The sequence below is a fragment of the Methylophaga sp. UBA3603 genome, from assembly GCF_002375335.1.
Lineage (GTDB): Bacteria > Pseudomonadota > Gammaproteobacteria > Nitrosococcales > Methylophagaceae > Methylophaga.
This window is the reverse complement of sequence record NZ_DFMC01000007.1, coordinates 1-57,671: the sequence shown is the minus strand read 5'-3', so window position 1 is coordinate 57,671 and position 57,671 is coordinate 1. Positions and strand designations below refer to the sequence as shown.

Here is a 57,671-nt window from a genome sequence, read left to right as displayed (position 1 = left end):
TCAGATCCGTCAACGTTCTGAGAGTGTATCTGGGGTCAATCTGGATGAAGAGGCGGCCAATCTGATCAAGTTTCAGCAAGCCTATCAAGCGGCTTCGCAAATAATCACAGTATCGAATACCGTGTTTAATTCGTTAATTAACGCATTTTAGGAGATTAACCACCCATGCGTATCTCCACAAACAGCATAACTCAACAAGGCTTAGAGGCCATGCTGAGACAACAGAGTGAATTGGCTAAAACCCAATTACAAGTTTCATCAGGTAAGCGGATTCAAACACCGTCGGATGATCCCATTGGCGCCGTCAAAATGCTGGATTTGCAAAGACAAATCGGTCTGTCGCAGCAGTATCAAGACAATGCTGATGTCGCTGATAGCCGCTTGAGCACGACAGATGGCACATTAAAAAGCGCCGGAGATATCATGCAACGTATTCGTGAGCTGGCAGTGCAGGCGCTGAATGATACCAATAGTACTGAATCACGTCGGGGTATTGCCGAAGAAATAAATCAATTAAATGAAACACTGGTCGCTTTGGCTAATACGACAGATTCAAATGGGGAATATCTGTTTTCCGGTTATCAATCTGATGTGCAACCATTTGATACCACAACCTATGCCTATAACGGGGATGGGGGACAACGACAATTACGTGTCAGTGATGGTTATCTGGTTGCGATCAATGAACCTGGCGATGATTTATTTATTACTCAGACAGTCGCTGGGCCCAATCAGGCCATTTTCCAAACCATTGAGGATTTTACCGCTGCACTTTCCAGCGGAACGGTAGGTACCGCACCGAATGATGGCGAATTTCTCGCAAATATGGACTACGCCATGGATGCTTCTCTCGATGCCCGTACCCGCATTGGTACGCGGCAAAATGCAGTAGAACAACAACGTGAAATCAATGACAGTTCACAGTTCAGTATGACCACAACGCTTTCTCAAATAGAAGATCTCGACTATGCTGAGGCAATTACACAATTAAATTTAAAATCAGTGGGTTTACAGGCAGCACAGCAAGTTTATGTCAAAGTGCAGGGGTTATCTTTGTTTAACTTTTTGTGAAACACTTAGACGCAACTTAATCACAGTAGATTAACTATGAAAGCAGTCATTCTTGCCGGTGGATTAGGCACCAGAATCAGTGAAGAGTCTCATCTAAAACCCAAACCGATGATTACCATTGGTGGCAAACCGATTATCTGGCATATTATGAAACAGTATTCTCATTACGGTGTGAATGAGTTCATTATTTGTCTGGGCTACAAAGGCTATGTCGTAAAAGAATATTTCGCCAATTATTTCCTGCACATGTCAGATGTGACCTTTGATATGGCCAATAATGAAATGCAAGTCCATGAAAAGCATGTAGAACCCTGGAAAATCACGTTGATTGAAACAGGGGAAGACACCCAAACGGGTGGACGTTTGAAGAAAGTAAGAGATTATATTGGCAATGAGACCTTTTGCTTCACTTACGGTGATGGCGTTTCCAATATTAATATTCAAAAATTGATTGAGTTTCATCAATCACACGGCAAATTAGCCACAGTTACAGCTATTCAACCGCCGGGTCGATACGGCGCACTTAATTTGAATAGTGAGAGAGTTGAACAGTTTCAAGAAAAGCCAGCAGGTGATGGTTCATGGATCAATGGCGGCTTCTTTGTGCTCGAACCAGAAGTTATGGATTTTATTGAAGGTCCAACGACAGCATGGGAAGAATCACCGCTAAAAAAACTGGCAGATCAGCAGGCGTTAATGGCCTATCGCCATACGGGATTTTGGAAAGCAATGGATACGCTCCGAGATAAAGTCAGCCTGGAAAATTTATGGCAAACCACGGCTCCATGGAAGGTTTGGGAGTAATGTTTGCTGATATTTATCGTAATAAAAAAGTATTAATCACTGGTCATACCGGGTTTAAAGGAAGTTGGCTGACATTTTGGTTATCCCAAATGGGGGCCAAATTATATGGCATTGCTTTGGAGCCTGATACTGAGCCCAATCATTGGGCTTTATTAAAGCTCGATATTGAACAAAAGCTCACTGATATCCGTAATTATCAAACTTTATCAGAAATTATTTCGGCCTGGCAGCCTGACATGGTTTTTCACTTGGCGGCTCAACCCCTTGTCAGGATATCTTATAGTGAGCCTCTCGATACTTGGTCAACCAATGTAATGGGTACGGTTAACCTGTTAGAGGCATGTCGTCACGTACCTTCGGTGAAAGCCATTGTGGTTATCACCAGTGATAAGTGTTATGAGAATCATGAAAAAAAAGATGGATACACGGAATCCGATCGTCTGGGCGGTCATGATCCTTACAGTGCTTCCAAAGCGGCGACAGAACTGGTGGTTGACAGCTACCGAAAATCTTATTTTGAGCAGCAAGGTGTTTTATTAGCTTCTGCCCGGGCAGGGAATGTTATTGGTGGAGGAGACTGGTCGGTAGATCGATTGATCCCTGATGCGGTCAGAAGTGTCACGAAAAAAATTCCGTTAGAAGTTCGGTCTCCAGAATCCTCAAGACCATGGCAACATGTTTTGGATTCCTTGAGTGGTTATTTGTTACTAGGACAAAAATTATGGGAGGGAGAGCAATCTAGTGCTCAGGCCTGGAATTTTGGTCCGGTTTCCGGGCAAATTGCCACAGTGAGTGATGTGTTGGAGTCTATTCATGTTCACTGGCCAGCATTTACATGGCATATTGCAAAGCAAGACGCACAGCATGAGACTATCTGTCTGGGGATAAATAGTGACAAAGCACGTAAGCAATTAAGTTGGACACCCGTCTGGGACTTAAATAAAGCCACAGAAAATACAGCGCTTTGGTACAAGAAATTAGTTGAAGAAGGTTTGGTGGCTACAGCAATTCAATGGCAACACTACATTGAGGATGCCGACAAAGCTGGTGTTTGCTGGCTATGACAATGCAATGGATATCGCTGGATATAGCTGACGCTTTTGTAATCAAACAAACGTCTTTTACAGATCAGCGAGGTGAGTTTTCCAGATTGTTTTGTCAGAAAATATTGGCCCCTATCCTTGGCCAGCGCGAAATCAAACAAGTGAACTTCAGCAGGACAACCACTAGAGGGACTGTTAGGGGACTGCATTATCAGCGCTCTCCTGAAGCGGAAATGAAGTTTATCCGTTGTATTCAAGGTGCTGTATGGGATGTGATGGTGGATTTACGGCCTGACTCACCAACATTTCTCCAATGGCATGCAGAAGAATTAAGTCAGGAAAACGATACGATGATCGTCATTCCGGAAGGGTGTGCTCACGGTTTTCAGGCATTAGCGGCAGAAAGTGAATTGATTTACTTTCATACCGCTTTTTATTCCGCAACGGCTGAAGCGGGGGTTCATGTTCAAGATCCTGATTTAGCGATCGATTGGCCGCTGCCGGTAAATAACTTGTCGGTAAGAGATTCCGAATTACCTACAGTGGCGAAGTGGTTAAAGGATTTATCTGGATGAATTGCCGGCATTGTAAAATACCATTAACACATATATTTCTGGATCTTGGCGTTGCCCCACCCTCGAACGCCTATTTAACGGCTGAGCAACTCACCCAGCAAGAAACAAAATTTCCATTAAAACTGTATGTGTGTGATCGCTGTTGGTTAGTTCAGACAGAAGATGTCACGGCGGCTGATAAATTGTTTACAAATGATTACGCCTATTTTTCTTCAGTTTCTCAGGGCTGGTTATCGCATGCTGAACGCTACTGTCATCAGATTATCCAACGCCTGCAGCTGGATCAGAATAGTTTGATTGTCGAGGTCGCGGCGAACGATGGTTATTTATTAAAAAACTTCGTGGCTGCAGCGATCCCTTGTTTAGGTATTGAGCCTACTGACAGTACTGCTGACCATGCCGAAAAATTGGGGATCCCCATCCTTCGTGAGTTTTTTGGTCAGCAACTGGCACAAGAACTCACTGAACAAGGTAAACAGGCTGACCTGATCGTTGGTAATAACGTTTATGCACATGTACCGGATATAAACGATTTCACAGCGGGATTGAAGACTCTGCTGACAAATGATGGAACCATTACTCTAGAGTTTCCACACTTGCTCCAGCTCATTCAGCATCGACAGTTTGATACGGTTTACCATGAGCATTTTTCCTACCTCTCTCTTAACACTGTATGTCAGATCTTTGACAAGGAAGGATTAAGAGTTTTTGACGTAGAAACACTACCAACCCATGGCGGTAGCTTACGAATTTATGCCTGCCATGCAGGTGATAAACGCAGTACACAGACGGCTGTCAGCAATTTATTAGCAAAAGAAAAAACGTTTGGTTTATCCAACCTGAGTACCTATACCGGATTCCAAGGGTATGCCGAACACATTAAACAACAGTTAATTGAATTTTTAACCGAACAAAAGCGATTGAATAAATCGGTGATAGCGTACGGTGCAGCAGCAAAAGGTAATACATTACTCAACTATGCTGGTATCTCAACTGATTTACTGCCATTGGTTGTAGATGCTGCAGCATCAAAACAAGGCAAATATCTTCCTGGTTCGCACATTCCGATTTTAGCTCCCGACCAAATCAGCTTAAAAAAACCGGATTTTGTACTGATTTTACCCTGGAATATTGCTGAAGAGGTGATACAGCAACAGTCACATATCCGAGAATGGGGTGGCCAATTTGTGACGGTAATTCCGGAACTGCAAGTTTCATCATGAAATTACTGGTGACAGGCGCGACCGGTTTTATTGGAACCCATTTAATCATTCAAGCGCTTGGACAAGGTCATCAGGTTACGGTAATTACACGAGATAAATCGAATGTTCTCAATAGGGATTGGGGGCATCAGGTCGGTATTATTGAAGTTGACATAGAGAACCCCGAGACTAAGTGGCCTGACACAATAGCCAGTCATGATGTACTTATTCATTTAGCGTGGAGTGGTCTGTCAAATTATCAACAAAGCTTTCATCTGGACGTTGTTTTACCGGCACATAAGCAGTTTTTACAAACCATGATTGAGGCTGGAATCAAACATATTCTGGTGACGGGAACCTGCCTTGAATATGGCAAAAAAGAAGGAGAACTCACGGAATCTATGCCGGTATTTCCAGATGTTCCGTATGCTCAGGCTAAAGATAATCTTCGGCAATGGCTGGTTTCTTTGCAGAAACAGCGACCTTTTACACTGCAATGGTGTCGCTTGTTTTATATGTATGGCTCAGGTCAACATGCTAACAGCCTGTTATCTCAATTAGAGAAGGCGATTGAAAATGGCGATCCTGTTTTTAACATGTCTGGAGGTGAACAGGTAAGAGATTATCTGGCGGTTGAAACGGTGGCGCACTATTTGCTTAAAGTCATAGAACGACAAGAATGTAACGGTATCCTCAATATATGTAGTGGCGAGCCGATAACTATTTTAGAACTAGTGAAACGGTTTATAACTGCACGTCAAAGCAATATAGAACTTAATCTAGGATATTACCCATATCCAGATTACGAAGCTATGGCTTTTTGGGGTAATGCAGACAAATTAAAACAATGGATAATATCTTGAATTATTTGAGATTAGGGGAAACAAATGAAAGCTGAAGTTAAACCTAGAATTAATCTGGAGGAGCGCACTCCTTTACAGGATGTCATCCCTTTAGCTACGCCGATGATCCTATTTGTTGATCCTGCCAGTGCTTGTAATTTTGAATGTACTTTTTGTCCAACAGGCCACAAAGATCTGATTAAAGATACTGGCCGTTTTGTTGGCAGAATGAAGTTCGAAGTATTTCAAAAAGTGATTGATGATCTGGCGGGTTTTAGTCAGCCGATAAAAGTGCTGAGAATGTATAAGGATGGCGAACCATTATTAAATAAAGAAATGGCGAAGATGGTCGCTTACGCCAAACAAAGCCCGTTTGTGGATTATATTGATACCACCACCAATGGCTCTTTGATGACCCCTGAGCGAATGGGGCCAATCCTTGAAGCCGGCTTAGATAAAATTAATATCTCTGTTGATGGCATGAACAAAGAGCAGTACAAAAAATTCACCAATTTCAATTTTGATTTTGAACAGTTTGTTGAAAACGTCAAATGGTTATATGCCAATAAAGGCAATTGTGAAATTGTGATGAAAATTCCCAAAGAGTTGATCACTGAAGCACAGCAACAGGAATTTTTTGATGTATTTGGCGATTACTGTGATCGTATTTCCTTGGAAAACTTTGCCCCTTGTTGGCCACAATTTGATGTCGAAGAAAAAACCGGAATAAAGATTACAGAAGGCATTTATAACCAACCGATTACCCGAACTGATACTTGCCCTTACATATTTTATGGTATGTCAGTCAATGCTGATGGATTGGTCAGCTCTTGTTTCCTTGATTGGGAGCGACGCTTGATTGTCGGTGATGTGCGTGAGCACAGCTTAAGAGAAATATGGAATTCGACAGAGTTTAACGATTTACGGCTTCAGCACTTGGAAGGAAGACGCAACGAACATCCTGTCTGCAATAATTGTGGTCAGCTGACGCACTGTCTGCCTGACAATATTGATCCTTACCAACCTGTCTTACTCGAACGATTCAAGGCACATTTGGCGAGTCGGTAGTGAAAGTAATTCACCTCACTCCACATCTGGGAGGAGGCGTTGGACGGGCATTATCAGGGTTGCTCCAACCATCGGAACATCATGTGGAACATGTGTTTGTTTGTTTAGAGCAGGCTGAAAAAGATCACTTTATAAAGTTGATTATCGCTTCGGGCCATCAGGTGATAGTTGAACCTGATGAACAACAGCTAAAACACCTGATAACCGAGGCAGACATTGTACAATTGGAATGGTGGCGCCATCCAAAAACGATTTCGGCTTTATTGAAATGCTGTCATCTGCCAATGAGGCTGGTGGTTTGGTGCCATGTTTCCGGTTTGTATAATGAAATTATTCCTGAAGCACTAGTTGAAATATCTTCACGCTTTATTATGACGTCAGCCTGCACTTATCAGACTGAATCAATACAGTCTCTGCTAGAAGTAAATAACAAGAAGTTGGCAGTTATTCATAGTAATAATGGTCTGGAACATTGGCCTATATCGGCGGCCTGTCATCCCCAAAAAAACTTGTCAGTAGGTTATCTTGGAAGTTTTAACTTCGCTAAATTGCATCCAGACTACATTTATTATCTGGCTAAGGTTGAATTAACACCGTTCACAGTGACGATGATTGGCGACGACTTTAATGCCGACACGTTGATGGCACAAGCGAAGCGTTTAGGCCGAACTGATTTGTTAATGTTTACTGGTTACATCCATGATGTCGCCAAATCTTTAGATAAAATTAATGTTTTGGCGTACCTACAAAATCCGAGACACTATGGAACGAATGAAAATGCCTTGCTGGAAGCAATGGCAATGGGCATCGTGCCAGTGGTGTTAAATAATCCGGCTGAATGTGAAATTGTGGAACACGGTAAAACCGGACTGGTGGTCAATGATCAGGCGAGTTTTGCTGAAGCCATTCTATGGCTACACCAGCATCCTCAACAACGAACAGAAATGGGGGGAAACGCGTCGGCGTTTGTTCGTGACCGACATGCATCAGGGAAAATGCAACGAGCCTTTGATGAACAATACAACTTGGCTATGCAAATGCAAATGCAAAAGCAGGCAATTGCTTTTGATAACGTTTTTGGCGAAACCCCCGCTCAATGGTTCTTATCCTGTCAACAGCAAGCAGAATTGTTTAAAAATGATGGCTTTGTTGAGCGCCCAGAAGATGATTTTTTGCGTCCCAGTATGATGGAGGAGACCAAAGGCTCTGCAATACATTTTCATCGATATTTTCCGCAGGATGAATTGCTTGCGAAATGGGCTGGAGGAGTCGCTTCCTTATGCTGAGGCGATTTGATGCATTACCCGATATGGCAATGGTCAAACAGTTGCTGCAACAACTGGTAAGGCAAACGCTTGCCGATCCAAGCCGTCATGTGGATAAGCCACTTGTGTTTTACGGGGCCGGGAATTTGGGCAGGATGGCTAAAGTTTATTGTGATCGACTGGGCATTAAAATTGAAGCTGTGGTGGATCAGCAAGCGGATCAGCATCAGCAGGATCCCTTTTGGCAAGATGTAACCTTACTTCTTCCCGAAGACGTACCATTACAGTTAAAACACTCATCTTTATTAGCTATATGTGTTGCTAATGCGGTGTTTTCTCATTTACAGGAAACATTGACTGAACAGGGGTGGCAAGATGTGGTGCACTTCTATGATATTAGCGAAGCTTATCGCGATAAGCACCCACTTAGTAATGGTTGGTTTTGCGCTCAGCTATCAACGGAAGAGGCGGAACAGATTTCGACTGTGATGGAGCAGTGGAATGATCCTCAGTCTCGTGCTTACCACCTTCAGTTCATTGCCTGGCGGCACCTTCGCCAAGATTGGTTGTTTGCTGGGGCTGAAATGCAACCAGAGAACCGCTATTTGATTCCAGAAGTGAAGTCCGTCGTGCATCAGCAAGAGGTTATTGCTGATATTGGTGCTCACCAGGGAGAAACGTCTTTATTGCTTCTGGATGCTTTCAATTATCACTATAAGTCGTTATGGATATTTGAACCTGATCCTGAAAATCTGTCCCTGATAAAGTCGAAGCTGGCAAAACTCATCAGTCGAGACCATGACCAAGTTCATCTGTATGGTACAGCCTTGTCAAATGTTTCAGGGATGCGTCAATTTTTTGCTGGCGCGGGATATGCATGTCAGCTTAGCGAAATCGGTGATACTAGCCTTAGTGTTAAGACATTTGATGCCTTTGACGTGCCGGTAACCTTCATGAAATTACATTTGGAAGGGGAAGAGTTGAATGTGTTGCAAGGGGCTGAAAAAACATTGCGTAAACATCGACCCATTGTGACAAGCACGGCGTATCACAACCGTTTAGGACTATACAAAATGGCAGCGTGGTTAATTAAAACATTAGACAATTACCAGTTCTTTTTTCGTCTACATAGTGGTTGTGGCACAGGCGCTGTAATTTACGCGATACCATCGGAACGTTATCAGCGAACCAATAATGCTGGAGTCAATAATGAAAGCTGAAGTTAAATCAAAACTCAATCCAGAAGACAGGGTTGAATTGCAGAATGTGATTCCGTTAGAAACACCTTTCCTGCTGTATGTCGATCCTTCCAGTGCCTGTAACTTTCGTTGTCAGTTTTGTCCGACTGGTCACATTGATTTGATTAAAAACTCAGATTACAAACGAAGTTTGATGGGGTTGGGGTTATTCGAAAAATTAATTGATGAGCTCGCCGAATTTTCGCAGCCACTGAAAGTCATGCGGATGAATAAGATCGGTGAACCTTTATTAAATAAACAACTTGCAGAAATGATTGCTTTAGCCAAAAACAGTGGACGGGTTCAACATATTGATCTTGCCACCAATGGCGCTTTATTTACGGAAGAATTGCTGACAAAAATGATTACAGCGGGTTTGGACCGTCTGAATATCTCATTGGAAGGCATTAATGCTGAGCAATATCTGCAACACGCAAAAGTAAAAATAGACTTTCCAGAATTCGTCAGAAAAATCAAATGGCTTTATGCGAATAAAGGTGATTGTGAAGTAACCATAAAAGTCCCTGGTAACTACCTTAGCCCTGAGCAGCAACGCGAGTTTTACGATACTTTTGGCGAGTATTGCGATCGAATTTTTGTGGAAAGCATCGCCCCAATTTGGCCTGAATTTGATATTGAAGAAAGAAGTGGCTTTGAGGTGCAGATGGATCAAGGCCAATATCAGCAAAGTCTCGAAGAAAAAAGTGTGTGCAGTTATCTTTTCTACGCCATGGCCGTGAATGCCGATGGAACCATCAGTGCGTGCTGTCCCGATTGGGATCAAAAACTGGTCATTGGCGACTTAAAGCAGCAAACCATAAAGCAAATCTGGAATTCTGAAAAAATGCTGGAGCTGAGAGTTCTGCATTTGGAAGGTCAGCGAAAGACCAACCCGATTTGTCGTAACTGTGGCCATATTAAATACGCCCAGGTGGATAATATCGATCGCTACAAAGAAGTGCTGCTAACCAAGTTAAATGCAAGTAGGTAAAGTACGTGAGAAAAGATGAAATTTGTCCAGCTTGCCTGGCAGAGACCCATCATTTGACCGATTGGGAATATAGTGGTCTTGATGCATCAATCTTTAACTATACCGCACAATGGCATAGCTGTGATAACTGCGGATTAGTCTATGTCGCAAATATTGATGATGAGACTCTGGCTCAATTTTATGCCAATGAATGTAGTTATTTTGAAAATGACCATTTTGATATTACTTCGCCCGAAAATGTGACTAAATATCAGCACTACTATGATTTTTTAGCGAAGGCTGGTTTGGAACACACACCTATTACGGATATTGGGTGTGGTCGGGGCGGGTTTTTGCAATGGCTAAATAAACAAGGTTGGCAAGCCAACTGCATTGGGGTGGATGTGGATTTAAAAAGCATGCCTGTTAGCCAGGATAACAGTGATAATTCACCCATTAGTTTTCAAACTGGCGGCGCTTTATCGTTGCCATTTACCGTTAGCAGTCAGCGTTTATTGACGTATTTTCATGTCTTGGAACATATTCATGATTTAGATTCTGTTCTTAAAAATGCTCATAACGTTTTAATGGACCAGGGACATATATTGATTGAGGTTCCAGATGCAGAAAACTATGCCCAACAACCGATAGGCACAGCATTCTGGATGGGCATTCGTGAACATATCTACCATTATTCAGCACAATCATTGAATACCGCGTTAAACCTGCATGGTTTTGAAATTGTTTCCTGTCAAAGAGCGATGTTGCCGACGCCGGAATTTGAGTATCCTTCGCTGATGATTTTAGCCAAAAAAACTGAGCGTCCTTCCCCGGCTGTATTTGAGCTAACCGATAATATTGCAAACTATGTGTCTTCTGCACAGCGTGCGCTGAACGACCAGGCAGAGACACTTATCAGTTTAGCGAAGCAGCATTCTCAACTGACAATATGGGGGCTTTCAACGCAATTATTCAGTCTATTGCCGAAATTAAACGGAATTGACTACCGGTTGTGTGATGCCAGTAAACAAAAACAGAAAAGTCATTTTCAGCAGCAATCTATATACGATCCGAATGAGATTCAGCCGGAAGCATTACTGGTTATCGCTCCATATTTACATGCTGAAAAAATAGAAAATGCTGCTTTGTCCCTGGGTTGGTCCCCTCGGTCTATTTATCGATTGCAATAAATGCTAAAAGCCAAGAATGGAATATGAAATGAAATATAAATCGGAAGGTGTTCTTGAACTAGTTAAAAACTTGGCCCCTCTAGTGGATGAAATAGATCAAAATTTTATCAATGGTGGTGTGATCTATGGTGCTGGATTTGTAGGCACATGGGCGTGTGAGCATCTGCAGAACCTTGGGGTGAAAGTGGACGGTTTTTTAGATAGAGATACTAGAAAAACAGGTTCAAAAATACATAACGTTTTAGTTAAGTACCCTGAGCAAGCAGAAATAGAAAAAGTCCCCGCCATGCTTATTGCAGCAAGACATGTAGTGAAACAGGTTGCTGATGAAATGAGCAATTATGATTTCCCTGTCATGTCATTTGATGGGTATTTTGTGGTAAAAAATTACGCTAGATTAGCGAGTGTTAGAGATAATTTTTTTCAGGATGAAAAGTCCATCGAAACCTTTAATGCCTTGCTCATCGCCATGTTGACCGGTTCGGTTGATAGTTGCCTGCAAGTGATGGAAAAAGACATGTATTTTGGCTTGCCTGAATTTTCTGGCAATTTTGATGAAATATTTGTCGATGCAGGTGCGTTTGTTGGCGATAGTGTAGAAAGGTTTATTTGGGAAAACCTGGGGACTTTCAGACATCTTTATGCGTTTGAGCCAGGCTATAAACAGTTTGTAGCAATGACCAAAAGAATGGAAAGGTTAGTGCAGGAATGGGCTATTGATGAAAGCAAGGTTTCATTAGTAAAAGCCGGTCTTTCCTCTGAACAAGGACGTATGAATTGTACTTTTGTAAATGATGATCCGCTTCGCCATGGTTTAGCCGAGGCTCCAGATGAGGCTACAGAAATTGATGAGCGTATTAGCTCAGCAGTATGGACCTTAGATGCTTATCTTGCAGGAAAACCCATTACATTTTTAAAGGCGGATGTTGAAGGGATGGAAATGCCTCTCCTCAGGGGCGCTGAAGAAACGATCAAGAAATATAAACCCAAAATGGCATTGTGTGTATATCACTATCCAAGCGATCTTTATGAGATTGCTGAGTATGTCAGACAACTTGTTCCAGAATATCAATTCCGTTTACGTCAGCATGCCCCGCTTTTTGGTGATTTTGTTTTGTACTGTCACGTATAGACGATAGCGATTGTAATTAAAGGTTAAAAAAAGCATGGAAAAAACGCCGTTAGAACAATTTAAACAAGATATTACCGATCGTGTCCGTCAATATCCTGACAATCAACCATTACAATCAGCCTCTCAAGAGTTTTTTAACCAGATTGGCATTGGAAAAGCAGATTATGTTTATAACTTTACCTGGTTAGGTGTGCCGATAATCCAGATACCTCAGGATTTATATGCTCTTCAGGAAATTATCTGGAAGGTGAAACCCGACTTGATAATCGAAGCCGGTATCGCTTGGGGAGGAACCTTGATCCATAGTGCATCAATGCTCGCTATTCTGGAAGCATGTGACGAAATAGACAAAGGCCATGTGCTGGGAATAGATGTTGAAATCAGACCCCATAATAAAGTCGCTTTGGCCAGTCATCCCTTGAGTAAAAAAATTACCATGCTAGAAGGCTCAAGCATTGATGAGAGCATTATTGCTCAGGTAAAAGAGTTTGCGAAAGATTACAAAAGGATCATGGTGTGTCTTGATAGTAATCATACGCATGATCATGTTTTAGCCGAGCTTGAAGCTTATGCCCCCTTAGTGAGTCCGGGCAGTTATTGCATGGTAGGTGATACGGTAATAGAGGATGCTCCAGACGATATGACGTCTCAACGCCCCTGGGGAAAGGGAAATAATCCCAAAACGGCTGTTTGGGCCTATCTGAAAAAACTTGAAACGGAATCAGTTGAAGCAGCAGATGGAGAAAGACTGATGTTTGAAATGGATAAAGAATTAGAACATAAAGTGGTGCTGACAGGATCGCCAGATGGTTATCTGTTGAGAAAGTAAACTCATATAGTCCAACATCAGATACCACCTCAGGAAGAAACAATGACAACAATAAAGCAGGACGGAATATTAACCATCGGCATCACCAGTTATAACTATGGACATTTTATAGGTGAGGCACTTGAGTCGGTTATCAATCAAACTTCCCCGCATTGGAAGTTAATGATTTACGATAATGGTTCAACCGACAATACGTTTGAGGTGATCGAACCCTATCTTGAAGATCCTCGAGTGTCATTGTTTGTCCATGAAAAAAATATTGGTGGTACGGCAAATAGCATTTATGCAATTCGACAAGCGAATAGCCAATATTTTTCCTTCCTTCAGGCTGATGATTTTCTAGAGCATAACTTTGTTGAGGATGCACTTGAGCAATTTAAAATTCATCCTGAAAGTCCGTTTGTTTTTTTTAACTGGCAACAATATATAGAGCAAACCAAAACGCGATACGATCACAATCGTTTTCCGTTTTCCCCGGATCGTTCCGGCCCTCTTTTTATCGGTCCTTTCCTGACTATATTCAACTTTGTTCCCTTGCATATGGCGGCGTTCCGAACCGAATGCTTGCAATATGGATATGAGGCTTTAGTGGCGTCACCATTAAAGCAAGTAGGTGAACAATTTGTCTTGAAACTACTAGAAGATAAATATGGTATCGGCTGTTATACCGGCACAATGGGTGGTGTCTGGCGACGACATGACGCTCAAATGACAGCCTTACATGTGCAAAACAGTGTGGCTTTTTTGGAAGAGCCAGCTGAACGTCATTGGTATATCAAAACAACCCCCAATCCCAACTATATAAATGTGTTTATGGCACTTGCAACCTCCATGTTCAAACTTTCTCCGGGGAGCTTATTGAACACGGCTGACTGGTTGACCCATACAGAAGGTCAACGTTATGCAGAGAGCTTTGGGGTGCCCATTGAAGCCAAAAGAGACAACATTAAACGCGTCGTGCTTGTGGTCTTACTTAAAGTGGCTACCTATGCTCAGTTGACGTTGTTTCAAGAGGCTGATTTAGTCAACTGGATGAAATCGTTAGGCTATGAATTCACTGAATCCGCATTGAAAGAATTGCTGTTTGATATTTTATCCACTGAAGGTGAGGAGCTGCTGAATCTAAAGGAAATTGAGCAAATTTGTCAGTTTTGTTTTAAAAATATTCAACCGCAGCATATCAACCCTCAAGCGGAAAAAATCCGTGACCTGATTAACAGTCAACTTTTTCCTGTACAGAATCAGACGGGACTACCATTACTGTCACTTGCACGGTCAATGTTGGAAAAGAGGAGAAATATTTTCTCTTCTGCAGAAGATAGAGAACTGTTTTTAATCACTGTGTGTAAAGCGGCCTTCGATGCAATTGTTCAGCGCTATAAAAATGCAATCAGTCCTGAGGATGCCGTTGAGCTCCATGATTTAATGAAAGCCCTGCTTGATCACAAACAGATCGTCGAGCAAAAAGCCCTTGCACTTCAACTCCGATCAGAAATTTATGAGTGGCAGTTAAATATTGATTATCAACGTTGGATTAAAAATCATGCCTTACTAGAAATTGATGCCCAACTTCATGCAGAAAGAATGATGAGTTGGTCAGTTCAGCCAACATTCCATTTGTATATGTTTATGTTTGAGGGGGAGGAAAATCTTTTAGCGAATACCATTGACTCACTTGCAAAACAGTTCTATCACAATTGGAAGCTAACGGTTATTGCTGATGGACTTGCACCCGATGTGATGTTTGATGAGCTGGATGTGTTGGAGTGGCAAAGTTTCCCTGCTGAACAAGACCCATACGTTTTTCTGAATAATTTGATAATGAAGCAGTCAGATGGTTGGGCCATGTTTGTACCGGCAGGTGTGCAGTTTGAAGCGCATACATTTTTGAGTATGGGAGACTATATTGATCAATATCCACAGCAAAAATTATTCTACAGCGATGATGATTTAATTTCCGCTAATGGAACAAGGCACACTCCACGGTTTAAGCCGGACTTTAATCTCGATATGTTGAGAAGCAAAGATTATGCAGGTTTAGTGCTGTGCGAGAGTAACCTGTTCAGAAGTTTAGGCGGATTTGACATGTTGCCTGCGCATGAAAATTATGGCCTCACGTTTAAAGCCTTTGAATTGTTAGGATCTTCTGCAATAGGTCATATTAGTGATGTGTTGATTCACCTTCCAGAAACGATTCAAGGGCAAATGAACCAACCCACAATGCAGATGGCTGTAGAACAGCATTTAAAGCGTTTGGGTATAAATGCATACCTAGAACCAGGGCTGGCACAAAATAGCGTTCGAGTAGAGTATGAGTGGCCTGTATCACCTCTAGTTTCTATCATTATTCCAACAAAAGATAAAATTGAGTATCTCCGACCATGCGTTGATTCTCTGCTTCTGAAAACGACTTATTCAAACTTTGAGCTGATTATTGTCGATAACCAAAGCGAAGATCCAGATATTTTGGAATATATTAATGTGCTTCAAGCAAACTACGGTGAGCGGGTTAGGCGACTGGAATATCCCTACCCATTTAATTATGCAGCAATAAGCAACTTAGCCGCAAAAGAGGCAAACGGCGAATATTTACTGTTCTTAAATAATGATACGGAAATTTTGCACGCCGAATGGTTAGATAGAATGGTCAGACATGCACAACGGCCGGATGTTGGCATTGTCGGAGCACGTTTAGTTTACCCCGAGTCAGGATTAGTGCAGCATGCGGGTGTTATTTTGGGCATGGATAGTGTTGCGGATCATCTTTTCTTAGGAGTGCGGGATATACACGAATCAGGCTATATGGACCGCGCACATTTAGATCAAAACTTTTCTGCTGTAACAGCTGCCTGTTTGATGATTCGAAAATCTATTTATGATGATGTCGGGGGGATGGACGAGGAAAATCTGGCTATTTCCTATAACGATATTGATTTATGTCTAGAGGTACGGGAAAAGGGATACTTAGTGACTTGGACTCCTTATACAGTCTTAGTCCATCACGGAAGTGTCAGTCAAATAAGCGAATTTTCTCCAAGAGCTGACGAAAATTCCCGAAGATTTCTGCGTGAAAAAACATTTATGTTGAAAAAGTGGCTTCCTCAGATAGCCAATGATCCTTACTTTAACCGTCATTTGACTCTTGCAACCAGAGAAATCCAAATCGAAGCCCAAATGCCCACTAATTGGGATACCAATTTTCATGATAGAAATCGTGTGCTTGGGCTGCCATTAGCTGGTGGAAGTGGTGATTACAGAGTGATTCAACCTTTTAGTGCTCTTAGTCATGCAGCATTGGCACAATGTGAATATTATCGATTTAATCATAATTTCACCAAACCGATTATGATCTCGGAATATGCTCGCATTGCACCGGAGACAGTGGTGTTTCATGCCGCTTTAAATGATCTCCAACTTAAACAATTAGACCAGCTTAAAGAATTTTTACCCGAGGTTTTCCGGGTTTATAGTATTGATGATTTACTTACTAACGTGCCGGAGCAGAGTTCAGCCTATAAAGAAATAAAGCGTCATTTTGCTGACGCAAAATCTAGGATGCGCCGTGCATTACAATCCTCAGATCGTTTAATTGTCTCTACACAACCTTTAGCAGACCTTTGTGTTGGAATGATTGATGATATAAGAGTGGTTCCTAATCGACTACCAAAAGAACCATGGCTATCACTTAGTTCACTATCTAACCAAGGTATCAAGCCACGTGTGGGATGGGCTGGCGCGCAGCAGCATCAAGGTGATCTGGCCATAATGTTTGAAGTAGTTAAGGCGACTGCAGATGAGGTGGATTGGATATTTATGGGCATGTGTCCAGAAAATATTAAGCCTTATGTCCATGAGTATCATCATTTTGTACCAATTGCCGATTACCCTGCAAAACTTGCCAGCTTGAATCTGGATCTGGCTATCGCGCCACTGGAACTACATCCTTTTAATGAATCAAAAAGTAATCTACGGTTATTAGAGTATGGAGTATTAGGCTGGCCGGTTATCTGTACCGATATTTATCCGTATCGTACCAACAATCCCCCAGTTATTTATGTGCAAAATCAAGTAGATGAATGGGTGGCGGCAATCCGGCAAATATTGGCCGATAAAGCGGCATTAGCTGATGCCGGTTCAGCGTTAAAGGCATGGGTTCTCAAGCATTACATGCTTGAGGATCATCTGGATGAATGGCTTGAGGCTCTGACAAGAAATTAATACCAAATCTATAGGGCCAGTTTGGCCCTTTATTTTTCTAGGTTTACGCTTACCATATTGAAAAAATAAAGATTATTGGCACGAACACTGCTTAGTTGAATTCATACCTGTTCGGAACGCCGGCAGGTTCTGAATAGAATCGCTCAATTAGGGAGAGTGTTATGGCACTAATCGTCAATAGTAATCTGGCATCTTTGAATGCTCAGCGTAACCTGAGCACTTCGCAAAATGATCTGAATACAGCTTTACAACGTTTATCCTCTGGTTTGCGAGTTAACAGCGCCAAAGATGATGCTGCTGGTCTTTTTGTGGCTCAACAACTTACTCGAGATATTCGGGGAACAAACCAAGCTGTTCGTAATGCAGCAGATGGTATTTCATTAGGACAGACTGCTGAGGGTGCGTTAGGCCAGGTAGCCAACAATCTTCAGCGGATTCGTGAAATTGCTATCCAGGCGTCAAACGCAACGGTTGGTGATCGCAGCGGTTTACAAAAAGAAGTAGATCAGTTGACCCAGGAAATTTCGCGTATTGTTCAAACCACTGAGTTTAGTGGAACCAAGCTATTAAGTGGGGCAACCTCTCTGGTCTTCCAGGTTGGTGCCAGTGGTTCAACAAATAACCAAGTGACTCTGGATACGGTTAATATTACCGGTATTGGTGGTTATTCATTAGACCTAACTGCAACCGGAACAATCAATGTTAGTGATGCGTCAAATGCCTCTGCAGCATTATCAGGATTATCAACTGATATTGATACGGTTAACCAGACTCGTGCAACCTACGGTGCTTTGCAGAACAGATTTGAAGCCGTTATATCTAATCTGCAGAATTATGCCGAGAATTTGACTGCTGCACGTAGTCGGATTGAAGATGCCGATTTTGCGGCTGAAACAGCCCGATTGACTCGTGCTCAGATACTGCAGCAGGCAGGTACATCAATTCTGGCACAGGCCAACAGTTTGCCACAGAGTGCATTAACCCTATTGCAGGGCTAATTATGATGGCTTCAAAGTTCCTGGAAAGACATGCTTTGGGTGGATTCTGGTTTATTTGAAAAAAAGATTAAAGAAAAATAATCGCAGGTCGCTAAACATTTCGGAGGCGGTAAATACTGGGTTTTCCACAGTCTGTCCGCCATGTTTAGTGGGGCAAAATGCCCTTAAAAGCCTAGGAGAATTCTCATGGCGGTTATTGTTAACTCGAATCTGGCATCATTAAATGCACAGCGTAATCTTGAAGCATCACAAGGCAGTCTGAATCAATCACTGCAACGTTTATCATCTGGTCTGCGTATCAACAGCGCGAAAGACGATGCAGCCGGTTTGTTCATCGCTGAACAGCTGACTCGTGATATTCGTGGTACCAACCAAGCAGTTCGTAATGCATCTGATGGTATTTCCCTCGGTCAAACTGCTGAGGGTGCATTAGGTGAAATTGGTAATAACTTGCAACGTATCCGTGAGCTAGCGGTACAGTCTGCCAACGCCACCACCGGTAACCGTACAGGTATCCAAGCTGAGGTTAACCAGTTAACTCAAGAAATCTCACGTATTATTCAGACTACTGAATTTGCCGGTAATGGTCTGCTGAGTGCTGCCAACTCATTGACATTCCAAGTCGGTGCAAGTGGTGCTGCAACAAATCAATTGTCGGTATCAACTGTTAGTATGACTGCTATTGCCGGCTATTCAGCTGATTTGGCGGCAACAGGTACAATTGACGTAAGTACTGCTGGTGCGGCTTCTGGAGCACTTGCTAACTTGAGTACCGCTCTGGATACTGTTAACCAATCACGTGCCACATACGGTGCTCTGCAAAATCGTTTTGAAGCGGTTATCTCTAACCTGCAAAACTATGCAGAAAACCTGACTGCAGCACGGAGCCGTATCCAAGATGCTGACTTTGCTGTTGAAACAGCTAACCTGACGCGTTCGCAAATTTTGCAACAGGCTGGTGTTTCAATCCTGGCGCAGGCTAATACCCTGCCTCAGACAGCACTTTCATTACTCGGATAAGTTACCGGGAGGCTTTCCCGGCAAATAGCCGGGAAAAGCTTACCCGATATTCTTGGAGGATGAAGGAATGACTACCAACGATTTAACAGTTAAAACTGATTCGTTGTCATTACCAAATTCTGGCAATATTCAGCAGGGCAGTAATGTTCCTGCTGAAGTTGTTTCAGGGCTTGCTTCAACACAACGAGTCAATCCATTGGCTCAACCGAAGATGCTATCCAAACAGCTGGAAGCCACGGAAGAGCAATTAGCAGCGATTCAGGAGAGAGTAGTTGAGCTTAATAGCTACATGCAAAACTTGAATCGTTCTTTACAATTTTCAGTAGATGATAAAAGTGGCGATACGGTTATTAAAGTGATTGATTCTGAAACGGATGAATTAATCAGACAAATACCCGCTGAAGAGTTATTAGTCGTTCGTAGCTCTTTGGAAGAATATCGCGGCATGTTGCTGGAGATGAGAGTTTGATTGGCGTGTAATTTGCTTAAAATTACACACTAATCGGGAGCGTTATCATGGCTACAATACAAGCACCAGGCATCGGGTCTGGCTTAGATGTAAACGATATTGTCACTAAGTTGATGGAGATTGAGCGTCAGCCTATCGACAACTTAACGTCTAAAAAGTCATTTATTAATGCTCAGATAAGTGCTTATGGCTCGCTAAAGAGTAAAGTTGCTGATTTTCAATCAGCAATGGCTAATCTTAATTCACCTGAGAAGTTTCAGGTATATCAAGCCACTAGTGGAAGTGATTCTGTTTTTACCAGTTCAGTTTCAAATGGTGCTGTTGCTGGAAATTACAATATTGAGGTGGTTAGGCTGGCAGAAAGGGATAAAATTGCTACCCAAGCCTACACCGATTCCAACACCGTCGTTGGTGAGGGTACGCTTAATATCAATATTGGATCTGAGAGTTTTGCGTTAACAATTGATAGTAGCAATAACACTTTGGCTGGTATACGTGATGCAATTAATGATGCAGCTGATAACACCGGTGTCTCTGCGACAATTGTTACTGGTGACGATGGTGCTCGTCTGGTTCTCTCTTCTAAAGAAACCGGAACAGATAATGCTCTGCGGATAAGTGTAACAGACAGTGATGGTGGCAATACTGATGAAGCTGGTCTATCTGCCTTAGCCTATAATCCAGAAGGCGGAGTGGAATTTCGGGCGGCCATTTCTTCAGCTCAAAATGCCCTTATCCGGATAGACGGTTTTAATGTCAGTAGTAGCACCAATACAATTACGGGCGCTATTGATGGTGTGACTATCAATGCTGCTTCTATAGGCTCATCAACGTTAAGTGTAACTCGGGATGATGAGAAAATTCTCGAATCTGTTGAAGCCTTTGCAGCTGCCTTCAATGCTTTACGAACAGAAATTAACAAGCAACGCGATGGACAGCTGGAAGCTGATAGCACTCTTTTATCGTTAGAACGGCAAATTTTTGATGTTTTAAATGCTGGTTCATCAATTGACGGTTCCTCTTTTAGTTATCTGATAGAAGCGGGTGTCTCAATCAATAAACAGGGCGTTATGGAGGTTGATTCGGATCGTATTACTGAAATTATGAATACCGATTTTGAATCTTTTACCAATTTATTTGCCTCAGAGAATGGTGGGTTTGCAGCAAAACTATCAACCCTTGCCAATGGTTGGTTAGCCAGCGATGGATTGATTGATGCTCGTGAAGACGGTCTGAAGACTCAAGTCGAGGGAATTGATGACCAGATTTTACGAATGGAAGATCGAATGATTTCTGTAGAAGCCAGAATCCGAGCTCAATTTACTGCGCTTGATACTCTGGTGAGCAGCCTTAATAATACGTCGAGCTTTTTAACGCAACAATTAGCTTCATTGAATAATAATAAGTAACACAGAGCGAAATTAGGATGATGCAAAACATGATCAATAAAAAAGCACTGGAAGGTTATGGTCGAGGAGCCGTAGAGTCAGAAGTTAACTTTGCCTCACCGCATCGTATTATTCAGATGTTAATGGAGGGGGCGCTATCTAAAATTGCTACCGCCAAGGGATGTATCGACCGAAATGATATTGCTGAAAAAAGTCGGCAGATTACTTGGGGCATGAATATTATCCAAGGCTTACGAACCAGCCTTGATGCTCAAAAAGGTGGTGAAGTTGCTGCTAACCTGGATGCCTTGTACGAATATATGGGGCGACGTTTGCTTGAAGCAAATGTTAGTAATGATGTTGCAATTCTGGATGAAGTCAGCAGCCTTTTAATGGAAGTGAAAGCTGGTTGGGATAATATTCCGGCTGATTATCACTAATCATTTATGACACATTTCAGCGATAAACTTAACTCCCTGCACCAAGCGGTGCAACTTACTCAAAATATGCTGGCTATGGCTAAGCAGAAACAATGGAATGAATTGCCAGAAATTGATAAAAAAAGGCAAATACTGTTGCAGTCGATATTTCCATTAGATGACGATTCTCCAGAAATTGAAGGCCAGGCAACATTGCTGCAAACACTTATCGACACCAACAATGAACTGATTGCGCATTGCCAGGAAGGAAAACAGTCTCTACAACTTCAAATGCGTAATGCAAAATTCACCCATAAAGCCGTAACGGCTTATCAATCCAATTAGTTAGCGCGCTTGTTTCTGAAAAAGTTCCCATTTACAGTGTCATTTTTTTGACAACTAACTGCAAAGTGCTTAACTTGAATTAACTAAATCCCTAACGTAATACCAGCAGGTTCAGAAAGAGCTTGCCTTCAGGAGCAGTTATGAATGCGTGTAATATCTTGGTGATAGATATTGACCCACAACGCCGAGAAACACTTTCCACGCTTATTGCGTTCGTAAATTGCCACGCTGTCGTGGTGAATGATATGGAAAACTGGTTTGATAGCGTTAATGATTTGAATGATATTGCTTTAGCGCTGGTTGGTGATTGTGGTGGTGTTAGCCCGACAAAACAGTTATTACGTGAGCTTATTAATCATGAAGCAAGGATCCCGGTGTTTACACTCGATTATCCAGAAGCTTTAATCAGAGAATTTCCCGGCTCCATCGGCAGCTTAAATTATCCCATCAAATACCTTCAGCTAAACAATGCAATCCAACAAGCTTCGGTTTACAGGAACCAGGCTGATAATCAAGCTGAGACAGAACCGTTATTTCGTTCGCTGGTGGGCAACAGTACAAAGATGAAACGGGTTCAGAAAATGATACATCAGGTTTCTGATTCAGAAGCCAATGTATTGATTTTAGGAGAATCTGGAACGGGTAAAGAGGTGGTTGCCCGCAACCTGCATTATTTTTCCTCACGTCGCGATAAACCTTTTGTACCGGTAAACTGCGGTGCTATTCCCGGCGAACTTCTGGAAAGCGAATTATTTGGCCATGAAAAGGGTGCGTTTACTGGTGCGATAACTGCTCGTAAAGGTCGTTTTGAAATGGCCGAAGGCGGAACACTGTTTCTTGATGAAATTGGTGATATGCCCCTGCCTATGCAAGTTAAGTTATTAAGAGTTTTACAGGAAAGAACCTTTGAACGCGTAGGCAGTAATAAAACCCAAAAAGCCAATGTCAGAGTGATTGCCGCGACCCATCGTAATCTCGAAACTCATATAGGTGATGGCCGCTTTAGAGAAGACCTGTTTTACCGCTTAAACGTTTTTCCTATTGAGATGCCTGCCTTACGCGAGCGGCCTGAAGACATTCCATTATTGATTCATGAGCTTATACAGCGAATAGAACATGAGAACCGGGGAGCTGTACGCTTTACTCCGACGGCCATCGCATCATTATGCCGCTATACCTGGCCCGGCAATGTTCGGGAACTGGCAAATGTGGTTGAAAGACTCGTCATTTTATATCCCTACGGCACGGTAGACTTTGATGACCTGCCAGAGAAATACCAGATTGAGGGTGAACCACTCCCGGAAGTTATTACATCGGCAATTGATTCCCAGCCACACTCACCCACTGCGCTTAAAGTATCCTCCAAAGCGAATGGTAGTGATGCTTCAGCTTCAGCGAATGGTTTTCAGCAATCTGATGATGCGCTGTTAAGTATGGATACCATACCTGAAGATGGCTTGGATTTAAGGGAACATCTGGCCAATCTGGAATATCTGCTGATCAAACAGGCCCTGGATGAAGCGGCTGGGGTTGTAGCTCATGCAGCCAGTAGATTAAAAATGCGCCGAACGACGTTAGTTGAAAAGATGCGAAAATACGGTATTCAACGGGATATTGAAATCAGCTGAAATAGCGCCTGAAATTTGACTCTGAAATAAAGTTATTTAATATAACATATTGAAAAATAAAGAATAAAAAATAGGGCATATATTTTGCTAGCTCACTATTGGAAACCCTTTAGTGGAGCAAAATTAGATGAACCTCAAATGGCCTGAATCCTCACCTTACAGTGAAAATAAAGTTGCGTTAAAGGCAATACAACCAACAAAACGTAATGTGGTTGATATCGCTGAACATAAGCCTTTGTGGACACCACCGGTAAATTCCCAAAAAACATCCGCTTCAGAGAGCCGCATTGCAGATCGTCTCAGCAGTTTGCTTGCCGTCATTCCTGGCGGTGTCGTGGTCATTGATGGAATGGGTGTGGTTCAGGATTGTAACCAGGTAGCGATTAATTTATTAGGCGAACCGTTGACAGGTCAACGCTGGATTGATGTTATCAAACGTGCGTTCAAGCCCAGAGAAGATGATGGGCATGATGTTTCACTGGCAGATGGTCGACTGGTACATATTTCAACCAGCCCGCTGGATAAAGAGCCTGGACAGATTATCCTGCTGCAGGAGGTTACTGAGACTCGTCAATTACAACGTAAGGTTGCGCATCTGCAACGATTATCAGCTATGGGGGAAATGGCGGCACGTCTGGCGCATCAAATTCGTACGCCTTTATCGTCTGCCACTTTATATCTGGCGCCTCTTCTCAAACCTGAGACTGAACAAACTACACAATTAAAATTTGCCCGTCGTTTACATGACAGCCTGAGCCATATGGAACAGCTGGTTCGCAATATGCTGGCATTTTCACGGGGTGATATGAATAGCACTGCGCCGGTAAGTGTGAATGCATTAATTGATGAACTGGTACAGCAATTTGTGGCACAACCGGAAAGTGAATCGCTCAATGTTCATGTCATTAATCTGGTGAACGATGGTTATATTTATGGCTGTCAGCCAGCCTTGGTCAGTGCACTGAATAATTTACTCAACAATGCCCGGCAGGCCTGTGGGGAAACAGGAAAAATAACCATTCATGCTGATTATGCTGAAGAAGGTCAACAACAGTTTATTGAAATCAGTATTGAAGATAATGGTGCGGGCATCGCCGAAGCTGATTACGACAAGATACTGCAGCCTTTCTATACCACGCGTTCTTCAGGAACCGGGTTAGGACTCGCTGTGGTGCAGTCTGTTGCCAGAGCTCACAAAGGTATGCTCTGGCTCGATAGCGAGCAGGGTGTAGGCAGCACATTCTGTCTGCGATTGCCTGTTTACCGTCCATCTAATACCTCTCAGGAACAAATGCAAGCAGGAGTGAAATCATGAATCAGTCGATGATTATGGTAGTGGAAGATGATGCCAATTTACGTACCGCTTTATGTGACACGCTGGAACTTGCGGGCTATAAAGTTACGTCGACCGATCACGGGCAAAAGGCCTTGGATAAACTGGCTAATGAACCGATCGGCTTATTGCTCAGCGACTTGCAGATGCAACCGATGGATGGTCATACATTATTGAAAAAAGCCCGGGCGATGTTGCCTTCATTACCTGTTGTTCTGATGACGGCTTATGGTTCTGTACAAAGTGCGGTAGAAGCCATGCACGAAGGGGCTTGCGACTATTTAATGAAACCGTTTGAAGCTGATGATTTATTGCAGCGGGTACAACGCTACGTGCGAATACTGCCAGCCAGTGATGACATGGTCGCAGCAGCCAAATCATCAGTGGATTTACAGGCATTGGCCAGACGTGTTGCTGAGACTGACGCAACCGTTCTGATAAATGGTGAAAGTGGTACGGGTAAAGAAGTGTTAGCACGCTTTATTCACCGGCATTCACCACGTCAGGACGGCCCTTTCATTGCCATTAACTGTGCAGCTATTCCGGAGTCCATGCTTGAAGCCACTCTGTTTGGTTACGAAAAAGGCGCGTTTACTGGGGCAGCTCAAGCCTATGCTGGTAAGTTTGAGCAGGCTAATCAAGGCACGATTTTGCTGGATGAAATTACCGAGATGGATATTTCATTGCAGGCCAAATTACTGCGCGTATTGCAAGAGCGCGAAGTGGAGCGTCTGGGGGGCAGAAAAACCCTCTCTCTTGATGTTCGTGTGCTGGCGACTACCAACCGCACTTTACGTGATGAAGTCAAAGCCGGCCGTTTCCGCGAGGATCTATTTTACCGATTGAATGTTTTTCCGTTGCAGTTATTGCCTTTGAGAGAAAGACCTCAGGATATCGTGCCACTTGCCGAACAGTTACTTGAACGTCACTGTCAGCATGGTGGACGGGTCGCACCGCATTTCGACAGTGAAGCACAAAGAAAACTGTCGCAACACAGCTGGCCGGGAAATGTTCGGGAACTCGATAATGTTCTGCAGCGGGCGTTAATTTTACAAACCGGTTCAGTAATTAACGCCGATGATTTGGCATATGAAGCCATGTCAGGAACTCAGCAAACCACTAACGAGGTAACCCCGGCACCAATTACAGAGCATAGCGAGATTGTTAGCCCCCTCGATAATGCAGATGATTTACGCAGCCACGAACAGCGTCATATTCTCGACATCCTGGCAAAGCATCGTGGCAGCCGCCGGGAGACTGCAAAAGAATTAGGTATAAGTGAACGCACCTTACGCTACAAAATCTCACGTTTTCGTGAACAGGGCATTGCCATTCCCGGAAAATTTGGCAAGAAGTCTGCATAAACAAATCAGCCCACCAAGCAATACAAAGCGAGAAGATAATTATGATAAAAGCAATTGATCCTAACCAGTTACTGACGCAGATGCGGGCCATGCAAACTCAGGCTAATCAGGCCATGCCAATGCCAGCTGAGCAGAATTTATCTAGTGGCAGGGTGGATTTTGGTGATCTGATGAAAAATGCTGTGGATAAAGTAAATGAAACACAACAAACAGCAGGTCAGTTACGAACGGCTTTTGAATTGGGTGATCCCAAAGTCAATTTAACCGATGTCATGATTGCCTCCCAAAAATCAAGTGTGGCGTTTGATGCCACGGTCCAGGTCCGCAATAAGCTGATTGAGGCTTATCAGGAAGTCATGAGAATGTCGATTTAATGGCGTTGGTTTAATTGAAGAGCCTGAATATGGAAAATGCACCTGCTACAAAAACGAACACATTTGCTGCAAACACCCCGTTGGCAGTTATGCAAAATAATATTTCCCGCCAACCCATAACCAAGCAGATCATGTTTTTATTGGCGATCGCGGCCAGTATTGCTGTTGGCGGTTACGTGTTTATGTGGTCGCAAACACCTTCTTATCAGGTGTTGTTTTCCGGAATGGAAGCTCAAGAACCCTCTGAAGTAGCCAATGTGCTGCAACAGATGCAAATTGATTATAAGTTAGACCCTACTACGGGGGCATTGCTGGTTCCGGCTTCAGAAGTTCAGGGATTACGCTTACGGTTGGCGGCTGAAGGTTTACCGCGCAGTAGCGCACAAGGCATGGAAATCCTCAGTCAGGAACAGGGATTTGGCACCAGTCAGTTTATTGAGCAGGCTCGCTATCAGCGTGCAATGGAGCAGGAGCTTGCCCGTTCAGTGAGCGAGTTGCAGAATGTCCGCAGCGCCCGTGTGCATTTGGCGATCCCCAAGCAATCGGTATTTGTACGTGAACGTAAGCCACCTACTGCTTCGGTTGTGGTCAATCTTTATGCAGGCAGAACATTGGAGCGTGGCCATATTGCCGCTGTTACTCATATGGTGGCGGCCAGCATACCCAATATGAAAAGCTCAGATGTCACCGTTGTTGATCAGCGTGGTAATTTATTGAGTCAGCCAGAGCGTGATAGCAGTATGGCGTTGAGTGATACGCAGCTGGAATTTACGCAAAAACTTGAACAGTTATATATCAGCCGTATCGAAGATATCCTAACGCCTATTGTGGGGATGAACGGTGTGCGTGCGCAGGTAGTTGCAGATGTTGACTTTACAGTCACAGAGCAAACACAGGAAAGTTATAACCCGGATCTGGCGGCATTACGCAGCGAACAACTTGCTGAAGAAGAGCGCGTTGGCGGACTTGGTCCTATGGGTGTGCCGGGAGCACTGGCCAATCAACCTCCTGGTGGTGGGGTCGCACCGGAACAAGCAGCACAGGAAAATGTTGGTGAAGATGGAGAAGTGGTAGCTGAAACGGTCACACCCGGCTCAAGTACTCGTCGCAGTACACGTAATTTCGAACTTGATCGCACCATCAGTCATAGCCGTCTGGCACCTGGCGACATTCGCAAGCTGAGCGTTGCTGTACTGGTCGACGAACCGACCACTACCGACGCTGAGGGTAATGTTGTCGCCACACCTATGAGCGATGCACAAATGGCACGTATTAATACGCTGGTCATGGACGCAATTGGTTTCAATATGGCCCGAGGCGACAGTTTAAATGTTGTCAGCGCACCATTTGTTACTCCGATTGAGGCCGAGCCGCTTCCAGGTATCCCTCTGTGGGAGCAACCATGGGTATGGGACGTGGGTAAACAAGTCTTGGGTGCATTGGTCGTGTTATTCCTGATATTTGGTCTGATACGTCCAGCTTTCAGAGATTTGAATAAATCTCCTAGTAAACAGTTAGCCAACCAGAGCGGTGAAAATACTGATGAAATGTCAGCAGAGCAAGTATTGGCAGCAAGTAGTAAAAACGGTGAGGATATTGCTAAACTGACGACTGGTTCTGAGCGTGTTGAACAGCATTTGACTAATATTCGCAGTTTAGTACAGCAGGATCCTGCGCTGGTAGCGCAGGTCGTAAAAAACTGGGCAGCGAGTGATGCATAATGGCCGAACAACCCCGTAAATTAACCGGTACTGAAAAAGCCGCAGTATTTCTTCGCTCAATAGGTGAGGAAGATGCTGCGCAGGTGCTTAAGCATATGGGGCCGAAAGAAGTTCAGAAAATCGGTCAGGTCATGGCGACTTTGAACAATGTAACGCGTAGTGAGGTGGAGACTGTTTTAGGCAGTTTTGTCACCACGGTAGAACAAGAAACCGGTCTGGGCATTGGTTCTCATGACTATGTGCGGAAAATGCTGGTTGGAGCCCTGGGTGAAGAACGTGCCGGAGGTTTGCTTGACCGGATTCTTTCCGGTGGTAATACCAATGGTCTGGAACAGTTAAAATGGATGGATGCTCGTGCTATCTATGAAGTAATACGACTGGAACATCCCCAAATAGTCGCGATAGTCTGTTCGTTTCTGGATCCCGATCAGGCTGCTCAGGTACTTGGTATGTTTCCGGAACGTGATCAGGCCTCGATTTTACTGCGGGTGGCAACACTGGATGGTGTGCAGCCAGCAGCGCTGAATGAACTGAATGAAATCCTGGAAAAACAATTCAGCGGTAACGCTGGCGGACAAACTGCCACCGTTGGCGGGCCTAAAACAGCTGCCGATATTCTTAACTTTGTTGAGGGTAGTCGTGAAGCAGCCATTATGGAAAAAATCAAAGAATCCGAACCGGATCTCGGTCAGAATATCGAGGATTTGATGTTTGTCTTTGATAATCTGATTGATGTGGATGATCGTGGCATGCAAACATTAATGCGTGAAATTCAAACCGATCAGCTTCAGCTTGCCCTTAAAGGCGCTGATGATAATCTCAAAGAGAAGTTTCTTAAAAATATGTCCCAGCGTGCAGCAGAAATGCTACGTGATGATCTTGAAGCGATGGGACCCGTGCGTATCAGTGATGTTGAGGCCGCGCAAAAATCCATTTTGTCTACCGCACGGATGTTATCCGATAAAGGTGATATTGCATTAGGTAGCGGTGGTGGTGATGACTTCATCTGATGATCTTTATACCACCCAACATGCCAACGTTTTATCCGCCGAAGAACTCGCCAATGCCTATGAGCGATGGGAAGTTCCTCGCGTGGTATCGGTGTCGGATGTTGAAGCTGAAAATACCAACCCTTTAACTGTTGAAGCATTGGAAGCTGTTCAGCAGGCCGCACAGGAAGAAGGTTTTAAGCTGGGCTATGATGAAGGTTACCAGCAAGGTCATGAAGCAGGATTGAAAGCCGGGGAAGCCGATATTCTGCAACAGGCTCAACAATGGAAAGCCTTGATTGACACTCTGAATAATCCGCTTAAGAGCGTTGATTCAATTGTTGAACAAGATTTGCTGTCGATGATCAGTCTGCTGGTGCGGCAAATGGTTTATCACGAACTCCAGCAAAACCCTGAACTGGTTTTGACTGCTGTGCGCGAAGCGCTTGCAGTATTACCCGTCAGTGATCGCCAGCTAAAAGTTTATCTGAACCCTGAAGATATGGAGCTGGTAAAAAACGGCTTGAAACTGGATGAAGATACCGGCTGGCAATGGTACGAGGATCCGCTAGTAAGCCGTGGGGGAGCCAAGTTGGTGACGGCAGATACCACCATTGATGCCACCGTTGAAACCCGACTCAATAATTTAATTTCACGGTTATTAAGTCAAGACAACCATCATGAACCCAGCTGAATCGCCAAACCAATCAACACCTTTGCATGACAGGTTGCAACATCAGCTGGAGCGACTCACAGCCGATCATGAAACACCTATTACCGTGGAAGGACGATTGACCCGAATGGTCGGTTTGACGCTTGAGGCCGTTGGATTTCAAGCCTCAATTGGCAGTCGTTGTGAAATTCATGCTCCTGGCAGAGAGCCTGTCGAAGCGGAAGTGGTAGGGTTTCATGATGAAACACTGTATTTAATGCCTACCGGCAACATTCGTGGTTTAGTCCCTAATGCCCGGGTCAGGCCGATCCGTAGTGATTCTCAGGTACCCGTTGGTAACGCTTTACTGGGTAGAATTGTCGACGGTGCCGGAAAACCGCTTGATGGACGTGGGCCGCTTAACGTAAAAGATAAAGTCCCTCTACATGGCAAAACAGTTAATCCACTATCCCGTGCACCGGTCAGACAACATCTGGATGTAGGCGTCAGAGCAATAAATACATTAATGACGGTTGGACGTGGTCAGAGGATGGGGCTGTTTGCCGGGAGCGGCGTCGGCAAAAGTGTATTGCTGGGTATGATGACGCGTTTTACTGAAGCCGATGTGATCGTGGTGGGCCTGATAGGTGAACGGGGACGTGAAGTTAAAGAGTTTATTGAAGATATTCTGGGTGAAGAAGGCTTAAAGCGTGCCGTGGTTGTCGCATCACCAGCCGATCACTCACCCTTGATGCGTTTGCATGGCGCCATGTTGGCAACCAGTATTGCAGAATACTTTCGCGATCAGGGTAAGCAGGTTTTGTTATTAATGGATTCATTGACACGGTTTGCCCAGGCTCAGCGTGAAATTGCCTTGGCAGTTGGTGAACCGCCAGCCACCAAGGGTTATCCTCCGTCGGTTTTTTCGTTATTGCCGCAACTTGTTGAACGTGCTGGCAGTGGTGAAGTCGGTGGTGGAGCAATAACCGCAATTTATACAGTGCTTACCGAAGGTGATGATCAGCAGGATCCAGTGGCCGATGCTGCTCGTGCCATACTTGATGGACACATTGTTTTATCCCGACAATTAGCTGAGGCCGGGCATTATCCGGCGATTGATATTGAAGCGTCGATCAGTCGTGTCATGCCACAGGTTGTCGATGCCAAACAACTGCAGCTGGCCCAGCAATTCAAGCGAATCTATTCCACTTACCGGCAGAATCAGGATTTAATTACCATTGGTGCTTATCAGGTAGGAAGCGATCAGCAAATTGATGAAGCGATTAATCGTTTTCCAGCGTTATCAGCAATGTTGAAACAGGACATGCATGTGGCGCATGATTGGAACAGTAGCCTGCAGTCATTGCAAAAACTGGCTTTTGGCCAGATGAGCAATTCACAGCAACTAAATGGACAACTGATGACAGCGGAGCAACGTAAATTCTAATTTTGGATAACAAGACGGATTCGGGTGCTAAAGCAATATGACACGGGCAAGCAAACTGATACCGGTGATTGAAATGGCCGGTCGCGAGACCGATAAAGCCATGCAGAGTCTGGTTCAGGCCAACAACGTGCTTGAGCAAGAAAAACATCAGCTTAATGATTTACTGCGTTATCGCGAAGAGTACCTGCAGCAATTCCGACAAGGCGATGCTTTACAGATGAGTGCTCGCAAAGCAATTGACTTAAGATCATTTCTTGCCCAGTTAGATAACGCTATTCGAATGCAACAGCGCCACGTCGAACAGTGTTTTATGCAGACCCAAAAACAACGGCAGTTATGGTTGGAAGCCAAAAATAAACAACGATCTATTGAATCCCTCAAAGAACGCTATCAAAAAGAAGACGAGCAACGTCAGCATAAACTGGAGCAGCGACTGGCAGATGAACATACCGCTATGCTCTGGGCACGCAAACATAAATAAACCCTGGCATAGTCTCTGCTTAGATTTGTTATGTGGTAATTTGCATACGACATTGGTTGTATAAACTCACAAGCGGACATTTTTGTCCGGTCATTATTGTATTGCGGCAAAAAATGTAATTAAAAAAGCTATAAATATGACGAATACAACGGAAAAACTTGATTGTGGAGAACAGTTAAACATTACTCAGCTGGAGTCATGGTATTTGCACTGTTTAAAAATTCTGCTGGCAGGAAATAACGTATTTATTGATGTCAGTCGTTTGCAACGTATTGATACCGCGGCGTTACAATTACTCTACCAATTTCAGCAACAGGCAGAGAAATATGATATTGAGGTTCACTGGTCTGTGATGAGTGATAGCTTTCAGGATGCCGTAAGTCTTTCCGGTCTATCTTTTAAAATGACCGATCAGCCATCAGTTGCCGAAAATGATTCAATGGAGAATAACTAACATGGCCCGGATTCTAGTCGTCGATGATTCACCCTCGCTCAGACAGATGTTGCAGATTATTTTGCAGAATTCAGGCCATGATGTGGTGTGCGCAGAAGATGGTAAACAGGCCATTGATATGGCAACTGAGCAGCAATTTGAACTGGTATTAAGTGATTTTAATATGCCGCAACTGACAGGACCTGAATTCATAACGATGCTGCGCCTGTTACCGCAATACCGCTTTACTCCGGTACTGTTGTTAACAACGGAAACAGATGAAGACAAAAAAAATCTTGGCCGTGTTTCAGGCGCCAGTGGATGGTTAAAAAAACCGTTTGATCCTGAACAGTTGGTCGACACTATCAACTCACTGCTTAATTAATTTTCGATTGCCATGCATCCGCTTTTATCCTCTGCCACAGCTGCTTTTCATGAGGAAGCTCTGGAAACATTAAACCAAATAGAGGATTGGCTCTTAACGTCATTGGAGAGTTCCACCAGCGGCGATGCCCATTGGCAAGATACTCTCAGACTATTGCACTCTCTCAAGGGGACTGCCGCCAGTTTCGAAAATGAAGCAATAGCAAAAGTTTGTCATGCCATCGAGAATATTCTGACGGAAAACCGCCAACTTACCCGCCATGACAGGGACGGACTACTGGCGGCAATTGACTTTTGCCGGCAATGCTTAAGTGGAGCTGATGCAGATCCAGTATTACAGGACGAAGAACTGGCAAATTGCCTTGCTGGGATAAATCGTCTGGATAAGCCGAAACAGAATAATGGTAAACCACCGATTGTGCCGGAAATGAATGGTTCGGTCTGGCAAATCGATTTTGCCCCACATCCACAGTTTTTTGAAAACGGCCATGATCCATTACGAATTATCAAAGTATTACGCCAGTTTGGTCCGGTAAAGGTCTCCGTCTTCACTGATAAATTACCCGATTTTGCAGATTTTGACCTGTATAAATGTTACCTGCGCTGGCAGATAACACTTACCGCGGAAGTGAGTTACCAACAAATTATTTCGCAGTTTGACTGGGTAAAACATGTCTGTGATTTCACGGTAGAAGTATTGGCTTTAGCGCAGACCAAAAGAGTCAATGAGCCAAATCGATACAAAATGAGCGAGGCCAATCTGCAAGCATTATTAACCGTTTCGCATACATTACAGACACAGTTAAAGCAGACGTTTGCACTTACTAACCAGTTAAATCAAACGGATAAAATTCGTTTAACGCGTCGTAATCAGGCGATGAAGCATCAACAGCAATTATTGCAACAACAGCTGTTACATATTTCGATGCGTCCCTTGGCCGATGCTTTTGCAAGATTACCCCGGATGGCATTTGATCTGGCGAATAAAACCGATAAACCAATCCAGTTGAATATGGATATCGCGCCCATTGAGGTGGATAGCATGATCGTCAATTCGTTGATAGATCCATTAACCCATCTTTTGCGAAATACATTCGCTCATGGAATTGAACCCACCGAGCTTCGCCAGCAGTCCGGCAAACCTGTAAAAGGTCAAATCCATATTATTGCTGAACAAGTTGATGAGCAACTAATCATTCGATTCAGTGATGACGGAGCTGGTTTAGCTGAAGAAAAGATCCTGGCCAAAGCAAAACAGCTCGGGGTCAATTTGCAGGGGAGTAAGCTTGATCAACAACTGCTCAGTGACTGGGTATTTCGACCAGGTTTTTCCACCGCAGTATCAGCAGATGCAATCTCCGGAAGAGGTATCGGATTGGATGTTGTGAAGCAACATATTACCGATATGGGAGGGCGAATTGAGTTAATTTCGAGCCATGGCAGAGGATGCTGTTTTACCCTGTACATACCTGTTCATCAGGCGTTAATGGATGTACAACTCATTAATGTTGATCAACAAACGCTGGCATTGCCATTAATAAGTGTGCTGGATAGCTATGCTGCTTATAGCAGCAGGTTAGTCTGGCATCGAGGCAAAAAGTGGTTTATCACAGATGATAACCGGCAAGTACCATTGATTGATATTCGCCAATTCCTGCAGTTGCCTTTACAGGAAACAGATGATCAGTCCGGTTTTATCATTTTACTGACTACTGAAAACAATGTTTTTGCAATGAAGGTAGACAGTTTGGCTGAACAGGCTCAACTGCTTGTTAAGTCCTTACTTCCGCATTATCGTCATGTAAATGGAGTCAAGGGCGTCGCAATACTGAATGATGGAAATATTGCTTTACTGCTCGAGCCTGGCAAGCTGTTGATGTCCCTTACGATTGCCGGTGAGCAATGAAATCGTCTGCTAATTCGCCTTTGGACAATGATCTTTACCAGCTGATCGTTATCGAAGATCAGCAATATGCGCTGCCGGTCCATTGTATTACGACTGTTCTGGCGTTGGAAAATGTATTACGACTGCCTGGAACGAACTCATGGTTATCTGGTGTTGTGCATGTTCGCAATGCGATTGTGCCGGTCGTTAATATGAATAAATTGATTGAAGTTGACGTCACCCATCATCAATTTAACTGTCCATTACTGGTTTTGTTACATCATCCATTGGATTCACAACGACTACTGGGGCTTAGTGTTACCGACGTGACGATTCTAATGTACCACTCAGAGCTTGCTGAAATGGCATCCAGCTCATCCACACATCAGTGTCTGATAAATAGTGTGAATGATGATTCACAAAAGATTCATTTACTTGATATAGCTAATTTATTTGAGCAATTGCTACAGGGACAGAATTAAACCATGCTTGGGCAAGGGACAAAACGAATTATTGCTGTGATGAATCAGACCCATGACGTCGGTAAAACCACCATCACGGCAAACCTGGGTGTGTTCTGGCAGAAATGGGTTATCGGGTGCTGATGCTGGATTTGGATCCCCAGGCTGATCTCACCCGACAATTTGGGGTAGCTGAAACTCAAATTGGCATGGATGCTTTACTTTCTTTTAAAGATGATGCCCGTGATGTAATACTGCCTCTAAGCGAACAACTGTCTTTAATTGCGTCGGGTCCCGAGCTGCATTTGTTCGAACAGCAAACACCATCAATAAAACTCGGTGTTAAACTGAAGCAACTACTTACTTCGACAATACAATCAGATGCAGATATCATTCTGATTGATTGCGCTGCGATCTCAGGATTATTAGGCACGAATGCCGTTTTGGCTGCGAGTGATATGCTTATACCAGTTTCTGCGGAGCATGGTGCATTACGCGGTATGATAAAAATGCTACCGGTATTGCAACGGGTGGCGAAATTGAGATCTGATTCAATAAGGTTATGGTTATGTTTAAACAGATTGCCGGACGGTACTGATTTTGCCTACCAGTTCGGTGATTTATTGACACAGTATTTTCCGAAGCGAGTGCTAAAAACGGTGATATACGATAACGAGTCTGCAAATCCAGCTGATTATCAGTCTCTGGCAAATGATTTGCTATTGGGAAGAGCAGACTGATGGCTGAGAATGCTCTACAACATCATCCTATTAGTGGATTGGCAGGGCTGGATGAGCAAGATATAACCCTGGTCGAGCATAATTTTGCTGCGTTAATGAGTTTTAGTGATGCATTAGCTGAGCGCTTTTATCAGCGATTATTTGCTGAATACCCGGCGATAATGCCGTTGTTCAAATCAGTCACGATTGAAGGGCAACATAAGAAATTACTCGCATCGATGGTTTTGTTGATCCAGCATTTACGTGACTCGGAAATGATCGAGGATTATCTTCAGGGGCTGGGAGTGCGACATCAGCAATATGGTGTCGAACAATCCCATTATGAGATGTTCATCGAAAACTGGTTATCCGTGGTTGCCGAATTTTCTGAGCAGAAATGGGATGACACGTTACTGCAAGCGTGGAGAAATGTTCTGCAGTATGTGGCTGAGTTGATGCAGACTCCTGTTGGCCAGGTAGCCGAGCCGGTAACGGTTTATCAAACAGATCAAGCTCCGGCAGCAGAGTATGTGCTTACCTCGCTAGCCGTCGAGCAAACTGCCACGCCGATGATTATTATCGATTTAAATCTGGTGGTAAGTTACCTCAATGTAGCGGCAGAAACACTGCTAAAACAGTATCAAGACAGTCTCAAAAAAATGTTTGCCGATCTTAATGTTGAGAGACTTAAAGGTATTTCGTTACAACATTTCGCTGAAGCCGTTCCCTTCCCCATTGAGTGGCTAAGTGATTTCGAGCAGCTGCCTAGAAGTATTGATTTACGCAACGACTTTTTGGATGTGCGATTAACGATTTCGGTTCTTTACAAAAATGATAAGCCCGAGGGGTTTCTGCTCGAATGTTATCCTCATAGTGCGATTGGTTCAGGTCTATCGCTATCTTCAACACCGAACGAAACCGCTCCGTTAGCACAAAATATTCTACCGGCACTGGAAAAAACGCTTTACCAAGTTCAACTGCAAAACAGTCATTTAACTGCTATGTTGCAGGAAATAGATGACGCCGTGTTTGAAACCAGCCTGCTGGCGTTAAATTGTACTGTTGAAGCGGCAAAGCTGGGTGATGATGCGCGTCAGCTTCGTGACTTTTCAATGGAAATTAGAGTGCTGAACCAACAATTGAGTCAATTGCTTCAACCTTTGAAAATTCAGTCTGGTCAGCAGCAGCAACAGCTGAATAAAAGCATTGAGCTTTCACAACAACTGGAAAAAGATCTGACGCATAATCATATCGGTTGGGAAAATCGCAGCCGCCATTCCATAGAGCAAATCAGCCAACAGTTGTCTGAGCAAACCAATGCATTAACGCAGTTGATTAAAGTAATCACTAAAAATACTGAGCTATGAAATATCGATTCTGGCACAGCCATTGCTATTCATTACCTATAACAGCGCTATACGGCTACTAACCAGAGTTTAAGGAAATGAAATGACGCAACAGCTGACCCTCTCCTCGCTGAGTGTTGCCCCGAACAATACAGACAAAGCCATAACTTCTGCTGCCAACAGTAAAGATAATGCGGCCTTTGCGTCGGAACTGGATCGTCGGCTAAATGAACCTCAGCGATCAGATAAAGATAAACCGGCCAGGAATGACCTTAAAACAGATAATAAACAGGCTGAAGCAAACACCAAAGCGGAAAAGCCGGATGCAAAAGACGGCAAAGAATTGCCGCCTGAAAAATCGGAAAAGGTAGATAAGACGGAAAAAACGGCTGACAATTCAGAACTGGAATCCGATAAAGCACCGACTAAAGAAATCATTGTCGAAACTGACGGCAAAACTGATAAGACTGAGAGTGAGGATGAAAGTGATCCTTTAATGATTTTGGCTGTTACTCCCGTGACAGAAAAGAAAACTGAAAAGCAGCAGCTCGCCACAACGCCATTAATAAATATTCCACAGTCCGGTGATAAGGATATGAAAAAATCTGTACTTGCGATGCAGAGCAAATCAAATAATGCAGATTTTTCAGCAACGTCAATCCGTGCAGATATACTTCAGGCAATTCAGAAGCAAAATGTGGAAGGTGATGCGGTTACCACCGAAAAGGTTAAGTTAATGATGCAAACGGCGGGGAAAACGCCGGAACAGTTTATGACAGCCAGTGCTGAAACAATTTCCGCGATGCGGCAACTGGATCCTCAGGCGGAGAGAAGTTCAGCCAGCAAACTCAGTAGTCCTTTAGTATTTTCTACCATCCCGGGTATGACCACGTCTGTGGCTGGTACACCGAGTGTTGCTAATCCCGCTTTATCGCTGGACATACAACCTCAGCTTAACAGTGCAGCTTGGGGCAAAGTGATGAGTAGCCGGGTGGTTTGGATGGCGCGTGAGGGTGTTCAACAAGCAGAGTTAAGGCTGAATCCGGCTAATCTCGGCCCTGTAGAGGTCAGGTTGAGTATGCAAAATGATCAGGCCAATGTTACTTTTATTGCCTCAAATGCAGCAGCAAGGGATGCTTTGGAGCAGGCACTGCCGAGATTACGTGAGAGTTTCAACGAAAGCGGACTGGCATTAAATAATGCTGAAGTAAGCCATCAGGATCAGCCTTCGCAGGGTTCTGAGCAAGATGAACAGTTACATGGCGGCAATAATATAGCTCAAGTTATTGTTGAAACGGACGATATGGACAATGAAGCAACACAGTTATCAGTTGATTCACCAGATAATAGTGTCGGTGTGAGTGTGTTTGCATGATAATTACAATAATTATAAACATAGAAGGGAGAATGCGGCGTGTTTAAGTTAGAGAATTATTCGCTGAGAAAACGCATGTACATTGTTGCCGGATTTGGCATTATCGGTTTGGTGGTGCTGGCCGGGTTAATGTTCTACATGGAACTGAACGCGGTTACCTCGATGCAACAACTTAAAGTGGTGGCTGGATTTGTTGTTATCGGTAGTGCACTGATCATGTTTATGGCACATGTTATTGGACGTTTTGGTGACAAACGCGCAACCACATTGGTCAATGGAATTCAGAATATTAAGAAAGGCGACCTCACGCAAAAAATTGCCATTTCCGGTAAAAGCGATTTCAGCTGGATGGCATTTGAACTAGACAGTGCCCGCAAAAATGTTGCCAATCTGGTGCACACGCTGATTGGTGGTGTCAGTCAGCTAAATACCGCAACCCAAAACATGACGGTCATCAGTAAAGAAACGGTGACGGGAGTATTAAAACAGCAGGAAGAGACTGATCAAGTCGCGACAGCGATGAATGAAATGACTGCCTCTGTTCAGGAAGTAGCACGCACCGCAACCAATGCTGCTGAAGCCGCACGTAATGCCGATAATGAAGCTAAAGCCGGCAAGCAGGTGGTACTCGAGACAATGCAATCTATTGATACTCTGGCCAGCGAAGTTGAAAAAGCGGCTGAGACTTTAAGTGAACTCGAAGCGGATATCGGTAATATTGGTGCAATCGTTGATGTCATACGCGGAATTACAGAGCAAACCAATCTGTTGGCATTGAATGCTGCTATTGAAGCGGCCCGTGCCGGTGAACATGGCAGAGGCTTTGCGGTAGTTGCTGATGAGGTTCGTACGCTTGCTGCCAGAACCCAGTCATCCACGCACGAAATTGAAGAAATGGTAGAGCGTTTGCAGCAAGGTGCTCGTGCTGCCGTGAAAGTCATGAATGAAAGTCGTGAAAGCGCCAAGACCAGTGTCGAAAAAGCTGCCAGTGCTGGTTCGGCTCTGGATACTATAACAGCGATGATTTCTACCATGGATGAGATGAGCACGCAGATTTCAAATGCGGCTAATGAACAAAGTTCAGTTGCTGAAGATATTAATCGCGGTATTGTTAATATCAGTCAGATTGCTGATCATACTGCAGATGGTGCACGTGCTACTTCTGAAGCGGTTGATACACTTAGCAGTCTATCTTCTCAATTGCAGGATGCTTCAGGGAAATTTAAAGTTTAATTTGTTAAAAAACGATACTGATACAAATGAAAGCCCGCTTGCTGCGGGCTTTTTTATGAGTCTCTAACGTAACTCGTTTTCAATTTCAATCAGCTTTTGCATTGGATCTGCTGCAGCAGTTATCGGACGACCTATGACCAGATAATGGCTGCCAGCCTGAATAGCCTGGGCAGGAGTCATGATCCGATGTTGATCGCCTTTTGCACTGCCTGCCGGACGTATGCCTGGGGTCACCAATTGAAACTGGCTGCCCAGTTCGGCTTTTAACATCGCCGTTTCATGTGCCGAGCAAACCACACCATCCAAGCCATTATCTGCTGCCATTACAGCAAGCCGAAGGACTGTTTCGGGAATGGTGCCTTCTAAACCTATGGCTTCAAATGTTTGCTGATCCATGCTGGTTAGCAATGTCACACCAATCAGTAGAGGAGCATCATGATGACTGCCGATCGCTTCACGTGCTGCAGACATCATTGCCGGTCCACCCAAAGTATGAACATTCATCATCCAGACGCCTAAATCAGCAGCGGCTGCACAGGCTTTAGCAACAGTATTTGGAATATCGTGATATTTTAAATCCAGAAAAATATCAAAACCTTTTTGTTGTAACGTTTTGACGATTTCCGGGCCGCTGCGGGTAAATAATTCTTTACCTATTTTGAGGCGGCAACGCGAAGGATCCAACTGATCGGCCATATTAAGCGCGGCATTCGCATCGGGGTAATCCAACGCCACAATAATTTTTGATTGACTCATACTGCTTTCCACTAAAAATTTTATGCAGATCCTACCTTAACTGACAGGGGATTGCGTCTGAATTCACTGAAACCTTATCGATAATGCTATCCTGTGCGCCAATTTTTGATGAGTTAACACAATGAAATTTGCGACATCAGCACAGGATGGACTTGCCCGCCGCGGCCAACTGAGTTTTGACCGGGGAACCATTGAAACACCTGCTTTCATGCCGGTTGGGACTTATGGTTCAGTTAAAGCAATGACGCCGGAAGAGGTCAAAGCCACTGGAGCAGAGATCATTCTGGGCAATACCTTTCACCTGATGTTGCGTCCCGGTACAGATATTATCCAGCGACATGGTGATTTACATGACTTTATGCGCTGGGATAAGCCTATCTTGACCGACTCCGGTGGTTTTCAGGTCTTCAGTCTTGGTGAGCTGCGTAAGATAACTGAGCAGGGTGTGCATTTCCGGTCGCCAGTCAGTGGTGACAAGGTCTTTATGGGGCCTGAGGAATCCATGGCTGTGCAACGCGTCCTTGGCAGTGACATTGTAATGATTTTTGATGAATGTACGCCGTATCCTGCTGATGAAAAGACCGCGGCCATTTCGATGCGGTTATCGCTACGTTGGGCAGCGCGCAGTAAAGCAGCACATGGAGATAATCCCTCGGCGTTATTCGGAATCGTGCAAGGTGGTATGCATGAAGCATTACGTGATGAATCTCTGGCAGGTCTGACTGAGATCGGCTTTGATGGTTATGCCATCGGCGGCTTGTCTGTGGGCGAACCAAAAGAAGACATGCTGCGAATTCTCAACCACCTTAGCGAGAAAATGCCAACGGACAAGCCACGCTATTTGATGGGCGTCGGTCGGCCCGAAGATCTGTTTGAAGCGGTTTGTCTGGGTGTGGATATGTTTGACTGCGTGATGCCAACGCGGAATGCACGAAATGGTCATTTATTTGTACATGAAGGTGTCATTAAAATTCGCAACAGTCGTCATAAAATGGACACAGGACCTTTGGATCCTTACTGTGATTGTTATACCTGTAAAAATTACAGTCGCGCCTATTTGCATCATTTGGATCGTACCGGTGAGATGCTCGGTCCAAGACTGAATACCATTCATAATCTGCATTATTATCAACGCTTGATGCAACAGCTGAGAGACGCAATCGCAGCGGGAAATCTTCAACAGTTTCGTCAATCGTTTTACGCAATGCGTCAGGATCGTGCAGAATAGGTTAATTGGCTATCAGCCGGCAGTTGGCTGTGGCATAATCACTGTCTTTTATTTGCCAGTTTAGAGGAAATATGATGGATTTTCTGATTTCACCTGCTTTTGCTGAAACTGCAGCATCAACGGGTTCGCCGGGCTTGCTTGATTTTGCGTTCCCAATCATTTTATTAGTGCTTTTTTACGTGATGTTGATTCGTCCGCAGCAAAAACGCGCTAAAGCCCACCGTACTATGCAGCAATCACTGGCGAAAGGTGATGAGGTTGTAACGGATGGTGGCTTGATGGGCAAAATTAATGATATCAACGATAACGCGATTAACTTGCAGATTGCAGAAACTGTCGAAGTTAAAGTACGTCGTGAATCAATCAATTCAGTGCTTCCAAAAGGCACATTGAAAAAACTGTAAATATGAAAAGGCTGCCTGCGAGCAGCCTTTTTGCTATCTGGATATCAAGATGAACCGATACCCCCTCTGGAAAAATTTACTGGTTGTGACTGTAATACTCACGGCCATTATCTATGCCATGCCAAACCTGTTTGGTGATGATCCTGCTGTACAGGTTTCTGCCGGAAGACTGAACAACGTTGATTTGCAGTTGGTTAATGAAATCGAATCAAGCCTTAAACAGGCTGAAATCCCATACAAGGGTGTAGTGCTGGAAGAAAACCGTTTATTGATTCGTTTCAGTGAAGCCAATGAACAGCTCGAGGCACGTGAACTTATTCAGCAGAAACTGAGTTCTGAAGATTATATCGTCGCTTTGAATTTGGCACCCAATACTCCGGCCTGGTTACAGTCTCTTGGGGCAGAACCGATGAATCTTGGTCTGGATTTACGCGGTGGTGTGCATTTCCTGATGGAAGTGGACATGGATGCGGTGTTGAAGCAAACACTCGAAAGTTATGCCAGCGATATTCGTATTTTATTACGTGATAAGACAATTCGCTATACCCAGGTCAACGTTGAAAATGGTGTTTTGACCTTTGGCTTTCGGGAAGCAGCAGATCTTGATGCGGCTATTGATGCAATCGATCGCGAATACAATGAGCTTGTGGTTGCTATCGATGAAAATGCAGAGCGTCCAACCGTCACTATAAACTTAAATGACACGATTGTTCGCGAAACGCAGAACCTGGCTTTACAACAAAACATCACCACTTTGCGAAACCGTATTAACGAGCTGGGTGTCGCTGAACCTACTGTGCAGCAACAGGGGCAGGATCGCATTGTTGTTCAATTGCCGGGTGTGCAGGATACCGCTCAGGCGAAAAAAATTCTTGGTGCCACGGCAACCCTGGAATTTCGCTTAGTCGATTTTGAAAGTGATGTTCAGGATGCGGTCAACGGACGAGTTCCTGCCAATTCTGAATTATATTATCACCGCGATGGCAGACCTTATCTATTGAATAAGCGGGTGATGCTGACCGGTGAACATGTTATCAATGCGGCCTCAACAATAGACGGTCAATCCGGTTCGCCGGCCGTATCGGTGACATTAGATGGAAAAGGCGCACGCATTTTCAGCAATATTACCCGTGACAATATCGGTAACCCGATGGCGGTGGTTTTCATTGAGTCTAAAGTTGAAACACAGATAATTGATGGCGAAGAAGTCAGTGTACGACGTCAAATCCCGGAGATTATCAGTGTCGCTACTATTCGTGATCAACTCGGTAAAAAGTTTCAGATAACCGGTTTGGACAGTACGACTGAAGCACGGGATCTTGCTTTATTATTACGTGCAGGTGCATTGGCAGCGCCAATCGATATTGTCGAAGAGCGTACTGTTGGGCCTAGCCTGGGGCAGGAAAATATTGATCAGGGTTTTGCTTCAGTTATGATCGGCTTTGCTCTGGTACTGGTATTTATGATTGTCTGGTATCGATTGTTTGGTGCAGTGGCTAATCTGGCTTTAGCAGCCAACCTGGTGTTAATTGTGGCGTTGTTGTCAATGTTACAGGCTACACTCACCATGCCAGGTATTGCAGGTATTGTGCTGACAGTTGGTATGGCGGTTGATGCGAATGTGCTTATTTTCGAGCGTATTCGTGAAGAATTAAGACTGGGTAACAGCCCACGTGCCAGTATTGATGCCGGTTATTCAAAAGCATTTTCAACTATTGCTGACGCTAACATTACAACGTTGATTGCTGCGATAGTGTTATTTGGTTTTGGTACCGGAACCATTAAGGGGTTTGCTATCACACTGACGTTAGGCATTTTGACATCAATGTTTACTGCGATTGTAGGCACACGCATGGTGATTAACCTTGTTTATGGCCGTAAGCAACGACCAAAACTGTCCATTTAATTAAGGCTTGTGTCATGCATTTATTGAGCAAAGAAACAAACATTAATTTCGTCGGGATCCGAAAAATTGCATTAGCATTTTCGGCAGTATTAATACTGATTTCGGCGTATTCAATCGTGACCAACAGTTTGAATTTCGGAATCGATTTTACCGGCGGCACAATGATTGAGGTGGGATATCCTCAGGCAGTCGACCTTGGGGAGGTCCGTTCAATACTTGAACAGGGTGGTTACGGTGATGCTTTAGTTCAGAATTTTGGCTCTTTAACGGACGTACTGATACGTTTGCCCGTTATTGAAAGTGAAAATATGGCTGAAATAAGTAATCAGGTTGTGGCTTTATTGCAAGCAGAGCAAACCGATGCTGTTGAGGTTAGAAGAGTCGAGTTTGTGGGGCCTCAGGTGGGCGAAGAGCTTGCTGAAGATGGCGGTCTGGCGATGGTTTATGCGCTGATTGGTATTCTTATTTATGTGGCACTGCGCTTTGAATATCGTTTTGCGATTGCCTCGGTGCTGGCGTTAGTCCATGACGTTGTTATTACTGTTGGGTTTTTCTCGTTTTTCCGTCTGGATTTTGATCTGACAGTGTTGGCCGCTATCCTGGCCGTGATAGGTTATTCGCTGAACGATACCATTGTAGTCTTTGACAGGATCCGTGAAAGCTTTCTGAAGATGCGTAAAGCGGAACCACTTGAAGTAATTAATACTTCGATTAATGCCACTTTAGGCCGGACCATCATGACATCGATGACGACATTGCTGGTTGTTGTGGCATTATTTGTATTTGGTGGTGAAGTAATTCACGCTTTTGCCACGGCGCTGCTTATCGGAATTCTGGTGGGGACTTATTCATCTATTTATATTGCAGGCACTGCTGTATTGCTGATGGGGGTAACTAAGACTGACTTGATGCCGCCTGAAATAGATGAAGATGGTGAAGTTAACCCTGATGGGAGTCAGGTTTAAAATTAAAAGGCCCGCATGATGCGGGCCTTTTTTATTGATATTTTTTGGCAGCGGGAAAAGTGTCTACGTATTCAGTTCGTTTAATGCGAGCTTTTTCCATAGATACAATATTGTCTGAAGGTTGGCTGGTATTGTAATCTTGAACATTCTCATGCTGAGTTTCCACTTTGAGTATACGTAATCCCTCATAGTTGCTTTGATAACTCATGAACGTTGCAAACTCCTCAAGTCCCTGCATGATTTGCCTCAGATCCAATTCCAGTGATTTGTTTTTCATTTTTCTCACTCTGTTCCTAGTATGAACCGTAGCGGCCTCTGGCAAGAAATCTTGAGAAAAAACATCTTGCCAAATAAGGATGTGGTTTATATCAACCAGTTTCAATATTCTATATGCAGATTTACAGGGTAAAATTTATATAACTAATTGATTATAAAAATAATGATGTTTTGCAGCAGTGCAGTTAGGATAATTTCCTGAAAGGTTGAGGATTTTCCTGATGGTCAAGGATCTCTAAGTACGTATCTTTGAAAGGGTTTTATAAAGGAAGGAGAAATGAATGTATCACCTAAAAAAATATGGATTGTTCCTGTTTTTTATCTGGCCACAATGGCTGATGGCAGATGAAATTGAGGTCACCATGCATTATGTTGGACCCACTGAAGGACAAGTCTGGCTTGGCGTGCAACAGGGACTTCAGGAAGCCAATCTTCAGGGAGGGTTCCTGGGACAAAAATACCAAATAGAAGTCGTGGAGCCTGATGCACTGGAAACAACTGAGATTGAAACGGTGCTGTTGTTAGCGACAGATGACGATTACATAATGAAAGTGGCTCAATCAGAACAGTTTGCTGCAATACCGGTGATAAATCTTATTTCACGCTCGGATGAGTTACGTGAATCCTGTCTGCCGAATCTATTTCATATCACGCCAAGTGATGAAATGCGTGCTGATGCTCTAGCGCAGTGGCAGGAAAAGAATCCGGATAAGCCTGCAAATGTACAAAGCTGGCACGAAGATTTTGTAAAGTTTGCTGCTAGCCAGTTAAACAACCGGTTTAAAAAATCTCAAGGTGAGGCAATGACGGACCAGGCATGGGCTGGCTGGGCTGGAACCAAAATGATTGCAGACTCAGTGGTGCAAACCATGCAGTATGATGCAGAGTTTATGTTGAATCATCTTAAAACGGACCTGGTGTTTGATGGACAAAAAGGCGATAACGCTAATTTCCGTGAGAATGGGCAGTTACGACAAATTCTATTGTTAGTAGATAACGATAATAAAATTGTTGCTGAAGCGCCGTTACGTGGTTTTAAAGGTGGCTTGGATAGTCTTGGTAAAGTTACCTGCAAATAAAATTAAAAAATACTATGGAGAACGCTGAATGAAATTTAAAACACTTTTGTTAAGTTCACTGATTCTGGCGAGTACCGCCGCATTGGCTGAACCTACTCATCGCTTGTTTGCCACCAATGAAAAAGATAATACGGTAAGTGTGATTGATTCCCGCACCAATAAAGTTGAAACGACAATTGATATAGGGCAACGGCCTCGGGGTATTGGTCTGTCGCCTGATCAAACCATGCTGTATGTCGCTATCAGTGAAGATAATGCCATTGCTGTAGTTGATGTAAAAACGTTGGAAGTTATCAAAACCCTGGATGCAGGTGATGATCCTGAAACATTTGGGGTTAATCCGGTGAGCGGTCATATTGTGATTTCGAATGAAGATGATGGCGAGGCGACCTTCCTTGATCCTAAATCAGGTGAAAAGCTGGCAGTGGTTCAGGTCGGTATTGAACCCGAGGGTGTAGCAGTATCTCCAACCGGTAAATATGCTTTGGTCACCAGTGAATCAAGCAATATGGTGCATATTATTGAAACAACTAAATACGAAGCAGTGGCACATCTTGTTGTAGGCGCACGTCCAAGAGGCTTGGCTTTTAACAGTAATGGCAGTCTGGCTTATGCCACCAGCGAAATTGGCAATGAAGTTGCCATTATCGATATGGAAACACTGAAAGTAATCAAGAAATCAGGTATTGATGTAGATAACTCAAAGCCGATGGATATCAAAGTCAGTCCTGATGATAAAATGCTTTATGTCACCACAGGACGTGGTAATTCGGTAGCATTTCTCGATGCGGAGACTTTGGAATTAAAAGGTAATGTTCCTGTTGGCAAACGTGTCTGGGGCTTGGATCTATCGAAAGACGGTTCGATGATTTACACTGCTGACGGGGTGGACGGCACTGTTTCAGTTGTAGATACTGCTAAGCAGGAGCGTATTAAAACCATCGAAGTCGGCTCCTTCCCATGGGGTGTTGCTCTGGACGACTGAGTATAAAACATAACTGAAATTAAACCCTGCAGCGTTATGCGTTGCCGGGTTTTTTTATGATTAAAAATATAAAAGAGACAAGAAAAATTTTGTGAACTATTGCTGACGCGCTATGATGCCGCACATGAAAGTTATACTGCGCTTAATCGACATTTGTCTGTTCCGTTCAGGACCAGATAGCCTTCCGGCTAATAATCAACTGATGCAATTGCTATTGTTGATATATTTTATTGTCAGCGTATCGGTCAACCAAATTGATATGTCATTCCGAATCAGTCTATGGATTGGTTTAACAGATGTGATCGTATTAACGACTCTTCTTTATGGACTGCTTCGCCTGAACCACTTTTTGCCGCGTTACCAACAGTCATTAATGGCATTGGCCGGCACCGGCAGTCTGTTGGGTCTGTTAGCCATGCCACTGCTATGGGCCTTTCATCAGTACGCTGAACAATCAGATACAGCAAATTTCATCTTGTTTGCACTGATGTTGGTGATGTTATGGAGTTTGATGGTCACCGCACATATCATACGCCGCAGTATTGAAACATCAGCACCTAAGGCGGTTGCTTTAACGGTTTTATACGTAGTGCTGGCTATTGTTATTAATGGCCTGGTCATGTCCGGAGTAGCCTGAATGCATATCCATATTTTAGGCATCTGCGGTACCTTTATGGGGGGACTGGCTTTACTGGCTCGTGAACGTGGTTTCGATGTTTCCGGTTCTGATGCCAATGTTTACCCGCCAATGAGCGATCAATTAGCCGCCGCAGGAATCGACGTCATGCAGGGATATTTGCCGGAGCATTTGCAACCGGCTCCCGATATGGTGGTTATGGGTAATGCGATGTCTCGTGGCAATCCTGCCGTAGAATATGTGCTGAACCGTAATTTACCTTATATCTCCGGACCACAATGGTTGGCAGAAAACATTCTGCTTAATCGGTGGGTGCTAGCGGTATCCGGGACTCACGGTAAAACCACGACCAGCAGTATGCTGGCCTGGATTCTGGAATATGCTGGTATGCAACCTGGTTTTTTGATCGGTGGAGTACCCGGTAATTTTGGTCAGTCTGCTGCGATTGGAAATACCCCTTTCTTTGTGATCGAAGCCGATGAATATGACACGGCATTTTTTGATAAACGCAGCAAATTTATTCATTACCACCCGCGTACTTTAGTCATTAATAATCTGGAATTTGATCACGCTGATATCTTTGCTGATCTGGCTGCCATTCAAACGCAGTTTCATCATTTAATTCGTACTGTTCCGGCTGAAGGTTTGGTGATTACGCCGCACGCTATCCCTGCAATAGAACAGACGCTGGAGCGTGGTTGCTGGACACCAAGACAAACCTTGAATGATGTACAGGCTGACTGGCAATTAGCTGAAACGGCAGAAGATGGACATAGCTTTACGGTGCAACACAACCAAAATACCGGCAAAGTGGATTGGTCTTTACTTGGTCAGCATAATGTTAATAATGCTCTGGCAGCTATTGCGGCCGCGCATCATGTTGGTGTGACTGTGGAGCATGCCTGTGAAGCATTGAACCAGTTTAAAGGTGTTAAGCGTCGCCTTGAGCTACGAGGTGAATGTCGGGGAATCAAAGTATATGATGATTTTGCCCATCATCCCACGGCGATTGCTACCACCTTGCAAGGGTTAAGGGCCAACATAGGTCAACAGCGATTGATTGCCGTATTGGAACCGCGTTCCAATACGATGAAAATGGGCGTGCATGAGCATACCTTAGCTGCATCACTAAACGCGGCTGATATGGTCATTCTCTATCAGGATCCACAGTTAACCTGGTCGTTAGATAACATTCAGCAACAACTCGGCGATGGCTCGGTACTGCTTCGAAACATTGATGATGTCGTCGAGCAATTGGTTAATCAAAGTAAATCAGGCGACCATATTGTGGTGATGAGCAATGGCGGTTTTGGCGGCATTCATCAAAAAATCCTGGATGCGTTGAACAATGACTGATTCAAAACAAGTTGCGCTGGCCATTACCGGTGCATCGGGTGCTCCCTATGCCAAACGTTTACTAGAGCAGTTGTTATTGCAGGGAATCACCGTGCATCTGATGATTTCTGCTGCTGGTCGAATTGTATTAGCCGATGAGCTGGACTGGAAACTACCCTCACGTGCAGCAGATGCCACTAAAGTACTGGAAAAACAATTTAGTTGCCAGGCCGGACAGATAAAACTGTATGGCGAGCAGCAATGGTCATCGCCACTTGCCAGCGGATCGCATTCAGTGCCCACGATGATTGTCTGCCCGTGTACCATGGGAACCTTGTCGGCCATTGCCTGTGGCGGCAGCGATAATCTGATTAATCGTGCCGCTGATGTAATGATTAAAGAGCAACGTAAATTGATCGTTGTCCCCCGTGAGGCTCCTTTTTCGCCCATCCATTTGGAGAATATGCTGAAACTCTCCCGGCTGGGTGTTTGTATTATGCCGCCTAATCCCGGTTTTTATTTCCGACCGCAGACACTTGAAGACGTTGTCGATTTCGTGGTGGCCAGAATTCTCGATCAAGCCTCCATAAAACATCAATTGATGCCACGCTGGGGCGAGTAATTATCGGCCAAGATACTGAGCCATATACTAACTCGCGTATAATGCCCGCAGAGTCAAAATTCGGATAATAGCATGTCAGATATTGAAATCGCCCAACAGGCAACAATGCAGAATATAACGGATATCGCCACGCAAAAATTAGGATTGCAGGTGGATGATCTGGATAGCTATGGACGTTATAAAGCCAAGGTTTCTCTGCAGGTAATGGATGATCTGGCGACAAAACCAGATGGCAAATTGATTCTGGTTACAGCCATTAGCCCGACTCCTGCCGGTGAGGGTAAAACCACCACGACTATTGGTCTCAGTGATGCGTTGAACCGCATTGGCAAAAAAGCCACCGTCTGTGTTCGCGAACCCTCAATGGGTCCTTGCTTTGGGTTAAAAGGAGGAGCTGCCGGTGGCGGTTATTCGCAGGTAGTTCCAATGGAAGATATCAATCTGCACTTTACCGGTGATCTTCATGCGATCGCAGCAGCACATAACCTGTTAGCAGCAATGATTGATAATCATATTCACCATGGCAATAGCCTGCAGCTGGATACCCGTAAAATTACCTGGCAGCGGGTTGTGGATATGAATGACCGGGCCTTACGTCAGATCACGATAGGGATGGGGGGGCCTGCAAATGGCTTTGTTCGCGAGGATCGCTTTGATATTGTGGTCGCCTCAGAAGTCATGGCAATATTTTGTCTGGCAGCGTCATTAACCGAGTTAAAACAAAGGCTTGGTGATATTCTGATTGGATATTCAATTGATGGCACACCAAGATATGCCAATGATCTAAACGCTCAGGGTGCTATGACAGCTTTACTTAAAGAAGCCATTAAACCGAATCTGGTGCAGACTCTGGAAAATAATCCTGCGTTTGTTCATGGTGGGCCTTTTGCCAATATTGCGCATGGCTGCAATTCGGTTATCGCGACCAAAATGGCATTAAAGCTTAGCGATTATGTGGTGACTGAAGCTGGCTTTGGTGCTGACTTGGGGGCGGAAAAATTTCTTAATATTAAATGTCGGAAAGCCGGTATTCGTCCTGATCTTGCGGTAGTTGTCGCGACGGTTAAGGCATTGAAATACCATGGCGGTGTTAATGTACCGGATTTGGCTGCTGAGAATCTAACGGCGCTTGAATCGGGACTAACCAATCTGCGTAAGCATTTACATAATTTACAAAACGAGTTTGGTCTGGAATGCGTGGTAGCAATAAATCACTTTATTCAGGACAGTGATGCGGAAGTTGCGTTGATTAAGGATGCTGTTGAGTCCATGGGGGCAACTGCCATTTTAGCCCGTCATTGGGCTGAAGGTGGAGCGGGAGCCGAGTTATTAGCTCAGACGGTAGTTGAAAAGTTACAGCAACCTGGAAAATGTAAATTGCTGTATAGCGACAGCGAGACGTTATGGGAAAAAATTAATGCTGTCGCCATGCGGTTGTATGGGGCAAATGAGGTGATCGCTGATAAAAAAGTAATGAAAAAACTCGGCGAATTTCAATCATTGCATGGAGATTTACCGGTATGCATGGCAAAAACGCCTTACTCATTCAGTAGTGACCCTGGTTTACGCGGAGCCCCAGAGCAGCACACTCTGACCATTCGTGATGTTCGTTTGTCGAGAGGTGCAGGATTTATAGTCGTGCTTTGCGGTGATGTGATGACCATGCCCGGCCTGCCGAAAATTCCTGCAGCAGAACGCATTGATATTGATGATAAAGGTGTTATCAGTGGCTTGTTCTGATTAGCCGGAACGCCGCAGACTGAAATAAAGCATTAAGCCACCCCAAAGTCCCAGAACCCAACTAAGTACGGGCATGCCAGCCAGCATATTGGCTGAATAGCCATCCAGACCTTTGATAATAGCTGCACCCACAATAAAGGCGGCGCCACTGACGGCTGTGGCCGTACGGTAGCTGGAATGGCGTACTTCCTGACGGATCTTGTCCAAATCCTTAGACGATAATTGCATATGCAATTGACCCGCTTGAGCTTGTTTGGTCAGGTCATGCAGCATTCGGGGCAAGGTCGGTAATGTCTCTGCCCAGGTTGGTACTTCTTTCTGCAGTGATTTAACGGCCGCCTGCCAACCCAGCTTTTCTTTCATCCATTGTTCCAGAATTGGCTTGGCGGTTTGCCATAAATCCAGGTCGGGATACAGGTCACGTCCCAAACCTTCAATGTTCAGCAGTGTTTTTTGTAGTAAAACCAGTTGCGGCTGGATCTGCATATTAAAGCGTCGGGCAGTTTGGAAAAGTCTTAACAATAACTGCCCAAATGAAATTTCTTTCAGTGGACGGGCAAAAATAGGCTCGCAAACACTGCGAATAGCCGATTCAAATTCATCCATTCGGGTTTCTGCCGGTACCCATCCGGATTGGATATGAAGCTCAGCAACACGGCGATAATCATGATTGAAAAATGCCAGAAAGTTCTCAGCCAGATAACGTTGATCATCCGGCGACAGCGTACCCATAATGCCAAAATCAATGGCGATATAACGCGGCAATTGTGGATTGCTGACATCGACCAGAATATTGCCCGGATGCATATCGGCATGAAAGAAGCTGTGTCTGAAGACCTGGGTGAAGAAAATTTCCACACCGATTGTCGCCAGCAGTTCTAAATCGATATTATGTTGTTTTAATAACGCTATATTGCTGATTGGTGCGCCAAATACCCGTTCCTGTACTAACAGGTTCGGTCTGGTCAGTGACCAGTAAACTTCCGGAACGTACAACAACCTTTCATCAGCAAAATGCCGTTTCAATTGCGATGCTGAGGCTGCTTCACGCAGCATATCTAACTCATCAAACAGGTTTTTTTCCAGCTCAGCAACCACCTCACGGGGACGCAGGCGTTTGCCTTCTGACCAGTATTTTTCAGCCAGGCCGGCAAGGGTATAAAGCAGGTCAACATCGCGACGAATTACTTTCTCAATTCCCGGGCGTACCAGTTTGAGAATGACCTGTTTACCATCAGTTAAGGTCGCGGCATGTACCTGCGCGATTGATGCAGAGGCCAATGGTTCAGCTTCAATATGACTGAAAATACGTTCCGGTTCGCCTTCTTCATAAGCAGCATGGATTAGAGCTAACGCCACATCATTAGGGAAGGGCGCAACCTGATCCTGCAGTTTTGCCAATGAATCGGCGATATCTTCAGGTAATAAATCTCGGCGGGTAGACAGGATTTGACCAAACTTGACAAAAATCGGTCCTAAATCCTGCAACGCGAGACGAATTCGCTCCCCTCTGGGCAAGTCAGCTTTATGACGCCAGCGATAGGGTGAAAACCAGCTGAGGAAACGATAAGGCCGGAAAAAGTGTATGGCCAGAATCAATTCGTCGAGACGATGGCGACCAAGCACATGATTTATTTGCAATAAACGTCCGAACTGACTGAGCTTCATGTTTTTTTCTCGATAAGGTTTTGCAGTCTTTTTATTCGGGCTTCCAGTCGTTCGGTATCGGCACGAAGCAGATCCACATTTTGCATAAACCGCTCTGTTTGCGATTTATCCGGCAAATACTGACTTTCTTCTCGTAGATATTCGGCCAAACTTTGCTCAAATTCTGAGCGATTGTAATTTAACCAGTCAAAACCACGTCGAAGTCTCTGAGCCAGCGGATAAGCCAAGGTATCACCGGTAACTCTGGCAAGTTGTTGCTCCCAGTCGAAATCAAAGTGTTGCTGCCAGTCCTGTAACTGTTTGGCAAACTGGACATCTCCACGGATTTGAATCTGATTGGAAAACAAGCTGTCCGGTTGCTGTACTAGTTTCAGCAAGGCAAAGCTATCTGCTTTGATCATTAAATCCGCGACATGTTCTTCGGCTGCTTCTAGCAGAATCCGATCATCGGTAAATCTGACGATAACGGCAATATTCAGATTGGTAATATCAATTCGAATACTACGATTGGCAAAATGCTGAAGCTTTTCATGACTTTCCATATCAAAACGCAAAGCATGATTTAGTGCTATTTCAAGCGACTTTAACAATAAACTCATGATTTAAAATTTATAACCACTATGCAACGCCACAATGCCCGCAGACATATTGATGAAGTCAACGCGTTCAAAACCGGCATCTTCCATCATTTTTTTAAGGCTGGACTGATCCGGGTGCATGCGAATCGATTCAGCCAGATAGCGATAACTTTCAGCATCATTGGTAAACAGTTTGCCCAACGCCGGTAATACTTTGAACGAGTAGGTATCGTAGAGTGGAGTTAACCAGCTGACAGGTTGGGAAAACTCCAGAATCATTAATTTTCCGCCTGGTTTAAGTACCCGCAACATTGAAGCAAGCGCTTTGTCTTTGTCCGTGACATTGCGCAGACCAAAAGCAATGGTGATACAGTCAAATGTATTATCAGGAAAAGGCAACGCTTCAGCATTGGCCTGAACATATTCAATATTACCGGCTTTACCTAGATCGGTAAGCCGATCACGACCAACATTCAGCATGGAGGCATTAATATCTGCCAACACCACTTTACCGGTTGGCCCAACCATATCGGCGAACTTTGCCGTCAGATCACCCGTTCCACCGGCAATATCCAGGACTTTGGCACCGCGGCGCACATTACTGTTATGTAAAGTAAAACGTTTCCAAAGCCGATGAATCCCTATTGACATCAAATCATTCATTAAATCGTATCGACCGGCGACAGAATGAAATACCTCGGCGACATGTTTAGCTTTTTCCTCAGTAGGAACTTGCTTGAAGCCAAAATGGGTAGTGTTGTTGTCTTCCATAATTCCCTCAGGCGTCTTGTTGACGCTCGTATCCTTCAGCCATTAATTTTTCCAGATAGGTTTGCCAGTATTCATCTTGATTAATCGAGAGTTCATAAAGATATTCCCAGCTGAACAGACCGCTGTCATGACCATCATCGAAATAAATTTTGATGGCATAATGGCCAACTGGTTCAATATTACTGATGCCCACTTTTTCTTTTTGCACCTGAAGCACTTCTTGACCTGGACCATGCCCCTGGACTTCGGCAGAAGGGGAGTGCACTCGCAGGAATTCTGCTGATAGCAAATAATGGTCAACCCCGTAGACTAGTTCCAGTTTACGGGAATGCTTATGTAGTTGAATTTCGCTTGGCAATGGTGCCTGGCTCATAAAAGTCCTTAAAGAATATAGCGTGACAAATCTTCGTCCTGCACCAGCTCTGACAGCTGTTGACTGACATAATCTTCATCAATGATAAATTTTTGTTGAGATTCTTCACCCGCTTCATAGGAAATATCTTCCAACAACCTTTCCAGCAGGGTATGCAGACGACGGGCACCAATATTCTCGGTCTTTTCATTTACTTGCCAGGCAAGCTCGGCGATACGTTTGATACCATCAGCTGTAAAACTCAAATCAACAGATTCAGTACCCATTAAAGCTGAGTATTGTTCAGTAAGCGAGGCATCCGGTTCGGTCAGAATTCTGACAAAATCTTCTGTTGTCAGCGCATTGAGCTCGACTCTGATGGGTAAACGACCCTGCAATTCCGGGATCAAGTCTGAAGGCTTGCTCAAATGAAAAGCACCAGAGGCAATAAACAGAATATGATCCGTTTTCAACATGCCATATTTGGTTGAAACCGTACTGCCTTCCACCAAAGGTAATAAATCACGTTGCACACCTGCGCGTGAGACATCGGCACCACTGCCGGCGCCTTCACCACGATGAGTAATCTTGTCTATTTCATCGAGAAAAACGATGCCATTTTGTTCGACACGGTTAATAACCTCAGCTTTTAAATCTTCTTCGTTAATCAGCTTGGCAGCTTCTTCTTCACTGATTAAACGCATAGCTTTGGCCACGGTCAGTTTTCGGGTTGACTTGCGTTGGTTACCCATACTTTGGAACATATCCTGTAACTGGCTGGTGAGTTCCTCCATTCCCGGTGGTGTCATGATTTCAACACCCATCTGATGTTGTGCCAGTTCCAGTTCAATTTCCCGATCATCAAGTTTGCCTTCACGCAGCATTTTGCGGAATTTTTGTCGGGTATTTGATTCTTCTTCGGTCAATGTGCCGCGGGCAGGTGTCAGCAATGAATCAAGAATACGTTCTTCTGCCGCATCAATGGCAAGCGGTTTGGCATCATTAATGGCAGTTTCACGCAACATTTTCATCGCGCTTTCGGCTAGATCACGAATAATTGATTCAACATCACGACCGACATAACCGACCTCGGTAAATTTAGTCGCTTCAACTTTAATAAATGGAGCGTTTACCAAGGAAGCCAGTCTTCTGGCGATTTCAGTTTTACCCACACCGGTTGGACCAATCATCAAGATATTTTTAGGCGTCACTTCTTGTTGTAAAGTCGCATCAAGCTGTTGTCGACGCCAACGATTACGTAAGGCGATCGCAACGGCTTTTTTGGCTTCGTGCTGTCCGATAATGTGTTTATCTAATTCGTGAACAATTTGTTTTGGCGTTAGTGATTGATTCATCATTATTTGTTGTAATCCAAAGTTTCTATAGTGAGGTTGTGATTAGTATAGATGCAGATATCAGCAGCGATATTCAAGCCTTTCTCAACGATCTCACTGGCAGATAAATCAGTGTTTTGCAGTAAAGCTGTTGCAGCAGCCTGGGCGAATGGACCACCTGAGCCAATGGCAATTAAGCCGTGTTCAGGCTCGATGACGTCACCATTACCCGAGATGATTAAAGATGCTTCGGCATCTGCAACTGCCAGCAGAGCTTCGAGGCGGCGCATCATTCTATCCGTACGCCAGTCTTTAGCCAGTTCAAGAGCACTACGAGTCAGGTTGCCTTGATGTTTTTCAAGTTTAGCTTCGAAACGTTCAAATAATGTAAAGGCATCTGCGGTGCCACCAGCAAATCCGGCAATCACTTTATTATGATAAAGACGCCTTACTTTGCGGGCATTGCCTTTCATAATGGTGTTGCCAAGGCTGACTTGGCCGTCACCACCAATGACTACCTGGCCGTCACGACGATAGGACAGGATCGTGGTGCCACGGTATTGCTCCATAAAAAACTCCAGTTATTAATTAGAAAAACAGCGATGCAGTATACTATGGTGTCACTTCTGATGCCGATTCCAAATCGGTTTTACTCAGCAATTTGATGCTTTTTAATTTAAAAGTGAGATAGTGGTTGACAGCGAGCGGGTATTTCCGGAAAATGCGACCTCTTTAGTGGAGGGGTTCCCGAGCGGCCAAAGGGATCAGACTGTAAATCTGACGGTTCTACCTTCGGAGGTTCGAATCCTCCCCCCTCCACCATTTGTTTAAAGAGTTTACTATTTTGCGGGTGTAGTTCAATGGTAGAACTCCAGCCTTCCAAGCTGACTATGTGGGTTCGATTCCCATCACCCGCTCCATTTTAGTTTGGAAGATATGGCCCGCATAGCTCAGTCGGTAGAGCGCATCCATGGTAAGGATGAGGTCATCAGTTCGATTCTGATTGCGGGCTCCATTATTTCGATTTGATTGGGCAGGGAGTACCTTGCCTGTTTTTGATTTTAACAATTAAAAAAGTTTGGCGGGGAGACTGGCATGTCTAAGGCAAAATTTGAACGTACAAA

At 44.2% G+C, this 57,671-nt stretch carries 56 protein-coding genes and 3 tRNA genes (1 of these 59 running past the window's edge); 51 read left to right on the top strand and 8 right to left on the bottom strand.

Annotated features, from left to right (window positions below):
- The 38 genes from flgK to B4F66_RS03790 all read left to right on the top strand — a co-directional run.
- Nucleotides 1-151, top strand: partial view of a flagellar hook-associated protein FlgK gene (gene flgK / locus B4F66_RS03975; RefSeq protein WP_292356225.1) — the final stretch only. Its footprint begins 1,241 nt before the window's first position; the window shows 151 of its 1,392 coding nt (coding positions 1,242-1,392); its start codon lies beyond the left edge, outside the window; it ends in the stop codon at nt 149-151.
- A 14-nt stretch (nt 152-165) separates the two neighbouring features.
- Nucleotides 166-1,071, top strand: coding sequence for a flagellar hook-associated protein FlgL (gene flgL / locus B4F66_RS03970; protein WP_292356227.1), 906 nt, complete (start codon nt 166-168; stop codon nt 1,069-1,071).
- 36 nt (nt 1,072-1,107) lie between these two features.
- Entirely contained in the window at nt 1,108-1,875 is a 768-nt protein-coding gene (gene rfbF, locus B4F66_RS03965; protein WP_292356229.1) for a glucose-1-phosphate cytidylyltransferase, read from the top strand.
- Nucleotides 1,839-2,939, top strand: a complete 1,101-nt coding sequence (gene rfbG, locus B4F66_RS03960; protein WP_292356230.1) for a CDP-glucose 4,6-dehydratase — start codon at nt 1,839-1,841, stop codon at nt 2,937-2,939. Before rfbF ends, rfbG begins: the two co-directional genes overlap by 37 nt.
- Nucleotides 2,936-3,493, top strand: coding sequence for a dTDP-4-dehydrorhamnose 3,5-epimerase family protein (locus B4F66_RS03955; protein ID WP_292740786.1), 558 nt, complete (start codon nt 2,936-2,938; stop codon nt 3,491-3,493). The genes rfbG and B4F66_RS03955 overlap by 4 nt, the downstream gene beginning before the upstream one ends.
- Nucleotides 3,490-4,716 (top strand): class I SAM-dependent methyltransferase, encoded by a 1,227-nt coding sequence (locus tag B4F66_RS03950; RefSeq protein ID WP_292356234.1) that lies wholly within the window; start codon nt 3,490-3,492, stop codon nt 4,714-4,716. The genes B4F66_RS03955 and B4F66_RS03950 overlap by 4 nt, the downstream gene beginning before the upstream one ends.
- On the top strand, nt 4,713-5,558 hold the full coding sequence (locus B4F66_RS03945; protein ID WP_292356236.1) for an NAD-dependent epimerase/dehydratase family protein: 846 nt from the start codon (nt 4,713-4,715) through the stop codon (nt 5,556-5,558). The genes B4F66_RS03950 and B4F66_RS03945 overlap by 4 nt, the downstream gene beginning before the upstream one ends.
- A gap of 24 nt (nt 5,559-5,582) precedes the next feature.
- Nucleotides 5,583-6,605, top strand: a complete 1,023-nt coding sequence (locus B4F66_RS03940) for a radical SAM/SPASM domain-containing protein (protein ID WP_292356237.1) — start codon at nt 5,583-5,585, stop codon at nt 6,603-6,605.
- Nucleotides 6,605-7,891 (top strand): glycosyltransferase family 4 protein, encoded by a 1,287-nt coding sequence (locus B4F66_RS03935; protein ID WP_292356238.1) that lies wholly within the window; start codon nt 6,605-6,607, stop codon nt 7,889-7,891. Before B4F66_RS03940 ends, B4F66_RS03935 begins: the two co-directional genes overlap by 1 nt.
- Nucleotides 7,885-9,090, top strand: coding sequence for an FkbM family methyltransferase (locus B4F66_RS03930; RefSeq protein ID WP_292356239.1), 1,206 nt, complete (start codon nt 7,885-7,887; stop codon nt 9,088-9,090). The genes B4F66_RS03935 and B4F66_RS03930 overlap by 7 nt, the downstream gene beginning before the upstream one ends.
- Nucleotides 9,080-10,099, top strand: coding sequence for a radical SAM/SPASM domain-containing protein (locus tag B4F66_RS03925; RefSeq protein ID WP_292356241.1), 1,020 nt, complete (start codon nt 9,080-9,082; stop codon nt 10,097-10,099). Before B4F66_RS03930 ends, B4F66_RS03925 begins: the two co-directional genes overlap by 11 nt.
- 5 nt (nt 10,100-10,104) lie before the next feature.
- A complete protein-coding gene (locus B4F66_RS03920; protein WP_292356242.1) occupies nt 10,105-11,268 on the top strand; it encodes a class I SAM-dependent methyltransferase in 1,164 nt (387 codons plus the stop codon).
- A gap of 28 nt (nt 11,269-11,296) precedes the next feature.
- Nucleotides 11,297-12,400 carry an FkbM family methyltransferase gene (locus B4F66_RS03915; protein ID WP_292356244.1) on the top strand — a complete coding sequence of 368 codons (1,104 nt, stop codon included), beginning with the start codon at nt 11,297-11,299 and terminating at the stop codon, nt 12,398-12,400.
- A 34-nt stretch (nt 12,401-12,434) separates the two neighbouring features.
- On the top strand, nt 12,435-13,229 hold the full coding sequence (locus tag B4F66_RS03910) for a cephalosporin hydroxylase family protein (RefSeq protein ID WP_292356246.1): 795 nt from the start codon (nt 12,435-12,437) through the stop codon (nt 13,227-13,229).
- A 42-nt stretch (nt 13,230-13,271) separates the two neighbouring features.
- On the top strand, nt 13,272-17,447 hold the full coding sequence (locus B4F66_RS03905; RefSeq protein WP_292356248.1) for a glycosyltransferase: 4,176 nt from the start codon (nt 13,272-13,274) through the stop codon (nt 17,445-17,447).
- A 161-nt stretch (nt 17,448-17,608) separates the two neighbouring features.
- A complete protein-coding gene (locus B4F66_RS03900) occupies nt 17,609-18,445 on the top strand; it encodes a flagellin N-terminal helical domain-containing protein (protein WP_014707546.1) in 837 nt (278 codons plus the stop codon).
- Nucleotides 18,446-18,631: 186 nt separating this feature from the next.
- Entirely contained in the window at nt 18,632-19,465 is an 834-nt protein-coding gene (locus B4F66_RS03895) for a flagellin N-terminal helical domain-containing protein (protein WP_292356252.1), read from the top strand.
- A gap of 67 nt (nt 19,466-19,532) precedes the next feature.
- Nucleotides 19,533-19,934 carry a flagellar protein FlaG gene (locus B4F66_RS03890; RefSeq protein WP_292356253.1) on the top strand — a complete coding sequence of 134 codons (402 nt, stop codon included), beginning with the start codon at nt 19,533-19,535 and terminating at the stop codon, nt 19,932-19,934.
- 47 nt (nt 19,935-19,981) lie between these two features.
- Nucleotides 19,982-21,343: a flagellar filament capping protein FliD gene (fliD, locus tag B4F66_RS03885; protein WP_292356255.1), complete on the top strand. Its 1,362-nt coding sequence runs from the start codon at nt 19,982-19,984 to the stop codon at nt 21,341-21,343.
- A 29-nt stretch (nt 21,344-21,372) separates the two neighbouring features.
- Nucleotides 21,373-21,762 carry a flagellar export chaperone FliS gene (gene fliS, locus B4F66_RS03880; RefSeq protein WP_292356257.1) on the top strand — a complete coding sequence of 130 codons (390 nt, stop codon included), beginning with the start codon at nt 21,373-21,375 and terminating at the stop codon, nt 21,760-21,762.
- A 6-nt stretch (nt 21,763-21,768) separates the two neighbouring features.
- Nucleotides 21,769-22,086, top strand: a complete 318-nt coding sequence (fliT, locus tag B4F66_RS03875; RefSeq protein ID WP_292356259.1) for a flagellar protein FliT — start codon at nt 21,769-21,771, stop codon at nt 22,084-22,086.
- A gap of 140 nt (nt 22,087-22,226) precedes the next feature.
- Entirely contained in the window at nt 22,227-23,714 is a 1,488-nt protein-coding gene (locus tag B4F66_RS03870; protein ID WP_292356261.1) for a sigma-54 dependent transcriptional regulator, read from the top strand.
- 127 nt (nt 23,715-23,841) lie between these two features.
- The gene (locus B4F66_RS03865; RefSeq protein WP_292356263.1) at nt 23,842-25,029 is read left to right on the top strand and encodes a sensor histidine kinase; all 1,188 of its coding nucleotides are present in this window, start codon (nt 23,842-23,844) and stop codon (nt 25,027-25,029) included.
- Nucleotides 25,026-26,411 carry a sigma-54-dependent transcriptional regulator gene (locus B4F66_RS03860; protein ID WP_292356265.1) on the top strand — a complete coding sequence of 462 codons (1,386 nt, stop codon included), beginning with the start codon at nt 25,026-25,028 and terminating at the stop codon, nt 26,409-26,411. The genes B4F66_RS03865 and B4F66_RS03860 overlap by 4 nt, the downstream gene beginning before the upstream one ends.
- Before the next feature lie 41 nt (nt 26,412-26,452).
- Nucleotides 26,453-26,785, top strand: a complete 333-nt coding sequence (fliE, locus tag B4F66_RS03855; protein ID WP_292356267.1) for a flagellar hook-basal body complex protein FliE — start codon at nt 26,453-26,455, stop codon at nt 26,783-26,785.
- Between the two features lie 29 nt (nt 26,786-26,814).
- Nucleotides 26,815-28,506 carry a flagellar basal-body MS-ring/collar protein FliF gene (fliF, locus tag B4F66_RS03850; RefSeq protein ID WP_292356269.1) on the top strand — a complete coding sequence of 564 codons (1,692 nt, stop codon included), beginning with the start codon at nt 26,815-26,817 and terminating at the stop codon, nt 28,504-28,506.
- The gene (fliG, locus tag B4F66_RS03845) at nt 28,506-29,516 is read left to right on the top strand and encodes a flagellar motor switch protein FliG (protein WP_292356271.1); all 1,011 of its coding nucleotides are present in this window, start codon (nt 28,506-28,508) and stop codon (nt 29,514-29,516) included. The genes fliF and fliG overlap by 1 nt, the downstream gene beginning before the upstream one ends.
- On the top strand, nt 29,503-30,189 hold the full coding sequence (locus B4F66_RS03840) for a flagellar assembly protein FliH (RefSeq protein WP_292356273.1): 687 nt from the start codon (nt 29,503-29,505) through the stop codon (nt 30,187-30,189). The genes fliG and B4F66_RS03840 overlap by 14 nt, the downstream gene beginning before the upstream one ends.
- Nucleotides 30,176-31,594 carry a flagellar protein export ATPase FliI gene (gene fliI, locus B4F66_RS03835; RefSeq protein ID WP_292356275.1) on the top strand — a complete coding sequence of 473 codons (1,419 nt, stop codon included), beginning with the start codon at nt 30,176-30,178 and terminating at the stop codon, nt 31,592-31,594. Before B4F66_RS03840 ends, fliI begins: the two co-directional genes overlap by 14 nt.
- A 37-nt stretch (nt 31,595-31,631) precedes the next feature.
- Complete coding sequence (gene fliJ / locus B4F66_RS03830) at nt 31,632-32,075, top strand: flagellar export protein FliJ (RefSeq protein ID WP_292356277.1); 444 nt, start codon at nt 31,632-31,634, stop codon at nt 32,073-32,075.
- Nucleotides 32,076-32,211: 136 nt separating this feature from the next.
- The gene (locus B4F66_RS03825) at nt 32,212-32,529 is read left to right on the top strand and encodes an STAS domain-containing protein (RefSeq protein WP_292356279.1); all 318 of its coding nucleotides are present in this window, start codon (nt 32,212-32,214) and stop codon (nt 32,527-32,529) included.
- Between the two features lies 1 nt (nt 32,530).
- Nucleotides 32,531-32,893 (top strand): response regulator, encoded by a 363-nt coding sequence (locus B4F66_RS03820; RefSeq protein WP_292356281.1) that lies wholly within the window; start codon nt 32,531-32,533, stop codon nt 32,891-32,893.
- A 12-nt stretch (nt 32,894-32,905) separates the two neighbouring features.
- Nucleotides 32,906-34,798 carry a chemotaxis protein CheA gene (locus B4F66_RS03815; RefSeq protein WP_292356283.1) on the top strand — a complete coding sequence of 631 codons (1,893 nt, stop codon included), beginning with the start codon at nt 32,906-32,908 and terminating at the stop codon, nt 34,796-34,798.
- On the top strand, nt 34,795-35,259 hold the full coding sequence (locus B4F66_RS03810; protein WP_292356285.1) for a chemotaxis protein CheW: 465 nt from the start codon (nt 34,795-34,797) through the stop codon (nt 35,257-35,259). Before B4F66_RS03815 ends, B4F66_RS03810 begins: the two co-directional genes overlap by 4 nt.
- Before the next feature lie 104 nt (nt 35,260-35,363).
- Nucleotides 35,364-35,978 carry a ParA family protein gene (locus tag B4F66_RS03805; RefSeq protein WP_292738305.1) on the top strand — a complete coding sequence of 205 codons (615 nt, stop codon included), beginning with the start codon at nt 35,364-35,366 and terminating at the stop codon, nt 35,976-35,978.
- On the top strand, nt 35,978-37,324 hold the full coding sequence (locus tag B4F66_RS03800) for a globin domain-containing protein (RefSeq protein ID WP_292356289.1): 1,347 nt from the start codon (nt 35,978-35,980) through the stop codon (nt 37,322-37,324). The genes B4F66_RS03805 and B4F66_RS03800 overlap by 1 nt, the downstream gene beginning before the upstream one ends.
- 82 nt (nt 37,325-37,406) lie before the next feature.
- On the top strand, nt 37,407-38,678 hold the full coding sequence (locus tag B4F66_RS03795) for a flagellar hook-length control protein FliK (RefSeq protein WP_292356291.1): 1,272 nt from the start codon (nt 37,407-37,409) through the stop codon (nt 38,676-38,678).
- A 39-nt stretch (nt 38,679-38,717) separates the two neighbouring features.
- A complete protein-coding gene (locus tag B4F66_RS03790) occupies nt 38,718-39,911 on the top strand; it encodes a methyl-accepting chemotaxis protein (RefSeq protein ID WP_292356293.1) in 1,194 nt (397 codons plus the stop codon).
- Between the two features lie 63 nt (nt 39,912-39,974).
- On the opposite strand, the gene pyrF is transcribed toward B4F66_RS03790, so the two are convergent.
- Nucleotides 39,975-40,667 carry an orotidine-5'-phosphate decarboxylase gene (gene pyrF / locus B4F66_RS03785; RefSeq protein ID WP_292356295.1) on the bottom strand — a complete coding sequence of 231 codons (693 nt, stop codon included), beginning with the start codon at nt 40,665-40,667 and terminating at the stop codon, nt 39,975-39,977.
- A 121-nt stretch (nt 40,668-40,788) separates the two neighbouring features.
- Between pyrF and tgt the strand changes: the two genes are divergently transcribed.
- From tgt to secF, 4 genes are all read left to right on the top strand, one after another.
- Nucleotides 40,789-41,895 carry a tRNA guanosine(34) transglycosylase Tgt gene (tgt, locus tag B4F66_RS03780; protein WP_292356298.1) on the top strand — a complete coding sequence of 369 codons (1,107 nt, stop codon included), beginning with the start codon at nt 40,789-40,791 and terminating at the stop codon, nt 41,893-41,895.
- 74 nt (nt 41,896-41,969) lie between these two features.
- Nucleotides 41,970-42,299: a preprotein translocase subunit YajC gene (yajC, locus tag B4F66_RS03775; protein ID WP_014707521.1), complete on the top strand. Its 330-nt coding sequence runs from the start codon at nt 41,970-41,972 to the stop codon at nt 42,297-42,299.
- A gap of 49 nt (nt 42,300-42,348) precedes the next feature.
- Entirely contained in the window at nt 42,349-44,205 is a 1,857-nt protein-coding gene (gene secD, locus B4F66_RS03770; protein ID WP_292356300.1) for a protein translocase subunit SecD, read from the top strand.
- A 14-nt stretch (nt 44,206-44,219) separates the two neighbouring features.
- On the top strand, nt 44,220-45,170 hold the full coding sequence (gene secF, locus B4F66_RS03765; protein WP_292356302.1) for a protein translocase subunit SecF: 951 nt from the start codon (nt 44,220-44,222) through the stop codon (nt 45,168-45,170).
- A 31-nt stretch (nt 45,171-45,201) separates the two neighbouring features.
- On the opposite strand, the gene B4F66_RS03760 is transcribed toward secF, so the two are convergent.
- Nucleotides 45,202-45,552 (bottom strand): hypothetical protein, encoded by a 351-nt coding sequence (locus B4F66_RS03760; protein WP_292411631.1) that lies wholly within the window; start codon nt 45,550-45,552, stop codon nt 45,202-45,204.
- 175 nt (nt 45,553-45,727) lie between these two features.
- Here B4F66_RS03760 and B4F66_RS03755 point away from each other — a divergent pair, with 175 nt between their 5' ends.
- The 6 genes from B4F66_RS03755 to B4F66_RS03730 all read left to right on the top strand — a co-directional run bounded on the left by B4F66_RS03755 (nt 45,728) and on the right by B4F66_RS03730 (nt 51,844).
- A complete protein-coding gene (locus B4F66_RS03755; protein WP_292356305.1) occupies nt 45,728-46,525 on the top strand; it encodes an ABC transporter substrate-binding protein in 798 nt (265 codons plus the stop codon).
- A 28-nt stretch (nt 46,526-46,553) separates the two neighbouring features.
- Complete coding sequence (locus tag B4F66_RS03750; protein WP_292356307.1) at nt 46,554-47,510, top strand: PQQ-dependent catabolism-associated beta-propeller protein; 957 nt, start codon at nt 46,554-46,556, stop codon at nt 47,508-47,510.
- Nucleotides 47,511-47,634: 124 nt separating this feature from the next.
- A complete protein-coding gene (locus B4F66_RS03745; protein WP_292356308.1) occupies nt 47,635-48,147 on the top strand; it encodes a hypothetical protein in 513 nt (170 codons plus the stop codon).
- Nucleotides 48,148-49,503 (top strand): UDP-N-acetylmuramate:L-alanyl-gamma-D-glutamyl-meso-diaminopimelate ligase, encoded by a 1,356-nt coding sequence (mpl, locus tag B4F66_RS03740; protein WP_292356310.1) that lies wholly within the window; start codon nt 48,148-48,150, stop codon nt 49,501-49,503.
- Complete coding sequence (locus B4F66_RS03735) at nt 49,496-50,104, top strand: UbiX family flavin prenyltransferase (RefSeq protein WP_292356312.1); 609 nt, start codon at nt 49,496-49,498, stop codon at nt 50,102-50,104. The genes mpl and B4F66_RS03735 overlap by 8 nt, the downstream gene beginning before the upstream one ends.
- Nucleotides 50,105-50,176: 72 nt before the next feature.
- Complete coding sequence (locus B4F66_RS03730) at nt 50,177-51,844, top strand: formate--tetrahydrofolate ligase (protein WP_292356313.1); 1,668 nt, start codon at nt 50,177-50,179, stop codon at nt 51,842-51,844.
- On the opposite strand, the gene ubiB is transcribed toward B4F66_RS03730, so the two are convergent.
- The 6 genes from ubiB to hslV are packed head-to-tail and all read right to left on the bottom strand — an operon-like array spanning nt 51,845 to nt 57,116.
- The gene (gene ubiB, locus B4F66_RS03725; protein WP_292356315.1) at nt 51,845-53,512 is read right to left on the bottom strand and encodes a ubiquinone biosynthesis regulatory protein kinase UbiB; all 1,668 of its coding nucleotides are present in this window, start codon (nt 53,510-53,512) and stop codon (nt 51,845-51,847) included. It lies immediately after the preceding gene.
- Nucleotides 53,509-54,111 carry a ubiquinone biosynthesis accessory factor UbiJ gene (locus B4F66_RS03720; RefSeq protein WP_292356317.1) on the bottom strand — a complete coding sequence of 201 codons (603 nt, stop codon included), beginning with the start codon at nt 54,109-54,111 and terminating at the stop codon, nt 53,509-53,511. The genes ubiB and B4F66_RS03720 overlap by 4 nt, the downstream gene beginning before the upstream one ends.
- Nucleotides 54,112-54,114: 3 nt before the next feature.
- Entirely contained in the window at nt 54,115-54,861 is a 747-nt protein-coding gene (gene ubiE / locus B4F66_RS03715) for a bifunctional demethylmenaquinone methyltransferase/2-methoxy-6-polyprenyl-1,4-benzoquinol methylase UbiE (RefSeq protein ID WP_318988379.1), read from the bottom strand.
- Between the two features lie 7 nt (nt 54,862-54,868).
- Entirely contained in the window at nt 54,869-55,234 is a 366-nt protein-coding gene (locus B4F66_RS03710) for a gamma-butyrobetaine hydroxylase family protein (protein ID WP_292356319.1), read from the bottom strand.
- Nucleotides 55,235-55,242: 8 nt separating this feature from the next.
- On the bottom strand, nt 55,243-56,571 hold the full coding sequence (gene hslU, locus B4F66_RS03705; RefSeq protein WP_292400770.1) for an ATP-dependent protease ATPase subunit HslU: 1,329 nt from the start codon (nt 56,569-56,571) through the stop codon (nt 55,243-55,245).
- The gene (gene hslV, locus B4F66_RS03700) at nt 56,571-57,116 is read right to left on the bottom strand and encodes an ATP-dependent protease subunit HslV (protein WP_014707506.1); all 546 of its coding nucleotides are present in this window, start codon (nt 57,114-57,116) and stop codon (nt 56,571-56,573) included. The genes hslU and hslV overlap by 1 nt, the downstream gene beginning before the upstream one ends.
- A 168-nt stretch (nt 57,117-57,284) precedes the next feature.
- Between hslV and B4F66_RS03695 the strand changes: the two genes are divergently transcribed.
- From B4F66_RS03695 to B4F66_RS03685, 3 genes are all read left to right on the top strand, one after another.
- Nucleotides 57,285-57,369, top strand: a tRNA-Tyr gene (locus B4F66_RS03695).
- 24 nt (nt 57,370-57,393) lie between these two features.
- Nucleotides 57,394-57,467: transfer RNA gene (locus tag B4F66_RS03690), tRNA-Gly, on the top strand.
- A 19-nt stretch (nt 57,468-57,486) separates the two neighbouring features.
- A tRNA-Thr gene (locus tag B4F66_RS03685) sits at nt 57,487-57,562 on the top strand.
- Nucleotides 57,563-57,671: the final 109 nt, after the last annotated feature.

Bases quoted from the DNA above. Each gene is read 5' to 3' on its own strand.
- B4F66_RS03745 (WP_292356308.1), top strand. From the start codon at position 47,635: ATGAAAGTTATACTGCGCTTAATCGACATTTGTCTGTTCCGTTCAGGA.
- yajC (WP_014707521.1), top strand. From the start codon at position 41,970: ATGGATTTTCTGATTTCACCTGCTTTTGCTGAAACTGCAGCATCAACG.
- B4F66_RS03800 (WP_292356289.1), top strand. From the start codon at position 35,978: ATGGCTGAGAATGCTCTACAACATCATCCTATTAGTGGATTGGCAGGG.
- B4F66_RS03730 (WP_292356313.1), top strand. From the start codon at position 50,177: ATGTCAGATATTGAAATCGCCCAACAGGCAACAATGCAGAATATAACG.
- B4F66_RS03955 (WP_292740786.1), top strand. From the start codon at position 2,936: ATGACAATGCAATGGATATCGCTGGATATAGCTGACGCTTTTGTAATC.
- fliF (WP_292356269.1), top strand. From the start codon at position 26,815: ATGGAAAATGCACCTGCTACAAAAACGAACACATTTGCTGCAAACACC.
- B4F66_RS03710 (WP_292356319.1), bottom strand. From the start codon at position 55,234: ATGAGCCAGGCACCATTGCCAAGCGAAATTCAACTACATAAGCATTCC.
- fliS (WP_292356257.1), top strand. From the start codon at position 21,373: ATGATCAATAAAAAAGCACTGGAAGGTTATGGTCGAGGAGCCGTAGAG.
- mpl (WP_292356310.1), top strand. From the start codon at position 48,148: ATGCATATCCATATTTTAGGCATCTGCGGTACCTTTATGGGGGGACTG.
- B4F66_RS03870 (WP_292356261.1), top strand. From the start codon at position 22,227: ATGAATGCGTGTAATATCTTGGTGATAGATATTGACCCACAACGCCGA.
- fliI (WP_292356275.1), top strand. From the start codon at position 30,176: ATGAACCCAGCTGAATCGCCAAACCAATCAACACCTTTGCATGACAGG.
- B4F66_RS03915 (WP_292356244.1), top strand. From the start codon at position 11,297: ATGAAATATAAATCGGAAGGTGTTCTTGAACTAGTTAAAAACTTGGCC.
- fliT (WP_292356259.1), top strand. From the start codon at position 21,769: ATGACACATTTCAGCGATAAACTTAACTCCCTGCACCAAGCGGTGCAA.
- B4F66_RS03755 (WP_292356305.1), top strand. From the start codon at position 45,728: ATGTATCACCTAAAAAAATATGGATTGTTCCTGTTTTTTATCTGGCCA.
- pyrF (WP_292356295.1), bottom strand. From the start codon at position 40,667: ATGAGTCAATCAAAAATTATTGTGGCGTTGGATTACCCCGATGCGAAT.
- B4F66_RS03900 (WP_014707546.1), top strand. From the start codon at position 17,609: ATGGCACTAATCGTCAATAGTAATCTGGCATCTTTGAATGCTCAGCGT.
- hslU (WP_292400770.1), bottom strand. From the start codon at position 56,571: ATGATGAATCAATCACTAACGCCAAAACAAATTGTTCACGAATTAGAT.
- fliD (WP_292356255.1), top strand. From the start codon at position 19,982: ATGGCTACAATACAAGCACCAGGCATCGGGTCTGGCTTAGATGTAAAC.
- B4F66_RS03815 (WP_292356283.1), top strand. From the start codon at position 32,906: ATGCATCCGCTTTTATCCTCTGCCACAGCTGCTTTTCATGAGGAAGCT.
- tgt (WP_292356298.1), top strand. From the start codon at position 40,789: ATGAAATTTGCGACATCAGCACAGGATGGACTTGCCCGCCGCGGCCAA.
- flgL (WP_292356227.1), top strand. From the start codon at position 166: ATGCGTATCTCCACAAACAGCATAACTCAACAAGGCTTAGAGGCCATG.
- B4F66_RS03860 (WP_292356265.1), top strand. From the start codon at position 25,026: ATGAATCAGTCGATGATTATGGTAGTGGAAGATGATGCCAATTTACGT.
- B4F66_RS03950 (WP_292356234.1), top strand. From the start codon at position 3,490: ATGAATTGCCGGCATTGTAAAATACCATTAACACATATATTTCTGGAT.
- B4F66_RS03905 (WP_292356248.1), top strand. From the start codon at position 13,272: ATGACAACAATAAAGCAGGACGGAATATTAACCATCGGCATCACCAGT.
- secD (WP_292356300.1), top strand. From the start codon at position 42,349: ATGAACCGATACCCCCTCTGGAAAAATTTACTGGTTGTGACTGTAATA.
- rfbG (WP_292356230.1), top strand. From the start codon at position 1,839: ATGGCAAACCACGGCTCCATGGAAGGTTTGGGAGTAATGTTTGCTGAT.
- ubiB (WP_292356315.1), bottom strand. From the start codon at position 53,512: ATGAAGCTCAGTCAGTTCGGACGTTTATTGCAAATAAATCATGTGCTT.
- B4F66_RS03840 (WP_292356273.1), top strand. From the start codon at position 29,503: ATGACTTCATCTGATGATCTTTATACCACCCAACATGCCAACGTTTTA.
- B4F66_RS03895 (WP_292356252.1), top strand. From the start codon at position 18,632: ATGGCGGTTATTGTTAACTCGAATCTGGCATCATTAAATGCACAGCGT.
- rfbF (WP_292356229.1), top strand. From the start codon at position 1,108: ATGAAAGCAGTCATTCTTGCCGGTGGATTAGGCACCAGAATCAGTGAA.
- B4F66_RS03805 (WP_292738305.1), top strand. From the start codon at position 35,364: ATGGGTTATCGGGTGCTGATGCTGGATTTGGATCCCCAGGCTGATCTC.
- B4F66_RS03820 (WP_292356281.1), top strand. From the start codon at position 32,531: ATGGCCCGGATTCTAGTCGTCGATGATTCACCCTCGCTCAGACAGATG.
- fliG (WP_292356271.1), top strand. From the start codon at position 28,506: ATGGCCGAACAACCCCGTAAATTAACCGGTACTGAAAAAGCCGCAGTA.
- B4F66_RS03930 (WP_292356239.1), top strand. From the start codon at position 7,885: ATGCTGAGGCGATTTGATGCATTACCCGATATGGCAATGGTCAAACAG.
- B4F66_RS03720 (WP_292356317.1), bottom strand. From the start codon at position 54,111: ATGAGTTTATTGTTAAAGTCGCTTGAAATAGCACTAAATCATGCTTTG.
- B4F66_RS03795 (WP_292356291.1), top strand. From the start codon at position 37,407: ATGACGCAACAGCTGACCCTCTCCTCGCTGAGTGTTGCCCCGAACAAT.
- ubiE (WP_318988379.1), bottom strand. From the start codon at position 54,861: ATGGAAGACAACAACACTACCCATTTTGGCTTCAAGCAAGTTCCTACT.
- B4F66_RS03735 (WP_292356312.1), top strand. From the start codon at position 49,496: ATGACTGATTCAAAACAAGTTGCGCTGGCCATTACCGGTGCATCGGGT.
- B4F66_RS03890 (WP_292356253.1), top strand. From the start codon at position 19,533: ATGACTACCAACGATTTAACAGTTAAAACTGATTCGTTGTCATTACCA.
- secF (WP_292356302.1), top strand. From the start codon at position 44,220: ATGCATTTATTGAGCAAAGAAACAAACATTAATTTCGTCGGGATCCGA.
- hslV (WP_014707506.1), bottom strand. From the start codon at position 57,116: ATGGAGCAATACCGTGGCACCACGATCCTGTCCTATCGTCGTGACGGC.
- B4F66_RS03825 (WP_292356279.1), top strand. From the start codon at position 32,212: ATGACGAATACAACGGAAAAACTTGATTGTGGAGAACAGTTAAACATT.
- B4F66_RS03940 (WP_292356237.1), top strand. From the start codon at position 5,583: ATGAAAGCTGAAGTTAAACCTAGAATTAATCTGGAGGAGCGCACTCCT.
- B4F66_RS03810 (WP_292356285.1), top strand. From the start codon at position 34,795: ATGAAATCGTCTGCTAATTCGCCTTTGGACAATGATCTTTACCAGCTG.
- fliJ (WP_292356277.1), top strand. From the start codon at position 31,632: ATGACACGGGCAAGCAAACTGATACCGGTGATTGAAATGGCCGGTCGC.
- B4F66_RS03750 (WP_292356307.1), top strand. From the start codon at position 46,554: ATGAAATTTAAAACACTTTTGTTAAGTTCACTGATTCTGGCGAGTACC.
- B4F66_RS03910 (WP_292356246.1), top strand. From the start codon at position 12,435: ATGGAAAAAACGCCGTTAGAACAATTTAAACAAGATATTACCGATCGT.
- fliE (WP_292356267.1), top strand. From the start codon at position 26,453: ATGATAAAAGCAATTGATCCTAACCAGTTACTGACGCAGATGCGGGCC.
- B4F66_RS03945 (WP_292356236.1), top strand. From the start codon at position 4,713: ATGAAATTACTGGTGACAGGCGCGACCGGTTTTATTGGAACCCATTTA.
- B4F66_RS03865 (WP_292356263.1), top strand. From the start codon at position 23,842: ATGAACCTCAAATGGCCTGAATCCTCACCTTACAGTGAAAATAAAGTT.
- B4F66_RS03925 (WP_292356241.1), top strand. From the start codon at position 9,080: ATGAAAGCTGAAGTTAAATCAAAACTCAATCCAGAAGACAGGGTTGAA.